Origin of the sequence: Carboxylicivirga agarovorans (assembly GCF_050589845.1) — a bacterium.
Classification (GTDB): domain Bacteria; phylum Bacteroidota; class Bacteroidia; order Bacteroidales; family Marinilabiliaceae; genus Carboxylicivirga; species Carboxylicivirga agarovorans.
The window spans coordinates 403,701-461,371 of sequence record NZ_JBNGPA010000001.1; the positions used below are offsets into that span (position 1 = coordinate 403,701).

The window sequence follows — 57,671 nt, forward strand, 5'->3', positions numbered from 1 at the left end:
GCACAGGCTAAAGTCATGCTGTGTGATCACACCATTTCTCCGCAAAAGTTTGTGATCAATAACCTGACGGAGGTTTTTGCCGGTGAAAACAGTGTGTTTGACATATATAATATACAAAATCAGCATAACCTGACAACACAGGTGGCAGGCATGTTCATTAAGCAAAAGAAGCACTCGAATGTACTTACCAACAACCTGACCCTTCATTCTGGCGTAACGCGTAACAACATACGCGTTAATATGGATGATGAGCATTGCGAAAGCCATGTTTACGGGCTGTATCTGAGTGATAAGAACCAGCATGTTGATAACTATTCTTTTATCGATCATGCTAAACCGCATTGCCAGAGCTTTGAGTTATTCAAAGGAGTTATGGATGATTCTGCTTCCGCGGCCTTTACTGGTCGCGTACTGGTTCAACAGGATGCTCAGCAAACCAATGCATACCAAAGCAACAATAACCTGCTTTTAACAGAGAACGCCAAAATAAACAGCAAACCTCAGCTTGAGATATATGCTGACGATGTAAAATGCAGCCATGGTGCCACTGTTGGTCAATTGGATGACGAAGCCATGTTCTATCTGAGAGCCCGCGGTATTAATGAGGCCGAAGGACGCATATTACTGATGTTTGCTTTCGCCTACGAGGTTATTGAAAAAATAAGAGTGGAGCCTTTGAAAGAAAATATCAGAAGCCTCGTTGAAAAACGCTTCAGAGGAGAATTTGACAAATGCGACTCTTGTGTTGTTTGTGGTCAGCAAGGAACCAGCGTAAGTTGCTTATAAACAGAGTACTCTTTTAGGTTTAAACGATCTAAAACATATACCAACCACAAAGGCACTAAAGGTACAACAGGTAATTGTTGTATGTTTCGTGTCTTTGTCGTTAAATAATCACAGCCAGACAATGAATATTAATATTGAACAAATACGAAAAGACTTTCCTATTCTTCAGGAAAAAGTTCACGGCAAACCATTGGTCTATTTTGACAACGCAGCAACAACGCACAAACCACAGATAGTGATCGATGCCGTATCAGAGGTTTACCAAAAGTATAATAGTAATATTCATCGCGGGGTTCACCATTTAAGCAATGTTTGTACCGAGGCTCATGAGAATGCACGGCTGAAGGTTCAGAAGTTTATCAATGCAAAACATTTGCACGAAGTAATCTTCACACGGGGAACAACCGAGTCAATAAACCTTATTGCTTCATCATTTGGTGAAACTTTTTTAAAGGAAGGTGACGAAATACTTGTAAGTCAGCTGGAACACCATTCCAACATAGTACCGTGGCAATTACTTGAAAAGCGTAAGGGGGTTAAATTACGTTATATACCCATCAACCAGGATGGAGAATTGGTACTTGATGCTATTGATGAACTCCTGAATAGTAAAACCAAATTAGTATCGATAGCTCATATTTCAAATGCATTGGGCACGATCAATCCTGTTAAACAGCTAATTGACCTGGCCCACAGTAAAGATATTCCGGTTTTAATTGATGGAGCGCAGGCTATTCAGCACGTCAATGTTGATGTACAGTCCCTTGATTGTGATTTCTACGTTTTCAGTGGTCACAAATTATATGCTCCCACTGGCATTGGCGTTCTTTATGGCAAGGAAGAGTGGCTAAACAAACTTGAGCCCTACCATGGCGGTGGCGAGATGATTAAAACCGTTTCATTTGAAGGCACCACCTTCAATGAATTACCTTTTAAGTTTGAAGCAGGCACACCCGATTTTGCAGGGTCTGTGGGCCTGGGCGCTGCAATCGATTATGTGCAGTCGATCGGACTGGATAATATTGCGCAATACGAGCACGAACTATTGGAGTATGCCACTGAAAAACTGGCACAAATACCAGACATACGCTTTTTTGGAACTGCCGCAAGCAAAACAAGTGTCATATCCTTTTTGATAGGAGACATTCATCCGTTTGACCTTGGAACCATGCTCGATAAAATGGGGATAGCAGTAAGAACCGGTCATCACTGTGCACAACCACTGATGCAGTTCTACAACATTCCGGGTACGATCAGGGCTTCATTTGCCATATATAATACAAAAGAGGAAATTGATAAGCTTTGTGAGGGCATTGAACGCATTGCACAACTGTTTGGCTGATTCATGATTAATTATCAATTTTGCAGCATACAATTTCACAATTAACAGACGATGACAATTAACGAAATACAAGAAGAAATCATTGAAGAGTTTTCAGCCTTTGATGAATGGATGGATAAATATTCGTACCTGATTGAAATAGGCAATGACCTTGAAGGATTTAAAGACGAATGGAGATTAGAACAAAACCTTATTGAAGGTTGTCAGTCCAAAGTATGGGTACACGCTGAATTAGATGGCGACAAGATAATCTACTCTGCGGACAGTGACGCTATTATTACTAAAGGAATTATAGCACTCCTGATCCGTGTTTTATCAGGTCGAACTCCTGATGAAATACTTAATAACGAGCTATCATTTGTTGAAGAGATAGGGCTCAAAGATCACCTGTCTCCTACCCGCTCAAACGGTTTATTATCGATGATGAAACAAATGCGATTATACGCTGTTGCATTTAAAGCAAAGATGGGGTAATCATTAAACCCTGCTAACAGATAAGAATAATTAAATAACATCATACCAATAGCTATTAGCCTGCCGCTGATAATTATTGGTTAAAACTTGAAATATGGCCAACGAGTTTTTACAATTAGAAGGGGAAATAATCAAAGTCATTAAAACTATTTTTGACCCGGAAATTCCGGTTAATATTTATGACTTAGGCTTGATCTATGAGATTGATGTAAACGAAGAAGGGAAAGCTCGAATTGTAATGACCTTAACATCTCCCAATTGCCCTGTGGCAGAATCATTGCCAGAAGAGGTACAGGAGAAGATTGCTGCAATTGATGGCATTACCAGCGTGGACTTAAACTTAACCTTTGATCCTCCCTGGACCAAAGACATGCTTTCTGAAGAAGCCTTGCTTGAACTTGGCTTGTTATAAAACAGCATTAAATTATTGTATAAGCTCTCTTTTGAGGGCTTTATTTTTATCAATCATACAACATATGAAACCACTCCATATTAATTTGATTAAAAAAACACCTGTTAATTATCTGCGATTAATTCTTGGTGTAGTAATGATGGCTGCAACCATATATATTAACTTCTTTTCTGCTATCACCCGCTTTCAGCCTTATCAATTAATAGCACTGTTTTTATTTGGTGTATATTATACCATCATGGGAGCAGGACTCAACCTTGCAAGCCTTATTTTTAAACGATATATAACTATTGACTCTGAAAGTATCGTTATGAAGACAGGTATATTCCAGGCAAAGGCCGAATCAAAATGGAACGATATGTCTGAAATTCAGATCAACATTACAGCCATACGCATCAAACTTAAAGATGGCTCCGACCATCAATTTGAATACCAGCACCTGCACAAGGATACGATTCATAAGCTAAAAACAGCTATTATCCACCAGGCTAAAGAACAGGGTATTATCATTGGATAATGAGCATCATTAGTCAGGCATATCATCAAAAAATAAAAGAGAAAGCTCTTGAGTTGGGTTTTTCCGATGTTGGTTATGCCACCATTGAGCGTTTATCTGAGGATGAATCAAGACTAAAAAAATGGCTGGACAATAATTATCAGGCCGGCATGGGCTACATGAACAACCATTTTGACAAGCGGGTAGACCCGTCCTTATTGGTTGATGGTGCCAAAAGTATTATCTCCGTTTTATTAAACTACAAACCGCAGGAAGAACAACGGGATAAGGAAGCACCAAAACTGGCTCGATATGCCTATGGAAAAGACTATCATTTTGTCATAAAAGATAAGCTTCAGGAGCTATTCAATTTCATTAAAGAAGAAATCTACCCTTCTTTGGAAGGACGGGTTTTTACCGATTCAGCGCCCGTACTTGACCGTGCCTGGGCTGCCAGGGCCGGCTTAGGATGGATAGGCAAGAACACCAACCTTATCCACAAAAAACTAGGAAGCTACACACTTATTGGCGAACTGATCAGCAACCTGGAATTAGAGCCCGACCAAGCCATCAAAGAGGCCTGTGGTGGCTGTCAGCGCTGCATTGATGCCTGCCCTACAAATGCCTTAGTAGCTCCATATCAACTGGATGCCAATAAATGCATTTCCTACCTCACCATCGAGCATCGGGATGAATTACCGGAAGCCATGAAAGGGCAATTTAACAACTGGGCATTTGGCTGTGACATTTGCCAGGAAGCCTGCCCATGGAACTGGAAAGCACGTCCTACCAAAGAAGAATCTTTTACTCCACATCCTGAGCTATTATCCTTAACAAAGGAAGATTGGCACAATATGGATGAGTCATACTTTAAGGAGCTTTTTAGAAAATCAGCCGTTAAGAGAACCAAATATGCAGGCTTGAAACGCAATCTCCGGTTTCTTGATTAAACACATAAAAAAAGCCGGCATATAGCCAGCTCTTTTTATATCGTATAGAAGTTAATTATGCCTTATCAGGATAATAACCTTTAATAATACCTCGCTGCGAGTTACGAACAAATAAAATAATTTCGTCGCGCTCTTTTGAAGCCGGCATCTCTGCCTCTATGCGCTCAATAGCTTCTGAGTTATTCAAACCCATCTGGAACAAATAACGATAGATATTCTGGATATCACGAATTTGCTCATTACTGTAGTTACGACGGCGTAAACCTATTGAATTAACACCTGCATAAGAAATACGCTCGCGACCAGCCTTTACATAAGGAGGAACATCTTTACCAATCAGCGTACCTCCGGCAACCATAACATGGGCACCAATATGAACAAACTGATGAATCGCTGATGTTCCACCAATAATAGCAAAATCATCAATTACAACTTCACCTGCAACCTGTACCGCATTGGCCAAAATAACATTATCTCCAACAATAGCATCGTGAGCTATGTGTGTATAGGCCATTAACAAGCAGTTACTACCTACAACGGTCTTACCTTTTGCCTTAGTACCACGGTTTACTGTTACACACTCACGAATGGTTGTATTATCACCAATTTCAGCTGTGGTTTCTTCACCTGCAAATTTTAAATCCTGCGGAACCGCACCAATTACGGCACCCGGAAATATTTTACAGTTTTTACCAATTCTTGATCCTTCAAGAATTGTAACATTTGATGCAATTGTTGTTCCTTCTTCGATAACAACATTTTTGTCAATCGTTACAAATGGTTCTATAACAACATTGGGAGCAACCTTTGCTTCCGGATGTATATATGCCAATGGTTGTTTCATCTTAATTGTTTTAGTTCTATTTCCTTTCCTTCGTATTCAAGGAATAGCTTATTTGGTGTATATTATTTATTCTTTACTACTGATGCCATAAATTCACCTTCCGAAACGATGGTATCGCCTACAAAAGCTGTTCCCTTCATATTGGCCATCCCCCTGCGGAACTCTGTTAAAAGCTCAAGCTTGAAGATGATCGTATCACCTGGCACAACTTTCTTACGCAATTTCACATTATCGATCTTAAGGAAATAGGTGCTGTACGACCCCGGGTCTTCCAATTGACTTAATATGAAAATCCCACCGGCCTGTGCCATTGCTTCGATCTGAAGAACTGCAGGCATTACCGGCTCATCAGGGAAGTGACCCACGAAAAAAGGCTCATTCATCGTTACATTTTTAATCCCGATAATGTGCTTTTCTCCCAATTCAATGATCTTATCGATCAATAAAAACGGCGGTCGGTGCGGCAATAGTCTTTTAATATCGTTTATGTCACAAACAGGCTCCTTATTAGGATCATAAACAGGCACTTCAGGCTTAAGAGCACGCTTTTTAATTTCCTTACGGATAAGCTTGGCAAACTCAACATTTGCCATATGACCTGGTCGACTTGCAATAATACGACCCTTGATCGGCATTCCACACAATGCAAGGTCACCTATTACATCTAATAATTTATGACGCGCCGGTTCGTTCGGGTAAACCAATTCGATATTATTTAATATACCCGTCGGACGAACTTCAACGCGAGGCTGATTAAATAAGTCAGCCAGTTTATCTAACTCTTCCTGACTTACTTCTTTATCGATAATAATAATGGCATTATCCAGGTCGCCACCTTTGATTAAATTGTTTTTCAAAAGCGGTTCCAGCTCATGCAAAAAGACAAAAGTACGACAGGCAGATACTTCTTTTTCAAAATCATCCAGGCTATCAAGAGTGGCATATTGATTAGATAAAAGAAGAGATTTATCGAAGGAGATCTTAACATCGGCACTAAACTCATCATCAGGCAAAGCCATTATTTTAATGCCACGCTCTTCATCCTCAAACACCATCTTTTCTTTTACAACAAAATACTGGCGCTCTTCATCCTGCTCTTCTATTCCGGCATTTTTAATTGCTTCCACAAAAAACTTGGAACTACCATCTAATATTGGTGCTTCAGGACCATCTACTTCAATCAGGCAGTTATCTATTTTTAAAGCTGTCAGTGCAGCGAGACAATGTTCAATGGTGCTAACTTTTGCTTCTCCTTTTTGAAGAACAGTTCCACGCTGAGTAAAGGCTACATTGTCAGCCAATGCATCAATAACCGGCTGTCCTTCCAGATCAATTCGTTTGAACTTATAACCATGATTAACCGGAGCCGGCATCAAGGTAAAATTAACATTAACTCCTGTGTGTAAACCCGTTCCTTTTAATGTCACAGGTGCTTTTATGGTCTTTTGCTTTTCTGTCATAACTTTGGTCACTCAACAATATGATTTTGTTTCCTGCTTCTTATTTCAAATTATCTATATCACGTTGTAACTGATTAACCTGGCTTTTCAACTCAGGCAAACGTCTGAAAACGGCAGAAGCTTTATAGAACTGTTTTACATCCATAACTGGTGAACCCATCAGTGTTTCACCTTCTTTTTTGATAGTACCTCCAACACCTGCCTGAGCTCCGATCTTTGTTTCGTCGGCGATATTGATGTGACCACCAATACCAACCTGACCGCCAAACATACAGTTTTTACCAATTTTAGCAGAACCGGCAACACCAGTCTGAGCTGCAATAACTGTATTCTCACCAACTTCAACGTTATGGGCTACCTGAATCAGATTATCAAGCTTAACGCCTTTTTGTATAACCGTTGAACCCATTGTCGCACGGTCTATTGTAGTGTTTGCGCCTATTTCTACATGGTCATTTAATATGACGTTACCAATTTGCGCTACTTTCTTATATTCATTTTCAGAATTAGGGGCAAATCCAAAACCATCACTACCAATTACTGCACCGGCATGAATGGTACATGACTTACCTATAACACAGTTTTTGTACACTTTAACTCCTGCATACACAACAGTATCATCGCCAATCTTAACATTATCACCAATGTAAGCCTGTGGGTAAATCTTTACATTATTACCAATAACAACATTATCACCTACATAGGCAAAGGCTCCCACATAGGCAAAGTCACCGATTGTAGCTGACTCTGAAACAAATGAGGGTTGTTCAACGCCTGTTTTCTGAGGCTGACTCTGTTCATACATCTCCAAAAGCTGAGCAAGGGCTTCATATGCATTTGGAACACGTATCAGTGTCGCTTTAATTTCCTTTTCTGCTTCAAAGGAGTCATTAACGATCACCACCTCTGCATTGGTGGTATAGATGTACTGGCTGTATTTTGGATTAGCTAGAAAGGTAAGCGTTTCGGGTTTACCTTCTTCTATTTTAGATACATTTCTAACAATAGCTTCTTCGTTTCCTTCTACCTTGCCATTCAATAATTCGGCAATCTGACCGGCTGTAAACTTCATATGTCTAAACTATGTTTTCTAAAATGACATACGGAACCCATCATTCATACTTCTCAACATCAAGAGAAAACTACAAACGACAAGTTTCATCTAAACAATAATTTGTTAGTCAACTCATTACATCATTTTAAAAAGCAACAATACATTGAATTTTAAGCAGATGATTAATGAGCTAAACGTCAAAAATTTGGTGCAAATCTAGTAAATATATTTACTTTAGAAAAGTGCCTTTACTGTTTGCAACTTATCTTCAATACTCTTCGGATAGCATATATAATGTTTCCTAACTGTTTTCCCTAAAACTGAAAGGTTAAGCATATCCGATGCTTTAGCAATATCTTTTAGTTCATTATTATTAAATAATATCTCAATTTTATCATCTTTTACACTGTAGGCATTATTGGTAATTGTATCGCTGAAAACAAAATACCTCGCGACCTTTGTCGACTTTAAACCAAATACTTCCATTGTTGCTTCCCTGATCACCTTCACCACTTCAGGTTTAATTGGTCGTTCAGAGATTTTAATACGCCAAAGCTTTCGGTTAACAAAGCCCTGGGCGAGCGTTGATAAAATAACATCAGGGTGCTGCGTCCATGTTTTGATCGAGCACATTATATCATCATCATCAAGCATGGTGAAATTTGTTAAAACACTTTCGTTTTTATAAAAATCATCCAACCTGGGCATGTTTTCCATAAAATACAATAAATGGGGCGGGGCAAAAACCTCTTCTCCTTTTGATATCAGCTTGCGGGCTCTTTTTAAGAGGTGAACCAACATCTGTTCGGCAGCCAATGCTGTTTTATGCAGATAGACCTGCCAGTACATTAAACGTCTGGCAACAAGAAATTTCTCAATGGAATAAATACCTTTTGATTCTATCACAAGTTTATCATCGACCACATGAAGCATCTTGATGATTCGGTCAGAACCAATAACACCCTCTGATACACCTGAGAAGAAACTATCACGTTTTAAATAATCAAGTCTGTCCATATCCAGTTGACTCGACACTAACTGATGCAGGAATTTCTTTGGATAAGTATTGTTGAATATTTCTATGGCGATATCCAGTTGCCCATTAAATTCATGGTTTAACTTATGCATCATCATTTGAGAGATGTCTTCATGAGCCACTTCAACAAGTGAATGTTCCAATACGTGACTAAATGGACCATGCCCGATATCATGGAGTAAAATGGCAGCATGAACGGCCTGCGACTCATCTTCTGTAATCTCCAATCCCTTTGCCTGAAGCGTTTCAACCGCAGAGGTCATCAAATGCATTGCCCCCATGGCATGCTGAAAACGGGTATGCATAGCACCTGGGTAAACCAAATGGGTCAGCCCCAATTGCTTAATCCTTCTCAAACGCTGGAAATAAGGATGCTCGATCAGATCATATAGTAAGTCGTAAGGCACTTTAATAAAGCCATGCACAGGGTCATTAACAATCTTTCTTTTATTCACATTCAACAATTTAAATGTCAAGTCAACAATATACAAAATTCCGTTTATTGTAATCTCAAATTAAGTATCAACAAATTAAAATAGTGCCCGATATGTCAAAAATTGCGAATAAAGTATCTCAAGAGCTATTCTCACAATTATCCATTTGGATTAATCTACTATTATTACTATTTTTGCGCTTGATTTACCGAGGGATTGACTTAGGGGACAACGTAGTCCCCTATTTTATTAAACAAAAAACATGATTAAAGAATCTTTAATACAGGGTATAATTGACGAAAAGCTTCAGGAAGATGGAATGTTTCTTGTTGAGCTGGCAGTAAAACCTGGGAATAAGATACTTGTAATAGTGGATCATGATAATGGAGTACCTATCAGCTATTGTATTGAATTGAGTAAATTCATTGAAGCAGGACTTGATCGTGATGAAGAAGATTTTGAATTGGAAGTTGCCTCTGCTGGTATAGGTCAGCCATTTAAGGTTAAGCGACAATACCAGAAAAACATTGGCCGTGATGTGGAAGTATTAACATCTGAAGGTAAAAAATTCAGTGGCAAACTCACCGCTGTTGCCGACGACACATTTAGTGTTGAAATTGAGGAAAAAGTGAAGGTGGAAGGCAAGAAGCGCAAGGAATTGCAGGTGAGAACGGTAAGTTGTAAATTTGACGAAGTAAAACAGGTAAAAGACATTATATCTTTTTAAATATTCCTTAGGATATGGAAAATATTAATCTGATAGATACGTTTTCGGAGTTTAAAGAACTCAAGAATATTGATCGTGCAACCATGATCAGTGTATTGGAAGATTCATTTCGTAGCGTTCTGATCAAACGATTTGGAACGGATGAGAATTTTGACGTCATCATTAATGACGACAAAGGAGACTTTGAAATATGGCGTAACCGCGAGGTGGTGAAAGATGAAGATTTAGAAGATGACAACCTTCAAATTTCTCTGTCGGAAGCCAAAAAAATAGACGATGATTACGAACTGGGTGAAGAAGTAACCGATGAAGTTAAGTTCCTTGACTTTGGTCGTAGAGCAATTTTAAGCCTTCGCCAAAACTTATCAGCTCGTATCCTTGAATTGGAAAAAGACAATATTTACCATGCATACAAAGATCGCGTGGGTGATATTGTAACAGGTGAAGTTTACCAGATATGGAAACGCGAAATCCTGATTATTGATGATGAAGGTAATGAACTTATTTTGCCAAAAGCAGAGCAAATTCCTTCAGACTTTTTCCGTAAAGGTGATAATGTTCGTGCGGTTGTTGTTAAGGTTGAAATCCGCAACAACAATCCTTTAATTATTCTGTCACGTACCTCTCCGGTATTCCTTGAGCGTTTGTTCGAACTTGAGGTGCCTGAGATTTTCGACGGACTAATTACTATTAAAAAGATCGTTCGCGTACCAGGTGAAAGAGCTAAAGTAGCTGTTGAGTCTTACGATGAGCGCATTGATCCTGTTGGAGCTTGTGTGGGTATGAAAGGTTCGCGTATCCATGGGATAGTTCGTGAGTTAAGAAATGAAAACATTGACGTAATTAACTACACAAGCAACACACAACTATTTATTCAACGTGCATTAAACCCGGCCAAAATCACCAACATCAAGATCCTTGAAGAAGAAGGAAGAGCTGAAGTTTACCTTCGTCCTGAAGAGGTGTCGCTTGCCATTGGTAAGGGTGGTCTTAACATCCGTCTAGCCGGTCAGCTAACAGGTTATGAACTGGATGTATACCGTGAGGCTGAAGAAGATGAAGAAGATGTGAAGTTGGATGAATTTGCTGATGAAATTGAAAGCTGGGTATTGGATGAGCTTAAAGCCATTGGTTGTGACACAGCCAAATCGGTATTGGACCTATCTAATGAAGACCTGGTTAAGAGAACTGATTTAGAAGAGGAAACAATTCAGGAAGTTAGGGATATATTAAGCGCTGAATTTGAATAATTCGCTATATTTGCCCGCAAGAATTGAATCCAAAAAAAGAAAAATTATAAGAAGAGTCCTGTTATATGGCAGTTGGAAAAAGACTTAGTAAAGTAGCACGAGAGTTCAATGTTGGACACCACACCATTGTGGAGTTCCTGCAGAAGAAAGGTTTCAAGGTAGAAACCAATCCGAATACAAAAATCTCGGAAGAGATGTATTCTCTTCTGTCACAAGAATATCGTGGCGATTCACATGTTAAAAAAGAGTCGGAAAAACTGGCTAAATTAAAGGAGAAATCGAAGAAAGAGTCGATTTCACTTTCTGATATCAGAGATGATATTGAGCCAGCTAAAGAAAAAGAAAAACCGGCTGAAAAACCGGCTGCCAAGGATGAATCCGGACCTAAAGTAGTTGGTAAAGTTGACTTAGACGCTTTAAAGCCTAAGAAAAAAGAGACTCCAGCCCCTGCTCCAAAGCCGGAAGCTAAAGCTGAAGAAGCACCTAAAAAGGATGCGCCTAAGGAGGAAGCTCCCAAGCAGGAAGCACCTAAAAAGGTTGAAAAGCCTGTGGAGAAAAAGGTGGAGAAGAAACCTGTTAAAAAGCCGGAACATATTCCTACTAAAGTAGAACCAGCTGAAGAAATGAAGGTGGTTGGTAAAATCGACCTGAACCCAAAATCAGGTAAACCAGCTGAAAAACCTCAGAAAGAAAAAGCACAGCCAAAACCGGAAGTGAAGAAAGAAACACCAGCTCCCAAACCTGCAGCAGAAGTTAAACCAAAGCCTGTTGCAGATGCTAAACCAGCCGAAAAAGCTACTGATAAGCAAGAAGAAAAGCCTGCTGAAGAAGATACTTTCAGGGCAACTCAGGTAAAAAAATTATCTGGTCCAACAGTGATCGGTAAAATTGAATTACCTAAAACACCTGCTAAATCAGATAATAAATCAGCGGCTGATAAAAACGCCAACAAGAAGCGCAAGCGTAAGCGCATCAAAAAAGATAAAGAGAAGGTTGACATTAACCAGAAGCAACAGCAGCAAGGTGGCGAAAACAAACAACAAGGTGGTGGAGGTCAAAGAAATGACAATCGCCCACAAAGACAACGTCCCGCACGCGTTAAGAAGCGTCCTGTAAAAGCCGAGGTTAACGAGGAAGATGTACAAAAGCAAATTAAGGATACTTTAGCACGCTTAACTTCTAAAGGTAAAAGCAAAGGTGCTAAACACCGTCGTGAAAAACGTGAAATGCAGTCTCAGCGTCAACAAGCTGAGATGGAGCAAGCAGACAAGGAAAAGTCAATATTGAAAGTTACTGAGTTTGTAACTGCAAACGAATTGGCTAACATGATGGAAGTACAGGTGAACCAAATTATTGCAACCTGTATGAGCTTAGGTATGTTCGTTTCCATCAACCAGCGTTTGGATGCTGAAACATTGGCACTGGTCGCAGAAGAATTTGGTTATACCATTGAATTCGTAAGTGCTGAAGTTGTAGAATCCATTATTGAAGAGGAGGACAAAGAGGAAGATTTACAAGATCGACCTCCAATTGTTACTGTAATGGGTCACGTTGACCACGGTAAAACGTCTTTACTTGACCACATCCGTCAGGCTAACGTTATTGCCGGTGAGGCAGGTGGTATCACACAGCACATTGGCGCATACAGTGTAACACGTGAAGATGGTCGTCAAATTACATTCCTTGATACACCGGGTCACGAAGCCTTTACAGCTATGCGTGCAAGGGGTGCCCAGGTAACCGATATCGCAATTATTATTGTTGCGGCTGATGACAATGTCATGCCTCAGACTGTGGAAGCAATTAACCATGCCGCTGCAGCAGGTGTACCTATTGTGTTTGCCATTAACAAAATTGACAAACCGGGTGCCAACCCAGATCGAATTAAAGAAGAGCTGGCTAACATGAACTACCTTGTTGAAGACTGGGGTGGTAAATATCAGTGCCAGGAGATTTCAGCCAAGAATGGTGTTAACATCGATGAACTGCTTGAAAAAGTACTTCTTGAAGCCGACCTTCTTGAGTTGAAAGCGAATCCAAATAAACGTGCAGTTGGTTCTGTAATTGAATCATCATTAGATAAAGGACGTGGTTATGTAACCACATTGCTTGTTCAGAGCGGAACAATGCGTGTTGGTGATATGATGTTGTCTGGTTCACACTTTGGTCACGTTAAAGCGATGTTTAACGAGCGTAACCAGAAGGTTGATGAAGTAGGTCCGTCAGAACCGGCGTTAGTACTTGGTTTAAACGGTGCACCTCAGGCCGGTGAGCGTTTTAATATCATGGAAGACGAACGCGAAGCAAAAGATATTGCAACCAAGCGTGAGCAATTACAGCGTGAGCAGGGAATGAGAACCAAGAAGCACATTACACTTGATGAAATTGGTCGTCGTATCGCCATTGGTAACTTCCAGGAGTTGAATGTTATCGTGAAAGGTGACGTGGATGGTTCTATCGAGGCTCTTTCAGACTCGTTGATCAAACTTTCTACTGAAGAAATTCAGGTGAACGTCATTCACAAAGCTGTAGGTCAGATCTCAGAATCAGATATCATGTTAGCGACTGCATCAAACGCGATCGTAATTGGTTTCCAGGTACGTCCGTCTATGGCAGCCCGACGCATTGCTGAGAAAGAAGAGATCGACATCCGCCTTTACTCTATCATCTACGATGCTATTGAGGAATTGAAATCGGCAATGGAAGGTATGTTATCACCTGAAATTAAAGAGGAAATTACCGCTACCATCGAAATTCGCGAGACCTTCAAGATCACGAAGGTTGGTACAATTGCCGGATGTATGGTGAAAGAAGGAAAGATCAAGCGTACCAATAAAGTCCGATTGATTCGCGAAGGAATTGTGGTTTACACAGGTGAACTGGGTTCTCTGAAACGCTTTAAAGACGATGTAAAAGAAGTAGCTGCAGGTTACGAATGTGGATTGAACATTGAAAAATACAACGACATTAAAGTTGGTGATATTGTTGAAGCTTACGAAGAAGTTGAAGTAAGCCGTAAATTATAAAACAGTTATAAGTCATATACAAAAAATGGTCATCCAATCGGATGACCATTTTTGTTTTATGATCCTTAAGTTGAAAACTATATTAAACCAGACTTAAGCAGGTTTTCCAAATCCTCGGGTGTATCTATACCATGCGACTCCTCAATCGTTTCCTCTACCCTTATGGAGTACCCGTTTTCAAGCCAGCGCAACTGCTCTAAGGACTCTGCTCCTTCCAGCTCCCCTATTGCCAGTTTAGTTATTTCAAACAGTACATCGGCCCTGTAACCATACAAACCAACATGGTTGAAGTACTGATGCTTTTCATGCCAGACACTTTCATCCTCTCCTCTTAAATAAGGAATGGGCGAACGACTAAAATACAAGGCTCGCTTATCCTTGCTTAAAACAACTTTGGGTTTGTTGGGATTAAATAAGTCTGCCGACTGAGCAACCGGCTTCACCAAAGTGGCCAGTTCAGTTGTTTCATCATCAAAACAACCAGCTACTGACGCAATCTGTTTAGGGCTGATAAAAGGTTCATCACCCTGTATATTGATCACGGCATAAAAATCACGCTGCTCAAGCTCTTTAATCTTGCTCAAGGCTTCAGCACAGCGGTCTGTCCCGCTCTGGTGATCCACTGAAGTCATCACTACTTTGCCACCGAACCCGGCAACTGCTTTCTCAATTCGTTCATCATCCGTTGCTACATATACACAATCCAATTCTTTGCAGGCTTGTTCGTATACACGCTGTACCATTAGCTTCCCGCCAATATCGGCCAATGGCTTTCCCGGAAAACGCGTGGAAGCATACCTGGCCGGAATAATTCCTAGTATCTGTTTTGTCATCACCTTCATTTTTTGCTAACACAAATGTATCAAGTTATGCCAACTATACATTTATCACGACCCTTTATTTTTTACCTCACTGAACCAAATATCATGTGTCATCATAAAGAAGAAATACAACTCCTTAAACCCATTTTTAACAAAATTTGTTGGCTTACATATAAATGAATAGCTACAGAATTGTAACTTTGTCAGGTTTTCTGCAATTTTAGCAGGCTTATTTGATGATAGCAGAAGGGAATGGATTTACAACAGATCAAACAACGATTCGGAATAATTGGTAATTCTTTTGGACTTAACCGCGCCATTGATGTTGCGGTACAGGTAGCTCCAACTGATCTATCGGTTTTAATAACAGGTGAAAGTGGAACAGGTAAAGAGGTGATGCCACAAATCATCCATCAATCGAGTGCCCGTAAGCACGGCTCTTATATTGCTGTTAACTGCGGGGCTATTCCTGAAGGAACGATTGACTCTGAACTATTTGGCCATGAAAAAGGAGCTTTTACCGGTGCACTATCCGACCGCAAGGGCTATTTTGAAGAAGCCAATGGCGGTACTATTTTTCTGGATGAGATTGGTGAACTTCCTCTTAACACGCAGGTGAGACTGCTACGCGTATTGGAAGCCGGTGAATTTATAAAGGTGGGCTCATCAAAGGTACTTAAAACAGATGTTCGTGTGGTGGCTGCCACCAATGTTAAAATGGAACAAGCCATAAAAGAAGGCAAATTTCGTGAAGATTTGTATTACCGCCTGAATAGCGTACCTATCTCAATTCCCCCATTACGAGAAAGAGCAGATGACATTTATTTGTTATTCAGAAAATTTGCCAATGATTTTGCCACACGTTATCGCATGCCTGCAATCCGTTTAACCAACGATGCGAAGGAGTTGCTTTTGCGCTATCGCTGGCCGGGAAACATTCGCCAATTGAAAAATATCACCGAACAAATATCCGTTATTGAACAACAACGTGAAATTAACGGGGAAACCATTACGAAATATCTGCCATACCACTCAGGAGATAATTTACCGGCCATCATTACCGATCATAAAAAGGAAGAATCGGACTTCAGTAACGAGCGTGAAATTTTATACAAGGTGTTGTTCGATATGAAGAATGACATGAATGATTTAAAGAAGCTGGTACTGGACCTGATGGAGAATGATGGTGTTAATGCCCAGGGCGAGCATGCTCATATCATTCAAAAACTTTATCAGAGTGAAGATGGGGACTTTGTGCCTGATAACAACAGGCAGCCTGTCACCTATCAACAACCCGTTCATGAAGAGCACCATGAATCTATTCAGGATACGGAAGAGTTTGTTGAAGAATCACTTTCATTGGCTGATAAGGAAATTGAATTAATAAAAAAAGCGCTTGATAAATACAATGGCCGCCGCAAACAGGCTGCTGTAGAATTAGGAATTTCTGAGCGTACCTTATATCGTAAAATTAAAGAATATCAGATAGAACGATGAATAAATTAATTATCATAGCAAGCGTATGTCTGTCATTAATTGTGAGTGCATGCTCCATTAATATGACGATGAGCGGTGCTTCCATTCCGGAAAATATTAACACCTTTTCGGTGCAATATTTCGACAACCGCGCTCCATTGATCAACCCGGTTTTAAGTCAAAACTTCACAGAAGGATTAAAGGACCGTATATCAAATGAATCGCGTCTAAACCTGGTTAACGGAACGGGAGATGTTGACTTCTCAGGGGAAATAACCGGTTATAGTGTTCGCCCAATGGCTATTCAGGCCGACGCTGTATCGGCTGAAACACGTTTAAGCATGACCATAAAGGTGCGTTATAAAAATTATAAAGATCCTAAACTTAACTGGGAAAGTTCATTCTCGGCATTTCGCGATTTTGAATCATCACAGAATATCAATGCCATTGAAAATGAATTAACATCTGAGATGATCGAAGAGATCACAGAGAATATTTTCAACAAAGCATTTGCCGATTGGTAGAATAGTATTGTCTTTGATTTTATGAAGAAAACAGAGTTTTTTGATCTAGTAGCTGAACCGGCATTACTCAATGAGGAATCATTACCTGCATTGAATGAAATCGTTGAGGAATTCCCTTGGTTTCAGACAGGACGCATGCTATTGATCAAGAACCTTCATACAATTGAACATCTGCGTTTTAACGGAGAGCTTAAGCATTCGGCTGCATTTATTGCAGACAGAAAACGACTTTTTGAGCTTATTCACAACCACCCTGTTCCTTCTGTTGAAGAGAAAAATGAAGTCGAGCCGGTTCAGGAGACCATTGAAGAACAGCAGGTAGAAAAAAGAGCAGAAAGCAAGAGTTCATCTGTTGGTATTACAACGAAAGTAAGTTCTATCGCTGACTATTTTCAGGCAGATGATGTTTATGAGACAGTCGATGGTGGTCAGATTGATTTCTCTGTCATGTCTGATGACAAAACTGAAAAGGAAGAAGCATCATCAATGGTGATGCCCAGTGTTGACTTTTTGGGTTATGAGTCATCTGAATTTGTTGGATATGAGTTGAAAGAAAGCATTGATCCGGATGAGAAAAAGGACGAAAGCCATTCATTCTCCGACTGGTTAACCATGCTTCGACATGCGCCGGTGCAATCAGAAGAAAAACCTGTCAAGAAAAAATCACAACAAATTATTGACAATTTCCTGCAGATCGAATCACCCAAAATCAAGCCAACACCTAACAAGCAGGAGTCGAAAGCCAAGGCGAATAGCGCATTTGACGAAGATTCAGACAGCAACTCTGATGATTTAATGTCAGAAACTTTAGCTGATATCTACATTAAGCAAAAGCACTATGATAAAGCAATTGGGATATATGAAAAGCTAGGTTTGAAATATCCCGAAAAAAATGCTTACTTTGCACGTCGAATTAGCGACTTAGAAAAATTAACAAATTAAATAATTGAGCGAGATATGTATACTTTTGTTTCGATATTAGTAATCTTAGTAAGTATCTTTTTAATCCTTATTGTTTTGGTTCAGAACTCTAAGGGAGGTGGTTTAGCATCAAACTTCTCATCACAAAACCAGGTGATGGGTGTTCGTAAAACAACTGATTTCCTTGAAAAAGCAACCTGGACTATGGCTGCTGCCTTATTAGTATTATCATTTGTAGCTGTAATGGTACTACCAAAAGGTCAGATGACTGGTGCTGAAATTGATGAGAAATTAAACACTTTACCATCACAGCAGCAGGAAGTACCGGCATTCCCAACTCCTGCACAAGGTGAAGAAACTACAGAAGAAGCTCCTGCACAAGACGCAGAGTAATCATTAAGATTCTGAAAATATTAGAGAGGAAATCCAATCGGGTTTCCTCTTTTTCGTTTAATAACATTCCAATTCTTCAGATGATTCTTAACAATCATTGTTAAGCATCCGATGAGTAAAAACTACAGGCGGATTGTATCCCTGCGGAATTGTTTTCTTCCAAGCTGTAAATAGCAGACTGCAGGTCTGCCATATCATAGCCCGGGGTAACAACAATTGTTCTTCGCGCACTTCTGAACCATGCACCGGAATAGTAAATACGGGGTTGTGTGGTCAATAGGCAGTTCGACGATTCCACAATTTGACAAAACAATTTATCATTACGATCCATTCACAAATAGTTTAGTTGCTTATTCATTTGTGTAATTTGAGCAATTTGTAGTTGCATAAACAATGTCTATATGACATTTAACAATAATCCACCTGGCTTAGTCTCAAAATTCTGAAATTTACATTTTTACCCTAAAAACTTTCTTCGGTAAACAATAAAGGCTTCTTCGGTAATTCCTTGGGGCTTCTTCGGTATTTCTTCGGAACCGCTTCGGATCAACCTCGCTGCCAGCGAGGTTGATCCCGAAGAAGGCCCCTGATTGGTACAAAACAGGCTCCTTTTTGAATGGGACTAGCCAGGAGGCGAATTTGATATTATTTTGATAAATAGCAACTATCCGTTATCTCCTGTATTCCATAAATCAAACGATTTTTATCACACCCACGCAATAGAGTTGGATGCCGATATATCAGCTAAAAGTATTTACCGATGATATTAGTGCCCATGCATCAAACGAAATCTTGTAATCAGAGATTTCTCATTAGAATAAATGTATTGGTATCCCGATAACCCTATTCATAAATCAGCGATACATGACAGCCCGGATTGATCAATCTGCAATTTTGACCATGTGTCATCCCTACGCTTGTCAGTTATCTGCAAAAAAGTCAGTGAATCTTATAAAAATATGTCATAAATTGCTTTGGCATACTTTGTGAGAAAAAAGCAATCGTAAAAATCAAAAACAACATTAAAAATTAACAGATATGTCAGAATTAAAAGGAAGAATCTTAGCCGGTAAGATTTTGGTTAAGCCTCAGGCAGCTGAAACAACAACAGCAAGCGGAATTATCATTCCTGATTCAGCCAAAGAAAAACCACTTCAGGGTGAAGTTGTATTGGTTGGTGATGCCAAGAAAGACGAAGCTATGGAAGTTAAAATTGGTGATAAGGTATTGTATGGCAAATACGGAGGTACTGAAATATCAATTGAAGGCGAAGACTACTTGTTGATTTCACAATCTGATGTATTATACATCCTTTAATAAATAAGCCTGGTTGAGTAGCGATATACAACATCTGACTACCACCAATCCGCGATAGCTATCGCGACTTACAAACTATTAATAAAAACAAAAATGGCTAAAGAAATAAAATTCAATATTGAAGCTCGCGACCTTCTGAAAGAAGGTGTTGACGCGTTGGCTGATGCAGTGAAAGTTACATTGGGACCAAAAGGTCGCAACGTAGTAATCGATCGTAAATTTGGTGCTCCATCTATCACTAAAGATGGTGTATCGGTAGCTAAAGAAGTTGAGTTATCTGATCCTTATGCTAACATGGGTGCTCAAATGGTAAAAGAAGTAGCTTCTAAAACCGGTGATGATGCTGGTGATGGTACTACTACTGCTACTGTTTTAGCTCAGTCAATTATCAATGTTGGTTTGAAAAACGTAACAGCTGGTGCTAACCCAATGGAATTAAAAAGGGGTATTGATAAAGCTGTTGCTGCTATTGTTGCCAACATCAAGTCACAGGCCCAGGTAGTTGGTGAACACAGCGAAAAAATTGAGCAGGTTGCTACTATCTCAGCTAACAACGACAACGAAATTGGTAAGTTGATCGCAGAGGCGATGGAAAAAGTTAGCAAAGAAGGTGTTATCACTGTTGAAGAAGCAAAAGGTACTGAAACTACTGTTGAAGTGGTTGAAGGTATGCAGTTTGACCGTGGTTATATTTCTCCATACTTTGTTACTAACACTGACAAGATGGAAGCTGACCTTGAGAATCCATTCATCCTGATCCACGACAAGAAGATTTCTACAATGAAAGATCTTCTTCCTGTTCTTGAGCAAACAGCACAGAGTGGTCGTCCGTTAATGATCATCGCTGAAGATGTGGATGGTGAAGCATTAGCGACTTTGGTTGTTAACCGTTTACGTGGTTCATTAAAAGTAGCAGCGGTTAAAGCTCCTGGTTTTGGTGATCGTCGTAAAGAAATGTTGCAGGATCTTGCCGTACTAACTGGTGGTACTGTTATCTCAGAAGAGACCGGCTTAAAATTGGAAGCTGCAACAATTGACATGTTAGGTCAGGCTGAAAAAGTAACTATCGATAAAGAAAATACAACTGTTGTTAACGGTGCTGGTGAAAAAGAGGCTATTGATGCTCGTGCTAACCAGATCAAAGCTCAGATCGCTAATACAACGTCTGACTATGACCGTGAGAAATTACAGGAGCGTTTAGCTAAGATCGCCGGTGGTGTTGCTGTACTATATGTTGGTGCTGCTTCTGAAGTGGAAATGAAAGAGAAAAAAGACCGTGTTGATGATGCTCTTAGTGCTACCCGCGCTGCTGTTGAAGAAGGTATCGTTGCAGGTGGTGGTGTTACTTACATCCGCTCTATTGCTGCTTTAGCTGATATTACAGGAGAAACTGAAGATGAGCAGACTGGTATCGAGATCATCAAACGTGCTATTGAAGAGCCATTACGCCAGATTGTATTCAATGCTGGTAAAGAAGGTGCAGTAGTAGTACAGAAAGTTGCTGAAGGTGAAGGTGACTTTGGTTACAACGCTCGTTTTGACCGTTACGAAAACTTATTGGAAAGCGGTGTTATCGACCCTGCTAAAGTAACTCGTATCGCTCTCGAGAATGCTGCTTCTATAGCAGGTATGTTCTTAACTACCGAGTGTGTATTGGTTGAAGAAAAAGAAGAGGCTGCTGCAATGCCTCCAATGGGTGGCGCTCCGGGAATGGGTGGCGGCATGCCAGGTATGATGTAAGAATCATCTCAAACAAAATATGGAAGAAGGGAAGTCAAATGACTTCCCTTTTTTTGTATGCTGAGTACGAATCATTAAACAGGTATTAAGGAGGATATCCAAAATGAAGGATATTGCTCGCAAAGAACGCAAATGAAAAAAAACGCAAAGCACGAAAAGTGTTGAAAAATCACATCATATACTTTGTTATCTTGGCGTAATTCTTAGCGGCCTTAGCGTGAAACTTAAAATTCGGACAGCCTCGTTTATTTGGTTGCCATATCATCAAGCAATAGAATTTCGCCTTCCGAGATCAACTGGGTATTCCCAACTTTAAGACTGTGCAAAGGCGCATGAACGCCCATTGAAAACTGGGTACTGACATTACCACCTGCCCATGTATTATCACCAATGAAAAAGGTTAACATACCAGCCATTTCCCAAGATGCATAATGACTGCCACTGGTGTATTTCTGATCACGGTTAATACCGATATCAACAATCGATAAACAGTTTTTGTCTTTGGGATTGGAATCTAAAGCCTCCTTTAGTTTTTCAACATTACCATTGGCCGACAGATCAGTTAAAACGCCTTTTTCAAAGGTCATTTTTAAATCTGTAATTATCTCGCCGTTATATGTGAAATGCGGTATCACTAAGATGCCATTGGCCGATTCCGGATCAACACATGTATAGACTTCACCGGCCGGCAACCATGCTGAAGTTGGTCCGCCATCGTTGTTTAGCTTTGTGCAATTGCCGCAATTGGTACGCACATCGGTACCGGCAAGCTTGAAACTCAGTGACGTTCCTTCTTTACTTGAAACGGCCACTGTAATACCAGGTTTTAAATATGTTTTCAACACATCGCTGTCGATACGCATCATCTCATAGTCTGTATCAATGGCACTCCAGAAATTATTGAGCATGACAGAATATTCCATTCCTACCAGTTTAGCGTATGATTCACTTGGAATACCACCTGTCTGTCCAATTGATACCGATCTGTACTTGGCTGTATTGAGGGCATCCCGCAATGCCATGTTACTCATTCTTAATGCTTTTAACTTTTCTTCAGGCACATCACTGAATAAACCGGGTTGCTGCACTGAGCCTGTTGAAATATAGCAATCAACAACTCTTGCCTGGAATAAAGGATAAGGGTTTACCATGGACAGGTATTCAACTGGCGTTTCCATTATGGCCCGTTTGTTTGCTGATGGCAGGTTTAACTGAATGGAATAATGACCTCCTGCTTTTGATATTTCAACCACCAGGGCTTCGAGTAGTTCCAGTTCGGCCGGTGTCCCTGATACCACAACCATCTCACCTGGCTTAACATCCAGTGACTGATTAACGACCTTATTGGCAATCGATTGATAATTGGGTTTTTCCTGGGCAATGACTGCTATGCTAATACAAGCCACTACCAAAACAAGCAGTTTTTTCATGATAACTAAATTTTGATGATAAGAAAACCGTTGAAAAGAGTACCAGGGCAATAATGAGACTTTGTACAGCAATTAAAAAAGTAATAAAAAAGAATATATGAGCTGCATCAACAGAACCAACAGCCCAAAATTACTTCATAAACCACCTGATGGCAAGTCGTATAAACAAAGACTAGCATTGTGTCATTAATAATATGCTCAGCTGCCAACATCACTGCGTTTATCTTAATCACCTATGGTCAGATTTTAATTAATTGAGTATCTTTGCAGTCCTTGTCAACCGATTGATAAGTTAATTGATTGAAAGTAATTGTAGATGAAGAATATACGTAATTTTTGCATTATTGCTCATATCGACCATGGAAAGAGCACCCTGGCTGACCGCTTGTTAGAATACACCAAAACAGTTTCTGACAAAGACTTACAAGCCCAGGTACTGGATGATATGGATCTGGAGCGCGAGCGTGGAATTACCATCAAGAGTCACGCCATCCAGATGGATTATGAGTTTGAGGGTGAAAAATATGTTTTGAACCTGATTGATACACCGGGACACGTTGACTTTTCATATGAAGTATCTCGTTCTATTGCAGCTTGTGAAGGTGCACTTTTAATTGTTGATGCCACACAGGGTATTCAGGCTCAAACAATCTCCAATCTATACCAGGCCATAGAAAATGACTTGACCATTATTCCGGTATTGAATAAAATGGACTTGCCCAATGCCATGCCTGAAGAAGTGGAAGACCAGATTATTGACCTGATTGGTTGTGACAGAGAAGAAATCATCCGCGCCAGTGGTAAAACAGGTGAAGGCGTTGATGATATAATTGCTGCGCTTATCGATAGAGTTCCGGCTCCTGAAGGTGATAAAGACGCCCCACTGCAGTGTCTGATCTTCGACTCGGTTTTTAATTCGTTCCGTGGCATCATTGCTTATTTTAAAGTTGTAAATGGCAGCATTAAGAAAGGCGATCATGTTAAGTTTTTCAATACTGCAAAAGAATACTATGCCGATGAAGTAGGTGTTCTTCGCTTGGATATGGAGCCCCGCAAAGAGCTGAAAACAGGTGATGTGGGATACATTATTTCGGGTATCAAAACCAGTAAAGAGGTAAAAGTCGGTGATACCATCACCCATGTAAAAGGTGGTTGTAAAGAAGCGATTGGTGGTTTTGAGGAAGTAAAACCAATGGTATTCGCCGGTGTATACCCTATTGATGCTGAAGATTATGAAGATCTTCGTGCAGCAATGGAAAAACTGCAGTTGAACGATGCCTCTTTAACCTACGAACCTGAATCATCTGCTGCACTCGGATTTGGTTTCCGATGCGGATTCCTGGGTTTGTTGCACATGGAAATTATTCAGGAGCGTTTGGATCGTGAATTTGATATGGCGGTTATTACGACCGTTCCTAACGTGCCATATGTGGCTCATACCAAAAAAGGCGAGACCATTGATGTGCATACACCATCGGAATTACCTGAACCAACTGTTTTAGATGTGGTTGAAGAGCCATACATCAGAGCGTCGGTCATTACCAAGTCCGAATACATTGGTCAGATCATGACACTTTGCCTGGGTAAACGCGGTACATTAATGAAGCAGCACTACCTGACTGCCGACCGTGTTGATCTGGAGTTTGAACTGCCCCTGGCCGAGATCGTATTTGACTTCTACGATAAGCTAAAGAGTATCTCTAAAGGATACGCGTCGTTTGACTACCATCCGATTGAATTCAGAGCAGCCAAGCTGGTACGCCTTGATATTCTACTGAATGGTGAAAGTGTGGATGCCCTATCATCACTCATCCACTTTGATAATGCGCAAACATTTGGTCGTCGCATGTGTGAAAAGCTGAAAGAGCTGATACCACGTCAGCAGTTCGACATTGCGATTCAGGCGGCTGTGGGAGCAAAAGTCATTGCCCGCGAAACAGTAAAAGCTGTTCGTAAAGATGTAACAGCCAAGTGTTACGGTGGTGATATATCACGTAAACGTAAGTTATTGGAGAAACAGAAAAAAGGTAAGAAGCGTATGAAGCAGGTAGGTAATGTGGAAGTGCCACAAAAAGCCTTCTTAGCGGTTCTTAAACTCGACTAATATAGAATTGATCCCTGTTGGGATGTGGAAATAACCCGGCCCGTCAGACTTTTGTTTGTCGGGCTTTTTTTCTGCCTATTCATTTTTGTCTCACCTCCACCGGTCCGCATCAATATCATTAAGTTAAGGCCGAATAGAAAAAAAAGCGGATGTTATTTCTAACACCCGCTTAAACAATTAACTAATCAAGTACTTACACCAAAGATAATATCAAACACCTGGTATCAGGCATTCGACAGAACCATTGGTATTATTGGCATGTTCTTTTGGCCGGTCCGATCATGTTTTCCGGCTTTAATATTTCTTTTAACTGATCTTCAGAAAGGATACCTTCTTCCAACACGATCTCGTATACACCTTTTCCTGTTTTTAAGGCCTCTTTGGCTATGCGAGTGCTGTTTTTGTACCCAATGTGCGGGTTAAGAGCCGTAACAATACCAATGCTCTTTAAAACCATGTTTTCACATATATCTTCGTTGGCAGTAATACCATCAATACACTTGATGCGGAGGGTATCCATACCGCGCATTAAAAACTGCATTGATTCAAGGATACTGTGGCACAATACCGGCTCCATTACATTTAACTGTAACTGTCCTGCTTCAGCGGCAAACGTCACTGTTAAGTCGTTTCCAATTACCTTAAAGCAAATCTGGTTCATTACTTCAGGGATTACCGGATTGACCTTACCAGGCATAATGGATGAACCTGGCTGCATAGCAGGCAGATTGATCTCATTGAAACCTGCACGCGGTCCTGATGATAAGATACGAAGGTCGTTACATATCTTCGAGATCTTAACAGCCATGCGCTTTAAGGCCGATGAATAGATGACATATGAACCTGTATCGGGAGTTGCTTCAACCAGGTCGCTTGCCAATACAATAGGATAACCGGTAATATCGTTCAGGTGTCTCACACAGGCTTCTGAATAACCTTCTACCGAGTTAATACCTGTACCAATGGCCGTTGCACCCATGTTCACTTCGCGAAACAGGTTAGCATTTTGTGTCAGGCGCTCAATCTCTTCTGTTAATGTAATGGCAAAAGCACAGAACTCCTGTCCCAATGTCATAGGCACAGCATCCTGCAGCTGTGTGCGTCCCATCTTTATAATGTCGGCAAACTCATTACCTTTCTTCTTAAAGGCCTCTACCAATTGCTGGAGGTGCTCAATCAGGATGTAGTTCATCCTTATTAACGACAGCTTGATAGCTGTTGGGTAAGCATCATTGGTTGATTGAGATAAATTAACAATATCATTGGGTGAACAATACTCATACTGACCTTTTTCGTAGCCCATCAGTTCCAGAGCGCGATTGGCAATCACCTCATTGGCATTCATATTGGTACTTGTACCTGCACCACCCTGAATCATGTCAATGGGAAATTCATTGTCAAACTTACCATCCATGACCTCTTTACAGGCCTGGACCACAGCATTTTTTACTTTATCCTCAACCAAACCCATATCGTGGTTGGCTTTAATAGCCGCCATTTTAACGACTCCCAGAGCCCATATAAAATGACGATATTGGCTCAAACGAGCAGTAGATATATTAAAATTTTCAACCGCACGTTGTGTTTGTACACCATAATATGCATTAACGGGTACTTGCAATTCTCCAATTAAATCGCTTTCAATACGTGTTGCCATAATTCATGTTTTTTAGTTATGTGAATGCAAATGTTGATGTTTTAAAAATTCAAAAACATGTCATTCGTCATCTAAAAAAATGGGGCTGTACATGCCTGAAATCAGTTTATCAGCACGTATGCCCCTCTTTGGGAAAAGTCATTTAATAATCATTGCGATTTTTGTTGAACAATGATTCAAATCTGAACATCTAATTACAATTTGTAAGTTGAGATTTTTTGCGCATTTAAAGGAATTTAACCCTTTTTATGCCGCACAACATCCGCCATTGCTTACACATCACTTTAACCACCTTCAACATTCATAAATCATCAATCATAATTTATCAATCATATAAGCTTTACAATTGAGATAGATGAAATAAAAAAGGTATCTGTAACAGGTTAAAAACCGTGCTACAGATACCTTTTATACGTTCAGGCAACTATGCTTAGTTAACTTTTTTAGAGTACCATTGGTATGTTGTCACAAAGTGAGAACCATTACCTACCTGACCAAACTTGGTGATCTGGTCCTGAATGGAAGCTTCAATGTTCTCTGTATTGTTTGAACGTTCCTTCTCAGGGTAATTAATGCGGCGGGGTCTCCAGCCTTCGGTATCACCACCATTGTGGAATGGTTGTTCGCTGTATGTGCTTGTAGGAACTACCTGTCCAAGAACCAGCTTGTCAATCTCAACATCAGCTGCATCATAAACCGGCATATCCATTTTTTCTGTTCCCGGATATGAACGACCGGTTGACGGATATCCTGGCTGAAGCTCAACATTGGTTCTGTTCCAGATAGCAAAGGCCTCGTAACCACCTTGAGCTGTCATGCATGACTTCCAGCGCTCTCTCCATATTGTCTGGTAATCGATTGTTCCTGACAAAATAGTTGCAATATAATCGGCTGATAGAGCATCATATGAAATTTGTTCGCCTTCGGTAGCCGATTGCTTGGCCATGTATTCACTTACTGATGGTGCCTCAAAATAGGTCGGATACTTTTCTAATGACAACTCAATAGCCTGCTGAAGGTTGGCATTAACCGTGTTAGGTACGGACCATCCACGTAAAGCCGCCTCGGCCAAAATATAGTAGGTCTCGTCTCCGGCAAATAAGAATATTGGAGCATCGCGTTTACCCAGTGTTTCAGGGTTTACAACAGCCATTGTATGAAACTGGTTGTAGCGTGCCGACATATCTTCATTGATAAAGTAGTTACCAAAAACACGCTCTTCATCGCCATTTTCATTTTTAGTGACCATTAAACCGCGAATAGAATAGGATTCTGTTCCACCGCCTCTGATTGGGTTGAAGGTTACAGGGATGAACGGTTCGCCCGGGCGTGCCGCTTCTGCAAAAGCGTCAAACTCTTCCTGACCTGTCCATGCACCAAAACTACTACCCTGGTGAACAGCCTGAGATGCCACATAGAAAATTCGAGGGTCACGATTCTGCTGTGCCTGACGAAGCCACTCTTCACCAACGTAAAGGTAACCGCCGCTTCCACTGATAAGGCTTCCCGCACCATTAACGATCAATCCCCAGTCACCGCCAACATCACCTGTCGGTATCAGGGCAGCATCGGTAATTTCGTTGCTGGTAATATATCCGGCAGCATTGGCAGCAGCTTCTTCCACTGTTGCTTTAGCCCATGCTTCATCAGCATTAACAGCACGCATACCCATTCGTAAGATCAATGAGTTAGCTAATCGTGCCCATGCCTCTTTGCGCTCCTTTGCATCTTCAATACCACCATAAATGATATCGTTGCTTACTTTAAATGGCTCTGAAGCTGTAGACATTAACAGATCCCGCGACTGCTTTAACAAATCAACTCCACCTTTATAGATATCTTCCTGTGTATCGTATGCAGGGTAAAACACTTTATTGTGGAAACCCATTCCCGCCTCTTTAAAAGGCACATCACCGTATAAATCGGTCACACGTTGGAATGAAAACTGTAAAGCAATATTTGCAATAGCCAGTTTGGCATCATTCTCACCTGAGTTATCAGCACTTAATAATTCTCTTAACTCAACACCATGTTTGATGGCATCGGCATACATCTCAACCATTTTGGCTTCGTTGTATGAGTCAACAGTACCGGCAAATGCCTGACCTGAGCGGTATCCGCACTGGAATAATCCTGACAAAGGTCCAGCCATGATCAACGCTCCCCTGTGCTCTTCGTGTGGCGAACCATTGTAGCGCATCCAAACACGTGTCAGCAGGTAACCTTCTTCAATGTCGGTCACTTTATTGGGGTCAGTATTCGTCTTTTCAAAATCGTCTGTACAAGCTGTGCCGAATAAGGTCAGCACCGCTAAAAACATCCAAAATATATTATATTTCATTGTATTAGAATTTAATATTCAAGTTAAAACCAAAGTTGCGTGGCAAAGACATGCTACCGCGCTCAACACCGGCTCCTCCGTTGGCAATAGAGAAAGTAGCCTGAGGATCAATATTATCAGTTGCTTTCCAAACATATCCAAGATTACGGGCAAACACACCCATTGAAGCACCACGCATAAAAGTGATGTTTTCAAACATTTTTGCCGGGAATGAATAATTCAGATTGATCTCCTGCACTGCCAGGTATGAGGCATCATAAATAAACTGCTCATCAATACTTGCAATAGCACCAAATAATTCCTGTGGTGTTGATGTTGTTCCTACACCTTTTAACTCTGCAGGATACCATGCTTCACCCTCAGTATATTGCTCGCGTTGTAATGTTGCTGTATGCTTACCATTAGAGTAGGCTGCGGCTTCGGTATTTGAATACAACTCACCACCAAACTTACCATCTAACACAAATGATGCTCTCCAGTTTTTGTATGAGAATGAGTTGATCCATCCCAACATGGTTTTGTGGTATGCATTTCCTAATACGTGTCTTTCATCGGTTCGCATCGGACGGCTGTTTTCATCCAGTGCAATTGTGCCATCTTCATCGCGCTTGTACTCATAACCCATAATCTGACCATAAGCTTCACCCGGACGAGCCACAATGTTTACACTTGACGTTTCAAACAGGTTAAGCTGGGGCACACCTTCAGTTAAGCTTTTAACTTCGTTTTTGTTATAGGCAAAGTTAATACGTGTATTCCAGCTGAAGTTATTGGTGCGGATCGGATCGGCATACACACTGACCTCAACACCCGAGTTTTGAATAGAACCGGCATTAATAATGGCGTTGCTGTAACCTGATGTTGACGATGTATTCACACGCACAATCTGGTTATTGGCACGGGAACGATACCAGGCAGCATCAATCCCTAAGCGGTTGTTTAAGAATTTAAGGTCCATACCAACTTCAACCGACTCATTCATAGAAGGCTTAAGGTCTTTATTTGGAATTGTTCCTCCATCGATGTGACCATTGGCAGCATCACCACCGTGTCCCGGAACCTTGTTTGAATTGATCTTATAGTTTAACATCAGCATGTAAGGATCGGTATCAGAACCTACCTGTGCCCACGATGCTCTGAATTTACCAAAGGTAAACCATGATGGCGTCTCAAATAATTCGGTAAAGATAAATGATGAACTAACCGATGGGTAGAAGTAGGAGTTATTATGCGATGGTAAAGTAGATGACCAGTCGTTACGAGCTGAGAAATCTAAATAAAGATAAGTGCCATAGCGGAATTGAGCCGTACCAAACACAGAGTTGATCTGCTTTTTGAAATAATTTGGCTCGATGGTACGGTCAGCACCAAAACCGGGGCGTTGCATAGCCGGATCGGTGAAGTTCTCTTCAAAGGTATTGATCTGGTCAAACTCCTTGATCATACTTGCTGCACCACCATTAACAGTGATACCCCATCCATTAAAATCTTTGTTGTATGACAGTAAACCGTCGATGTTGGTTTCTGTGTCACGGGAGTTACCCATCATTACACGTCCTCTTGTGTAATAAGGCGTACCGATAGGCCACAATGAATTGTTTTTAAAGATGGTCAGGTCATTACCATAACGAACCATAGCACTCAGGTTGCTGTTGAAATTGTACTTGGCCTGTCCCATGCTTAACACACGTTCCTTTTCATATTTATGCTTGATCTCGTTAAGGTTCCAGTAAATATTACTGTTACGGTTACCAAAACCAACAGGTAAACCTGTTTCAGGATCTTTATAGTCTTTTAAGTCAGACAGTGGAACGTTATTAGGTACACCAACAAGGCTTACTGCAAATGGGCTGGCGCCGATCATCTGGTTAGATGACTCCTCATTAATGTATGATAACTTAGCAGTCAATTCCAACTTACCACCCCAGGTCTTTGTACTTCCGTTCAAAGTAAAGATGTTACGATCGTAACTGGTGTTAGGCACCATTCCTGAGTTGTTCAGGTTACTATACGACATACGCATTGTTGAGTTCTCAGTATTGTGATTTACTGCAATGCTATTGCTTAAGGTCACACCCAGGTCGTAGAAATTATTTTCGTTATCGTAGAATTTGTATTCACGCTCATCACCACGGTAGTTGGTATATGTTTGTCCATCGTATTTGGCACCCCACATCGCTGTGTTATCAGTTGCTTCCTGCTGGTTAGTTGGCATGTTTCCAAACGTTCCCTGTCCGTAAACATCTTGCCAGTCAGTGTAAATGCGGGCCTGATCAACCGTTGTGGTTGACACAAAATCAATGGTAGTACCTTCAGCGCCTTTACCTGATTTGGTTGTGATCATTACAACACCATTGATCGCACGTGAACCATAAAGAGCGGTTGCTGCTGCACCTTTTAACACAGAAATGTTTTCGATATCATCAGCTGCGATACCCGACATACCGTTACCAGAGTCGATACCACCATGATCTTTACTGTCCCCGTTTGAAAACTGCGTGTTAGAAATAGGCACACCATCAACTACATATAAAGGTTCGTTAGAACCATCGGCAATTGCAGTACCACGAATAATAACAGAGGTTGAACTACCAGGCCCCTGAGCTGTCGAGCTTACCTGAACACCCGAAAGGCGTCCTGAAAGCGCCGACATGGCATTGGCCGATTTAGCTGTTTCAAAAGCCTCATCACCGACTTCAGCAACTGAATAACCCAGCGCCTTCTTTTCACGCTTAATACCAAGTGCTGTTACCACCACTTCGTCCATATTCATTACGTCTTCCAGTAAGGTCACATCATATGATGCTCCGTTTGCGACCATCACTTCCTGTGTGGCGAAACCAATAAATGAATAAACGATAACACCGTTTGCAGGAGCATCAAGTGAGAACTGACCGTCAAGGTTAGTGATCGTACCTATGGTTGTTCCTTTTACAGAAACGTTAACACCAGGGATTCCCATTCCTGTGCGGTCAACTACTGTACCCGATACTTTTACTTTATCCTGCTGCGTATTAGCAGCTTCATTCGCTTCTTCAGCTACAATTACTACTTGGTTTTCATACACCTTAAAGTCAGCATTACCAAGCACCTCTTCTAAAATATTTTCAACACTTTCGTTTTTGGCATTTACCGAAACAAGCTGATTGACATCAAGCGTTGCCTCATTGTACACAAACACCATATTACTCTGTGCCTCAATGGCGTTAAGGCATTCCTGAAGCGTTACTTTTTTAAGTTTCAGATTAACCTTTTGTTCTGTCAATCGGTTCGATGCAAAAGCACCGTTTGAACCAAGAATCATGATCAAGCATGCCAGGAAGCCTGCTTTCGTCAAATTTCTTGTTCTTACCGAGACAAAGGATTTCCATTTCTCAGTGAAATTCATAAATTAGTAATTTAATTAATTGATTAAAAAAAGCTTTGAAGGGTGTGTTTGTGAGAGAGCGCACCCTTTTTTTTTATTTCTGTATATAAAATTCTATTTGATTGTTTTCAATTTTGTAATCCACGCCTGTTAAATCGCACAAGGCCATACAAACCTGCTCCACATTTTCATCGAGCAAGAGCTTGCCACTTAACTGCATTGGCATGTCTTGCAATTCCCGGCAAACATTAATATCACAATTATAAAACTGCTCCATCTGCCTTGCCAGCATTCTGATATTGTTTTTATCCAATGTGAGGTAACCGTCTTTCCAACTGCTGTATATGGCAGCGTTAACACGATTGACCTGAAGTCTGCCCTCATTAACATGGTAGCTGCACTTTTGACCTGGTTTCAGAATTGTTTGCTGTTTGTTAAAAGTGGTATTCCTTTCAACCTTAAGCGAACCTTCTGTCAAGACAGCTGATACAACTCTACTGTTGTTGTATGAGCGAATGTTGAATGATGTTCCTAAAACAGTGTACGTCATTTCATCGGTCAATACCATAAAGGGCTTATCCTTATCATGACTGACATCGAAATAGCCCTCACCGACCAACATCACCTCTCGTTTATCAACATCATTGAAGTGAATGGGGAAAATAAGCTGACTTCCGGCGTTGAGCCATACCCGCGTCCCATCATCCAGGGTAAGTTGAGCCGTTCGCCCGTAGGGTACCTGTATGGTATTTAAGTTCGATTGAGTTGTTTCAATATTTTCAGTATGCTCCTTATTATCCTCTACAAAATGAATCCCTTCTTCGTCGCTTGCCAGCAAGGCATGGCGTTCATTAATGGTCAGGCTTTGACCATCGGCTAAATGCAGAGTTGTACTTTTAACTGTTTCAGGGTTTTCTGTTTTTAAAGATGAATACTCATCATAAGTACTGTTAAGCGATTGAAAAGAAAGCCCTACAACTATTGTAATGGCTGCTGCTATTGAGCTTAAGGCAATGATCAGCCTTTTATTGTCAGGCTTCTTCACTTTCATATTGTATTTGTCTGCAAACCTGTTCCAATCATCCTCTGCAGTAAGAATAAGCCTGGCTTCCGCCTCTTGCTTATATTTTTTAAATAGTTGCTTATTGGATTGACTTTTACGAAGCCATGCATCCAATACCACCACTTCCTCAGCCGAAGTTTCACCTGCCACATGCTTCTCGATCAGCAATCTGTATGTTTGATTAGTCTCTCCCATTTTCGTGTCTTACACTTTAACTACATGCACTCATTCAAATCCCCACAAACTTTTTATAAAAAAAAGCGACAAACGATCTATGGAAGTATGGTCAGAATAAATATAGCCGTCTTCAGGTGCTTCAATCTCGAACGCAGACTCTTGTTTGCCAAGGTAATATGACGCTCAACACCTTTAGAGCTAATATTGAGTTGCTGAGCTATTTCATTATGGGATTGTCCTTCGATTTTGGATAAGCGGAAGACTTCTTTGCGCTTATCGGGTAGTTCATCAATGGCTTTTACTATTTCAGAAAAGACATAAAAATGATCAGCATCCACATCCTGCAGTTCAAAATCCAGGCGGTAAACGCGGTCAATGGCTTCATAATTTTTGGCAAAAGCAACAAACTTCTCATGCACCTTATCATGATCAAGCTTGTTTAAACACTGGTTCCTGATTGAGCGATACATTAAACCAATAACCGATTGATCCGTATCTATAGAAGTCCTATTATCCCATAACTTAAAAAAGGTGTCCTGCACAATATCTTCTGCCTCATCAGACCGGCAAACAAACATACCCGCGTAGTTGCACAAACGTTTAAAATACGTTTTATAAAAAACCTGAAAAGCATCCATATCTCCCGCTTTAATTTTTAGGAGCATTTCCTTTTTCTGGCTCATACGATTTAGATTTTATGACAAATTGTTAGCTGTGGGGCAATACCATTGCTGCAGAACTGAGCTTTAGTTGGTATAACCGTTGACGAAAGTAATTTTAATGGCATATTGCTACAATGGACAAATGTTCAGCTAGGTATACAAATGTATATCTCCTTTATAACCTTTTAAATGACTGTCACTTACAAAGCGCCACATTAGTCTCCCGGAGTGGAAAATAAAACATTTCAGCCTGACATTGGTCACAATTTCAAGACATTACCGCATAGCTGAAATCAAAAATGCAGCCTTGTTAAAGAAGAAGAGATATGAAAAGGTCTAAGCTTTTAAGGAAAAAGGCAGTCGCGTTCGCGGTGTAAGGTTTAACCCTGCAGGTGAAAAGGTTTAAGCTATTATGAGGACGGTTTTAACGGTTTGTGCTTATAGGTTATTTCTAACATCAAAATCCGGGATAATTTATGACGGTATGATCGCTAATGTTCAATGGGACTCCCGATCAATATCTCTTAGGTTTGTATAATTGTTGAATCGTCGAACTGTCTAACCCGATAAGCCCTTTAGGCAGTTTAGCAGTTCGACTTCAGATGACTATCGGAATAATCATTTCGACAAACTAACACATATTCGAATCAATACGATCAACTACCTGCGATTGTACACTTACCGGATGATTAACAACAAGCGCTTATACTCAAGCGATATGTTAGAATACAAAAAATCCCCTCGATTACTCAAGGGGATCTGATCTATTGTCTTATAACTAATTGTTATTGGTCTTTCTGTTCCAGTTCGTTCACATCATAGCTCTTAAGCGGATTCTTTGACAGTTCAATATTCATTCGGCGATTACGGCATACGTCGACCGCCAAATAAACAGCTTGTTTAAAAGAATCGGCATTGGCCTTGTCCTGTCCGGCTATTTCAAATGCTGTTCCGTGGTCAGGTGATGTTCTGATAAAAGGCAAACCTGCTGTGAAGTTGACGCCTTTGGAGAATGTTAGCGTTTTAAAAGGTGCCAATCCCTGATCATGGTACATGGCTAAAATAGCATCGAAATTGCGGAACTGGTCACTACCAAATAAACCGTCGGCCGGATATGGCCCTAATGCCATAATTCCTTCTTCCTTGGCTTTAGCAAGAGTTGGAATAATTATTTCCTGCTCCTCATTACCCAAAACACCTCCATCGCCTGCATGCGGATTCAATCCTAACACGGCAATACGCGGTTTGCGCACAGAGAAGTCCTGCTGCAGTGTTTTATTCAATGTTCTTAGTTTAGTAATGATGTTTTCTTCTGTAATTTTCGAAGCCACATCTTTGATTGGTACATGGCCTGCCACAACACCAACTTTCATATGTTCCGATACCATGAGCATTAATGCTTCGCCCTCTCCTGCAGCCTGGTGCAGATATTCGGTATGGCCGGGGAAGTTGAATGATTCAGACTGTATATTTTCCTTATTAATAGGAGCTGTTACCAATACATCTATTTTACCTTCTTTCAGGTCATTTACCGCCTTTTCCAGTGCTTTAAATGCCGAATCACCACCAATGCTGGTTGATTTACCAAGCTCAACACGAATGTTATCATCAAGACAATTAATAATATTGACGCGCTTATTGTGAGCATCATCAACACTATTGATACTGTTCAGACTGAAATTCGGAATATTTAAAGCCTTACGGTGATAGGCTGCCACTTTTGACGAACCATATATTACCGGAATGAAAGAATCAAAGATTCTGGCATCAGATAAAGCCTTGAATATAACCTCGTAACCAATCCCGTTTATGTCGCCGTGGGTGATTCCCACCTTTATTTTACCTTCGCTCATATGTTCTGTTTTTCTGATATTACAAACTGTAAATCAGTTATTATGCATTAAAATTAATATAAATTACTGAACTAGCACCTGCTTTTCAAAAACTCATACAACATTCTAACACCAACACCAGAAGCTCCCGAACCACGATAGCTATCGTCTTTCTTAACAAAAGCAGGTCCGGCAATATCAAGGTGAATCCATGGACTATCAACAAAATGACTCAGGAATTTACCTGCTGTAATTGCTCCAGCCTCTCTACCTCCCAGGTTTTTAATATCAGCAATATCTGATTTGATCAACTCCCCATATTCGTCCCAGAAGGGGAATTGTACAACTCGTTCATATACACAATCGCCAGCATCATGCAGTTGTTTGAACACATCATCTGATGCTGTTCCCATACCAACAGTGGCATATTGACCAAGAGCCATGACGGCACTACCGGTGAGGGTTGCCAGGTCAATAACCAACTCAGGCTCGTATTTTTTTGAATAGGATAAGGCATCTGCCAGGATCAAACGACCTTCAGCATCGGTATTTAATACTTCAACGGTTTTACCGTTATGCATCGTTAAAATATCACCCGGAACAATGGCATTACCTCCCGGACGGTTGTCTGTGGCAGGTACTAATCCAATTACATGAACAGGTAGTTTATTAGACGCAACCGCTACCATGGTTCCTACAACTGATGCAGCTCCACCCATGTCGGCTTTCATATCATCAAGGCTACCCGGAGGTGTCTTCAGGTTAATACCACCAGTATCGAACACAACGCCTTTACCTACCAGTACAACAGGCTTTTCGTTGCCGGCATTCTCTGGTTTCCACTCCAGTATATGGAAAGCCGGTGGGTCAACGCTTCCTTTGTTAACACCTAAAAGACCACCAAACTTAAGGGTTTCCAATTTTGATTTGTTAAATATCTCAACATCGAAGCCATGAACAGCACCCAGCTCAGTTATGCGCTCAGAAAGCTCCTCAACATTTAATGTCGAGACTGGCTCATTAACCAAATCACGGGTTACAAACACAGCATTACTCAGTAAACGCAATTCTTCAAGGGCGCACTGGGTCAATTCAGATGAGGCAACATATATAGTTAATTCATCAGCCACTTCTTTCTTTTCAGATTTGTATTTACCAAAGCTGTATGACGACAATGCTAATCCTTCGCTTAAAGCGAGTGTAAGGGCTTTATCCCCCACCAGATCGTAGATACAAACACCAGTTTGTTTATCATTTTTCAGTCCCTTATAAATTGTCGAACCATCTTTGCGCAAAGCCTCATAGCCCTTGTTGTTCAATTCGTCATCGGCAACAATGCGTACATAATACACAATGTTATAATTTTGAATTGTTATCAGTTTCTCCTTGGCTTCCACCTTAGCTTCAACATATGCCAAAGCATCATTATTAAAACCAAAGTCCTTAAGTAAAGCAGTGTCTTTAACAAGGAATATATTTCTGACGCCTTCCGGACGTTCTCCCGTATGTTTTATTGATAGTTGCATAGGTATGTTTTATTCTGACAGCTCGGGTGAGTCAGTTGACTGACCTTGTCCCTGAGCCTTGAAATATTCTCTAATCATTACTTTCTTCATCTCACGATGAATGATCAATTCAGTCAATGCATCTTCATATGAGGCATCCCCCATTTCCTTTTGATACCTGGCCACCTGGTTTTCAGTAACATCGATACGGTACAAAAAATTAAGAAATTGAGAATAATGCTCACCCATAATGTGCACAATATGAACACGCATTTGCTTGAACACCTCATCGTAAAAGCCCTCGATGTTACCTGAAAAAGTAACCTCAAAGCCAAATTCGGCAAAGTCTTTCGTGATCTGTGCAGCGGCCTTTCTGATCAAATCATCACGGCCACAGGCTTGTCGTAGTGCCTGACTGTTTAGTTCGGGAAGCATAAATCAGTTAAAGCTAAATGTATACATTAATGCTTCCATCTGGCGTATCTTATCTCGCTTATCCGGTTTTTCGGGTGAATAAACAAAACCATCTGTGATCACAACCCTGTTGTTCTTTTTATCAAGATGTGCCTGAAGAATAAACGGGCCGCCCATCATATCGTTTTGCACTTTCCATAAACCACGTAATTCAACAACCTCGTTTCCATTGATATTTGCTTTCTTATAAAGAACAGGAAAGCGGTGCTCTGTTGTCATAAATGAACCGGCTGATGGTCCCGGAACATTTTTATTCAATATTGAATCACGCTTGTTCAGCAGATATTCTTTTGAGAATGTTCCTTCACCAACGTATGGAAACTCATAAACGAACATACCCTGAAAACCCCAATCAGCGTCTTCCTGCATCCACACAAATGAATCAAGCGATTTTTTATTATTCAAACTTATTGGCACATTCATTCTTACTCTGAATGTTGAGTCAACACGCTTCACCATTTCATCACTTGGATATCGTTTATACGAAGCAATAAAACGCTCTCTTTCTGCTTTGTTAAAAAAGCTAAGAATTTTCAGCTGATGCTCATCAACAAGTTTCTTTAAAGCAGCGGTATCCTTTGCAGTAATACCAACAACAGCCTGCGGACGCGCCCACCTGTCTTTATAATATTTAACCGCATTTTCTTCAACGTCATATTTAACGGTTACAATCACCACGTTACGTATTGTTTTCATAAAGTTTGCGAACGAACGATGTGGTGCCACACTCATTTTAAAATGCGGTTCCGCCTGTGGTAAACCTAAATACGTTTCTCTTAACAGGTTTTGTAACTCAACTCCCCCCGGAGACGTTTTGATCTTATCATCCATTACCACCAGCATTTCGCCGGCTTTACCACCTACGTTTGGCTTATGACCGGTGTTCTTATCTTTGCAGGCATAAGCTGCTAAAACCACCATAATCAGAAGTACATATTTTGAATATCTCATATCAGATTGATTTAATTATTGATAAAGTTTATTGATTCGGTTGTCGGTATAGTAGTTATCTAAATATAAAACAGCTTTATATGTTGTTGGTTCGTTGGTGACAAAAAAGAATTTCTCTACTTTTTTGGGCCGCCATACAGTTAGTCGCTGATCAATATAGAGGTTTCGATTGGGCAAATTATTCCAATAAACGATATCACTTATCCGACACTCATTATCGATCGCTATTTTATGGAAAAATTCTCCTTTTTGCACATGATGTACAATACTTTCGCGATTAGTCTTATCTCCCAAAGGCATGGCTTTACTCACCGGAGGGTTTGCCTCCTCAAGACCATTAACTGCTCTTACAAAATGAATCACTCCTTTTTTAGGCAGGAATAAACAAACCGGTTCCTTTTCAACAGGGATGAAATTTTTGGTATAGGATGGGTTTAACCACTCAACTATCTCGATTGGCGTTTGTGATGCCTTATGAATTTGCTCGAAACTTAATGATTTGTGGATGTAAACCGTATCCACTTCATTAAAGCTTAATGGTGCTGGTACTGGCTCAACATCATGACGGTGATAATTATTCATTACATAATTAACCGCGATAAAAGCAGGAACATAGCTTTGTACCGCTTTGGGCAAATAGGGCTGTAATTCCCAGAAATTTGTTTTACCCCCTGAACGCTCAATCGCTTTTTGTACAACACCAATTCCTCCATTGTAGGCTGCTAAAGCCAATTGCCAGTCATTAAGGTTATGGTGCAGATATTTTAAATACCTGCAAGCAGCCTCGGTACTTTTAACAGGGTCGCACCGTTCGTCAACATAGTTATCGACTTTCAGCTCAAACATGCGTGAAGCGTGGTATAAAAACTGCCATAATCCCATGGCACCTGAGCTTGACTTAGCCCTCGGTTCCAGTGCCGACTCAACAATTGCAAGGTATTTTAATTCCATGGGCAAATCGTATTTGGCTAAATACTCTTCGAACAATGGAAAGTAATAATCGGCGCGGCCAATAATATTCGATAAATGATCACGTCGCTTAACGGTGTATACATCGATAAAGGCCTGTACTTTGGGATTATAATCGAGTTTAACTACGGTGGACTTATCAAGTTCTTTCAGGCGGTTTTCATACATCCAGTCAGGATAATGAGGATACTCATCACCACCGTCAGCAGCAGCCTGAAGCCAATTAGCCGTCATCGCCAAACATAACACAAGCACTAATCGCATTTTATACCTTTTTAAATATACATGTCATTGGTATGATACCGGTGAATATTTATGGGACATTAATAAGCACAATGTTATTAATGAATCATATTTAAATACAAACCGGGATTAACAACCAATTTAGTTTGAACATTTTGAATATACCAAAGGCCAATCCTCTGTGAGGGTCGGCCTTCGCAATAATATTTTAACAAAAGTATGTCTATTTTGAAGAGTCGTCGATGGCCTCGTTTTTATCACCATCCGACTTTTTATCTTCTTCGTTACGTGCCTTTTTAAATTCTTTCATACCCTGACCAAGACCTTTCATTAATTCAGGAATTTTACGTCCTCCAAACAAAAGTAATAAGGCCAATATGATAAGAATCCATTCAGGTCCGCCCGGTAATGCCCATAATAATACGTAACTGTTCATATCGTAAAAGTTTTATATATACAAATTTAATAAACTCGCTTATTTAAAGAAAGCTTTAAAGATATCATTTCCATTGGCAAACAACAGTAATCCGAGTAATAAAATCATACCTGTTATTTGAGCATATTCCATAAACTTGTCGCCTGGTTTACGTCCTGTCACCATCTCATATAATAAGAACAGAACATGTCCACCATCCAATGCCGGTATTGGTAAAATATTCATGAAAGCCAGAATCATTGAAATAAGTGCGGTATTGGACCAGAAAACATACCAGTTCCATGTTGACGGGAATAATTTACCCATGGCTCCAAAGCCTCCAACCTGCTTGGCTCCTTCCTTGGTAAAGATTAAACGAAGTTGTTTGACATAGCCAACCAATATATCCAAACCTTTTGTGATACCTTTTGGACAAGCTTCCCAGAAACCATATTTATGGCGTTGAATGTCGACATAGTTATCAGCTGACACAAGATAAAAACCAATCTTCCCTGACTTGGGCACAGTTAAACTTAGGCTTGTTGGTTCTCCGTTGCGATAAATACCTAAAGAAATTTCCTTTTCTACATTGGCTGCTAATGATGCCGTAAATTCATTAAAGAATGCTGTACTCTCACCATTAATACTCACAATACTATCTCCCGGTAATAAACCTGCTTTATCGGCATCAGATCCTGACATTGTTTCCTGTACAACCACCGGGTATCTGACATCGGCAAATCCACGTACTTCCTCTGAGATCATACGTTGATCATATCCCGCAGGAATTGCAAGGTAGATTGTCTCCTCTCCTCTTTTAACGGTTAGTTCACGTGCATTTTCCAAAAGTATAAAACGTGCGATATCACCACTCTCTTCAACCTTGTGCTCATCTACTTTAAGTACAATATCTCCGTCTTGTAACCCTATTTCTTTCGCAACTTCATGGTAATATAAACCGTGCTTGGCTGATTGAACAGGAATGTAACTTTCTCCCCAGGTGTAAAGTACCATCCAGTAAATAAAGAAGGCTGTGATAAAGTTAACCAACACACCACCAATCATGATCATGAGTCGTTGCCACGCAGGTTTTGAACGAAACTCCCACGGCTGAGCAGGTTGCGACATTGCTTCCTTATCCATTGATTCATCAATCATACCGGATATTTTGACATATCCCCCCAAAGGCAGCCAGCCTACACCATATTCGGTTTCTCCTTTTTTATATTTAAACAGGGTAAACCAAGGATTAAAGAACAGATAAAACTTCTCCACCCGTGTTTTGAATAAGCGGGCAAAAAAGAAATGACCAAATTCGTGCAAGATTACCAGTATTGATAAACTTAGCAATAACTGCACTGTTTTAATAAATATATCCATTAACTATTGTTTTTCTTATTTTGTGCGACAAATATATTCTTTTCGGGTTAATATCGCATTGACATTTTAACAGTGTTAACTAATAACACTCAATAAACGCATTACCCCTAAAAATTGTTAGCAACATTTATTTATTCTTTATTATTTCCTCGGCAATGCTGCGCGCTTCATCATTACTTTGAAGGTAATCATCCAACGAAGGCTTCTCAACTATTGTTGCCGTCATCATGGTTTTTTCAATCACATCAGACATTTCTACGAAACCAATCTTTTGCTTGAGAAAACCATCAACAGCTATCTCATTTGCTGCATTTAATATACATGGCATGTTTCCACCTTTTTTCATGGCCTGGTATGCCAGATCCAGGTTACGAAATACTTTTACATCTGCTTTTTCAAAAGTCAGCTCAGGATAATCCATGAAATTAAACCGTGGAAAATCAGCTTTCAAGCGTTGTGGAAAAGTCATTGCATACTGAATAGGCAATCGCATATCAGGCAATCCCAACTGGGCTTTTATGGAGCCATCTTCAAACTGAACCAAAGAATGAACTATGGATTGAGGATGAACCACTACTTCAATATCATCGGGCTTAACATTGAACAACCATCTTGCCTCAATAGCCTCCAATCCTTTATTCATCATCGACGCACTGTCAATGGTAATTTTATCGCCCATGGTCCAATTAGGATGGTTAAGCGCCTGGCATCGTGTTACCTTTCTTAAGAAATCAACTTTCTTACCCCTAAAGGGTCCTCCAGAGGCTGTTAAAAGGATCTTCTCTATGGGATTATGGAATTCTCCTGCCAAGCACTGAAATATTGCCGAATGCTCAGAGTCAACCGGCAGTATGCTTACTTTATTTTCAAGAGCCAGCTGTGTAATGATATCACCGGCCACAACCAGTGTCTCTTTATTGGCTAGTGCAATATGTTTTCCTGCTTTAATGGCATTCACTGTTGGTACAAGCCCTGAAAAACCAACCATCGCTGTCAGAACAATATCAACAGTGCTGATCTGCACAACCTGTGCTATGGCTTCATCTCCCGCATAAACTTTAACATCAGTGTCTATTAAAGCATCACTTAACTGCTGATACTTATCTTTATTACCAATTACAATTGTATTGGGATTATATTTTTTAGCCTGTTCAATTAACAGATCAACATTATTATTGGCCGTTAATACTTCTACCTCAAAATCCCCAGGATGGGCATCAACCACTTCCAAAGCCTGCGTGCCAATTGAACCGGTTGAACCCAGAATAGCTATTCTTTTCGACATGAAATTTTATCTGTTGTGTATGATATATCGTTACTCAAACGACATGTATTGCTCTGCATCTAAAGGCACACCATTGTACCATAACTCGAAGTGTAAATGTGGACCGGTTGTTAATTCTCCTGAATTTCCAACATTGGCAATGGCTTCACCAGCCTGAACCTTATCGCCCATACTTTTCAACAAGCTTTCGTTGTGCTTATACAATGAAATTAGATTATTTGAATGCTGTATTTGTATAACATACCCGGTTTCAACAGTCCACCCGGTGAATACTACCGTCCCATCCAACACAGCACTGACGCGACTGCCCGGCTTTGCAACAATATCAACACCATAGTGTCCCTGTGTTTCACCAAACTTACTTACCACAACACCTTTGAGTGGCGTAAATAAGAAACTATGTTCCAATTCAAACTTTTTGCTCTTTTCATCAAACACTGCCAGGTTGAATTTTTCTTCTCTTTCAACCTGCTCTCTGAAGATAGAGTCTTCTTCTGATTTTTTAAAAACCACTTTGTTACTCGCTTTTTCACCTTCTGCATCCTCAACATCTTCAGGCAAGGCTCCGGCGGGCACTTCTCCGGCAACAATTGCCCTGATATCATTAAAAAAGCGATCGCGACGTTCAATTTCCATAATCAGGCTGTCAACACGTTGTGAATTCTGTATAATAGAACGACGCTGCTGACCATCAGGATAACCAGGAATATATTCACGTAATCCGGTAAATGCAATTAAAAATATGACCATGACAACCAAAACAACCAAACTAACACCTGCAATGGTAAATACGTTCAAGCGTGACAAACGCATACCAAATACTTCCTCGTAAGTTTGCTCATTAAAAATAGCCAGTCTGTATTTATGCCTTAGTTTTTTAACTAGTTTATTGCCTTTTTCTTCTTTCGCCATTAGCTTAAAATTCAATTGAAGCAAAGGTAAAAAAAGTCATCAGAATACCTTATAACCTGAGTTCGATTTAAATTTCTTATCCACCTCAACACAACAACCTGAACAACAGTCTTTAAAATCAACTTTACTTACACAAACCAAGCCTCTTCCCTATCATTCGTCAATAAAAACAGGACATTCATGGAAGGTGTTTTTATTCATATGACCGAAAATGCATTTAAACCTGAAATTTATACCATTTATGGAATACACGACAAATCCTTTGGTCACCTGCTGTCACACATCTACTTTTACATCAAACAACACACCCGGACGGTATATGACAGAAACTAAAAGGAAAGCGTTATGATTATTAAATTAATTACAGCATTTGGGGAAATTCGCATGCATAATAAAGTAGCCGGGATCGAATTTCCTCGTAAGAATGAATTACAGGTTGTATTTAAAGATACTTATGCTGATTTGGTCATTCCAATTTCACCGTCAATGGATCATCAGTTGCTTGTAGGTATTTTCTATGACTACCTTAATCAACCAGAGAGCAGGCTTGCAATAGCGTAAGTAAAGATTAAAAAATATAATAACTGCAGTGACTATTTTATGCAATAGTTACTGCAGTTTTTTTATATTTACTCATCACCAAACAACCTCATGATGAAAACAATAAGCACATTTCTTTTTCTTGTCATCCTAAATCTTACCGTTTTATCACAAGACCGCATTACCGGACTTCAACACGCCACTCGCAGTGAAGTTATTGCTCAAAACGGAATGGCCTGCACCAGCCAGCCTTTAGCCACACAAGTTGCGATTGACATATTAAAAAAAGGGGGCAATGCTATTGATGCTGCCATAGCAGCCAATGCTACTCTTGGACTAATGGAACCAACAGGCTGTGGTATCGGAGGTGACCTTTTCGCCATTGTGTGGGATGCTAAAAGTAAACAGCTATACGGTCTTAATGCCAGTGGACGTTCTCCCCGATCATTAACCATTGATTATTTCGATAAAAATAAACTTAATTCCATCCCCTCGTACGGAGCTTTACCCGTAAGTGTGCCAGGTTGTGTTGATGGTTGGTTTGAGCTGCATGGGCGCTTCGGACAACTTGGCATGGAAGAAGTATTAAGACCTGCAATCGACTATGCCGAGAAGGGCTTTCCTCTCAGTGAACTTATTGCCTACTACTGGCAGCGTTCGGTAGCAATGCACAGCAAGTTTCCTAATGTACTTGACACCTATACCACTGATGGCGATGCTCCAAAAAAAGGTGATATCTTTAAAAACCCATATTTAGCAGAAACCTATAAGCTTATAGGCAAACATGGCCGTGATTATTTTTACAAAGGAGAAATAGCCGAAATCATTACTCAATTTATTCAAGAGCAAGGTGGATTTCTAAAAATGGAAGACATGTCAAGGCATTCATCACAATGGGTACAACCTGTTTCTGTTAATTACAGAGGCTATGACATTTGGGAACTTCCTCCTAACGGACAAGGCATTACAGCACTTCAAATGCTTAATATACTTAAGGGTTATGAATTCGACAAGGATGAATTTGGGACTGCACGCCATCTTCATTTAGTAACTGAAGCTAAAAAGCTGGCCTTTGAAGACAGGGCCAGGTATTATGCTGATATGGATATGCAGCACGTACCAGTCAAGAAACTATTATCAGACAGCTATGCTGATGAAAGACGACAATTAATTAATGAGGCTAAAGCCGGAAAATATAAGGCGGGAGAAATCAGTCACGGTGAAACCATATACCTAACCGTTGCAGATCAATGGGGTAACATGGTGTCGCTCATTCAGAGTAATTATCGTGGTATGGGATCAGGAATGGTACCTCCAAAGCTAGGCTTTATGCTGCAGAACAGAGGCGAATTATTCTCTCTAAATCCTGCTGACGCCAATGCTTTAGAACCTGGTAAACGACCTTTCCACACCATTATTCCGGCATTCATTACAAAAGATGAAGAACCCGTAATGAGCTTCGGAGTAATGGGAGGTGACTTTCAGCCCCAGGGACACGTACAAATTATAATGAATATACTTGACTTTGGAATGAATATACAGGAAGCGGGCGATGCACCACGCTTTAGTCATAGTGGATCGTCAAAGCCTACCGGCTTCAAAACCCAAGGTAAAGGTCAGGTTAACATCGAGACAGGTTTTGATAAAGAAACCGTTCTGGAACTCAATTCAATGGGGCATAAATTGGGCTATAGCCCTGGCGGATACGGTGGTTACCAGGCCATTTGGTTCGACAAAAAAAGGCAAATCTTCATCGGCGCTTCTGAGAGCAGAAAAGACGGCATGGCTGCTGGTTATTAATACTTTTAGCTCTTAAAATACTGAATATATTCAGAAAATTTTAGTGTGGCAGAAATGGTCTTCAAACTATAAAAGTTGACCATTTGTCAAAAAAAGTTCAGCACCTATTACTTTTTAAGTATTTTAAATTTCTCAATATGAACAGGAAAATATGAATTGGAAAAACCTATTCAAAAGAAATAACTCAATACTCAATCGGTTCAAAAAGGTTGAATCGACCATCTATGATATTGTTACACCTGTTAACAGGCACATTGGTCAAAATTATTTTGAAACTGAAGCACTTCATTTATCCAAACTAATTGAAGCTGATTACCTCATTATCGGACGATACTCTGTTGAGGACAACTCTGTTTGCTCAATAGCCTTTACTGATGGTAAAAAGATTCTTCCCGGCGTTACATACAGCCTTGAAAACACCCCTTGTGATGATGTAATTGGAAAAAACACATGCAAAATTACCTCTGGTGCCTGGGAAAAGTTTCCACAGGATAGCTTTTTGGTAGAACAAAAAATTGAAGGATATATAGGAATTCCATTATTCAACTCGGGCTATCAACCCAATGGGATATTGATTGCTCTTTATAAAAATGAAATACAACAGCCTGAAGTTATAGAGTCACTTGTTTACTTGTTTACACCTCGAATGAGTAGTGAAATTGAGCATAAAAAGGCAAAAGAGGAACTCAATGTCAGAAACAAAGAACTTGAGATTACACACCTTGAACTAAAAAAGAAGAACGCTGAGTTGGATATTTCGATACAGAAACTGCATGAAGCGCAAAAAAAGTCGGAAGAAAACAACCACCTAAAATCAACGTTCCTGGCTAACTTAAGCCATGAGATCAGAACGCCTATGAACGTTATTCTTGGCTTCTCGGAACTACTCAGAACTGAATCATTAAGCCCTGAAGAAAAGGATGAATACATTGGTATTATCAACCTTAACGGTCTCCAACTCCTGAAGGTAATGGATAATCTTATAGATATCTCCAAACTTCAAACAAGACTAATACAGGAAGGACCAAAGCTCTTCAGTTTAAATGACTTACTTGAAAATATGCTGAAGCATTACATGCGAGAAGTGAAGCTAATGCAAAAGCCTTTGAAATTATACCTTGAGAAAGGACTGGAAGAAAATGACGACCAGATAATCACAGATCAACAAGGACTGTTAAAGGTACTTAATCACCTTCTGGATAATGCGGTTAAGTTTACAATGGAAGGCTGGATTAAATTTGGTTATACCATTGTCGACGACCGGCTGCTTTTCTTTGTAAAAGATACAGGCATTGGTATTCCTGACGGTAAAGAAGAGGTGATATTTGATATGTTCAGACAGGTATCAACCAACCACACCCGAGAGTTTGGAGGAAACGGACTTGGATTAGCCATATCACAAAAATACATCGACACCCTTGGCGGTGAGATATGGCTGGATAAATCATATAAAGAGGGAGCACATTTCTGCTTCACTATACCCTTTGAGAAAACAAGAAAAATAAATAACGGGGTTCCTAAATCCAGCCTGATGTAATTAAAAAGCAGCCATCAGCAAACCAATATCTTTATAAGGAATATTAAACTGACGACCAATGTAACTATTGGTCAGAATACCCTTATACAAGTACATTCCATGGCTTAAGCCAACATCTTCCTTAATAAGATGATGTACACCACCCGCTTCTCCCAGACGCAAAATAATAGGTGCAAAAATATTACTAAGAGCAATGGATGAAGTGCGTGAAACTCGAGAAGCAATATTAGGAATGCAATGATGAATGACCCCATGTCTGGTAAAAACCGGATGATCGGTATCGGTGCACTTACTGGTTTCGAAGCAGCCCCCCTGATCCATACTTAAATCAATAATTATAGAGCCCTTTTTCATCTGTGACACCTGCTCCTCGGTTACCATAAATGAACGACCCGTTTGCAGGTACCTTAGACTACCCAACACAGCATCGGCACTTTGCAATGCTTTTGTTAATGCCTGTGGATGCAGAACAGAAGTAAATATCCTTTGTCCAATGTTTCGTTCCATCTCCCTGAGGCGATGATAGGAATTATCAAATACCTTAACCGATGCTCCTAAACCAATGGCTGCCCTGGCTGCATATTCGCCAGCTGTGCCTGCTCCAAGAATAACTAATTCGGACGGAGATATTCCTGTTACTCCACCAAGTAACACACCTTTACCATTATGTGCCTTACTCAGATACTCACTGGCAATCATAACAGAAGCAGTACCTTCAATTTCACTCATGCTTCGAATAACCGGATAACAACCATTATCATCTTTCAGCAACTCAAAAGCAATGGCATTTAATCGTCGATCCAGCATCCTTTGTATTGATTCCCTGGATTGATTATACAGGTTTAGTAAGGAAATAATCAATTGATTTGCTTCTAAAGCCTCCACCTCATCTTCAGTCAATGCTGATACTTTCAGAACAATGTCGGCTTTAAGCACCTGGGTGTTTCCTTCAACAATCTGAGCGCCACAATCGGCAAAATCTTTATCAAAATAGTGTGCCTTATCCCCCGCCCCTGATTCAAAAATAACGGTATGACCATTAGCGACTAACAACTCAACACCCTGCGGAGTCAATGCCACTCTATTTTCAAAACGTGAACGTTCTTTAGGAATACCAATTGTTAGTTTCTTCTTCTTTCGTCCTGTTTCAAGCATCTCTTCCTGGGGAAGCAGTTGCGTTTGTCCCAAAGGGAAGTATGAAGTTTTATCTCCCATCATAGCCAGTCATTTTCCATAGTATCAGTGCTTCAAGATAGCAAAAAAAGCACAATTAAAAGAACAGTTTAAACCTTCTCTACAATGATACGGCGTCTTCCGTCCTCTTCTTCAACAAGCGTTAATTCAAGACGTCCGGGAGGTAACAATGAAGCAATCTTTTCAGGCCACTCGATCATGGTGTAATGCCCGGAATACATATAATCTTCATAGCCCATATCATAGGCTTCTTCCTCCTCTTTCAAACGGTAAAAATCAAAATGATAAACAACCTCATCTGTATGCGTGTGATACTCATTTACAATAGCGAAACTTGGACTGTTTACCGTATCCTCAACATCCAGCTCCTCGCACAGAGCTTTAACAAATGTGGTTTTACCAACTCCCATTGGTCCGTAAAAAGCCAGCACCCGCTCATCTTTATATTTTGATAAAAAATCGGCTGCTACAGCATTAATATTATCCAGCGAGTCAATGTAAAATGTATCTATCATTATCCAAAAATTGTAACTCAGGCAAAAATAGCTGAAGTGATTGAAATAGCAATACAACCTTCTGCTTTAATCCCTCCTGAATGCTTATCAACATATTACCTTGGGTCGATAAGCACTACTTTACCAGGTTAAACCACATGCCCCACCCAAACAGGATGCGACAGAAATAAATCAGGACCGATGCATTACCTTGATCAAAGGTTTAATAAATGAAGACACCAATCAAAGCTGCAATATCCAATTTTCCCTATTCAATAACAAGTAATGAACAACAGCACCTGATTACATGAATTATAATTTCATATATTTGATAAACATAAAAAGCAATCATTCTACGTCAGTATTCACAATGAGTAATCCAAAAAACAAAAAAAGCTTTGGCACCGCCCCTGTTCTTTTTACTGCTATATCAACCATTTTAGGGGCGATATTATTTCTGCGTTTTGGCATGGCTGTTGGTAACCTGGGCTTTTACGGTGCCTTAGGTATTATCGTTTTAGGACATATGATTACGATTCCTACTGCTTTGGCCATATCTGAAATAGCAACCAATACACGCGTAGAAGGCGGTGGCGAGTACTTTATCATTTCCCGTTCTTTTGGTCTTAATATTGGAGCTACAATCGGTATTGCCCTGTATTTTTCACAAGCCATAAGTGTGGCTTTTTACATTATAGCATTCACCGAGGCTTTTCAACCTCTGTTTGCCATGGCTCTTAACGCATTTAATATAGACTTACCAAAACAGGTTGTCAGTATCCCTGCTTTACTGGCATTATCATATATAGTTCTTCAAAAAGGTTCGGATATGGGAATAAAAACCCTCTATACCGTTGTGGTGATCCTGTTTATTTCCATTACTCTTTTCTTTATAGGTCAGACTGATTATTCTGAAGCCGGTAATTACCAGGCTAATTTCATTTTTAACAACAAGAATCAGTTCTTTATCTGGTTTGCCATTTGCTTCCCTGCATTCACCGGTATGACAGCAGGTGTTGGCTTGAGTGGTGACTTAAAGAATCCGAAGAAATCAATCCCCAGGGGAACGATGTGGGGAACTATTATCGGTATGATTATTTACGCCGGCATCATTTATAAGTTTTCGGTTTCGCTTACGCCAGAAGAAATGACCGAATCGCAACTGGCTATGGCCAATGTTGCTGTATTAGGAGCTATTGTTATTCCTCTTGGACTTGGGGCATCGACAATTTCGTCGGCCATTGGCTCTGTTTTGGTTGCCCCCCGCACATTGCAGGCCTTAGCGATAGACAGAAGTTTTCCGGGAAGGCGAATCAACTTGTGGTTGTCTAAAGAAAAGGGTAAAAACAATGAACCTTTTAATGCTACACTGATAACAATAGGCATTGCATTGGTATTTGTCTTAATGGGTGAAGTCGATTTTGTTGCGCAGATCATTTCCATGTTTTTCATGATCACCTATGGCTCATTGTGCCTGATCTCCTTTTTAAATCACTTTGGAGCCTCCCCATCTTATCGTCCTCAGTTTAAATCGCATTGGGCAATTTCTCTCATGGGCTTTCTGTTATCGGTATGGGTAATGTTTAAAATCGATGCCCTCTATACAATACTGGCCTATACATTGATTACTCTGCTATACCTCTACCTTAACTACATCCATAAAGAACGTGGTGGACTTCAGAAAATATTTCTGGGGGCATTATTTCAACTTAGCAGACGCATACAACTATACATGCAAAAGAACAGAAGTCGCCACCCTGATGAAACAGAGTGGAGGCCTTCAGCTATTTGTATCTCTGCCAACTCATTTTCACACAGCAAGGTATTTGATCTGATGAAATGGATATCCTATAAACATGGCTTTGGAACCTATTTTCACTTTTTAAAAGGGTATTATTCATCAGCAACAACAATGGAAGCAAAGCAAATTGTTGATCAGCTCATATCAGAGCATCATGATGAAGAAAGCAGCCTGTATGTTGATTGTATGATATCGCCATCATACACAACCGCAATTGCTCAGGCTATTCAAAGCCCAAGCATCAGTGGAATGGAAAACAACATGGTCATTTTTGAATACCGCAGAAGTGAAACCGAAGCAATCAATTCCATACTCGACAACATTAGTTTAACAAGAGCGGGAAATTACGACGTTTGTGTATTTTCTGACGCCAGTAGAAACACAAACTTTAAAAACGGTATTCATATTTGGATCCGACCGATTGATATATTAAATGCCAACCTGATGATATTACTTGGTTTTATCATTCTTTCACACCCCGACTGGAGAAAAGGTTATGTGAAAATATTCAGCATTTGCGAACCCGACGAAATAGCGTTGACAAGAAAACAACTAAGTGAGCTGGTTCAATCGGGCCGTTTACCTATCACCTTGTCTAACATTGAAATAATAGCAAGAGATGATCAAACAGCCAATCAAAAACTGATTAATGAAAGGTCGTCCAATGCAGGATTAACAATAATAGGATTCAGAGAAGAGCAAATTAAACACAGTGGGGCTGATGTGTTCAATGGCTTCGAAAATATGGGTGATATCTTGTTTGTAAACGCCAATAGTCAGCAAATAATCGAATAAACTGAGTTCTCAACGGCACTCATGTTTGTTTTAAGTGACAAATTAAGCATTAAATGAAGAATCTTTTGCCGATTGCCTGATTGCGGACATTGGTGAAAGTTAATATCTTTACAGGTATGCATCTAAATGTTTCGATCATGAAATACCTCTTATATATAATCATAGGCGTTTTATCAGCTCTCCCATGTTTTTCTCAAACAGACACCACCACAATTAATCACAACCTGCAACTGGTACATCTTAGCGATTCTGTTTTTATACACATTTCATGGGTTGACTCTGAAAAATGGGGACGCTTCTCAAATAATGGTCTGCTCATTATAAAAAATGGAGAAGCTGTATTGGTGGATACTCCAATGGATAATAAGCAAACAAAAGAACTTACGGACTACTTGCAGGTCGTTTTACATGTGAAAATAAGAGCACATATAGCAGGTCACTTTCATGATGATTGCATAGGTGGTCTGGAATACCTGCAAAGCATCGGTTCAAAATCCCTGGCATCAAATCTGACCATTGAAAAGTGCAAGGAAGAAAACTTACCTGTCCCCGGGATTGGATTTGATAAAGAATACGATTGTCTCTTCAATGAAATACCGATCGAGTGCCGCTTTTTTGGCCCGGGACATTCATTTGACAATATCACCGTTTGGTTGCCCGAGCAAAAAATTCTATTTGGAGGATGTCTGGTAAAATCAGTTCATTCGCGTAGTTTAGGCAACCTGTCAGACGCTGTTGTTGACGAATGGGATGTAACTGTTGAGAAAGTTCAGTATGCCTACCCGGACCTGGAAGTGGTTGTCCCCGGTCATGGTTCGGTTGGCGATGCTTCATTATTAAGCCATACCATTGCACTCGTGAGAAAACATAAGGAGAAACAAGGATCGAAGTAAAATATGATCAATTAAAAGAAAGCCGGAAATCTTAATTTGATTCCCGGCTTCTTGTTTATCTAATTCTCAACGGCTATAACTTCTGTAATTTGGGGAACAGATTTTTTAACAACCATTTCAACGCCCCCTTTTAAGGTTTGCATGCTCAGAGGGCATCCATCGCACGAGCCTTCTAAACGCACTTTAACCACAAAATCATCTGTTACTTCAACCAGGCTAATATCACCACCATCACCCTTAAGGTAAGGTCGAATCTCTTCCAGTGCTGCTTCAACCTGCTGAACAATTTCTACTTTATTCTCTCCCATGGCTTATCTTATTTCTTCATTTCTACAATTTTGGTTTCAGGTAAAGTTGCATTGCGTTTTTCAACACACTCTACAACTTTTTGAGCTAAATCAGCAAAGGCCAAACCTGTTACTGAAGCATCATTCAAAGCTGCCGGTTCACCAGCGTCACCACCTTCACGGATACTTTGCACCAATGGGATTTGTCCCAACAGAGGAATGCCCATTTTATTGGCCAGTTTACTACCACCATCTTTACCAAAGATGTAATATTTGTTATCAGGCAATTCAGCCGGCGTAAACCAGGCCATATTTTCAACCAAGCCCAGCACAGGCACCTGAATATTTTTACTTTGGAACATGCTCACACCTTTAACAGCATCGGCCAGTGCAACGTTTTGTGGTGTTGAAACAATAACCGCCCCTGTAATACTTATGGTCTGAACAATAGTCAGGTGAATATCACTTGTTCCCGGAGGCAAATCAATTAATAAATAATCAAGTTCTCCCCAGTTACCATCGTTGATCAGTTGACGAATGGCATTTGTAGCCATTGCACCACGCCAGATAAGAGCGTCATCGGGATTAACAAAATAACCAATGCTTAACATTTTGACGCCATACTTCTCAACCGGTATAATTTTATCTTTTCCATTTATCTTCTCCAGTACCGGACGAGCATCTTCGGTTTGAAACATAATAGGTACTGAAGGACCAAAGATATCAGCATCAAGCAAACCAACAGAATAACCAGCTTTTGCCAGGGCCACTGCCAGGTTCGATGTAACTGTTGATTTCCCTACGCCCCCTTTACCTGAGGCAACAGCTATAATATTCTTTACACCGGGTAAAGCTTTTGTTTCTGCTGGTTTTTCTTTTGGTTTTACTTTCACATAAATGTTTCCTTCAATCTCAGCAGCTTCATCAACATAGGTTTTTACAGCCTGCACACAAGCTTTTTTAATTGAACCAACCATCGGATCATTAGCTCTGTCAAACAACAAGCTAAAGCTTATTCGTTTACCGTCAATGCGCAAGTCATCCTCTACCATGCCTAGCGTCACAATATCTTTACCTTTACCCGGATGCACAACGTGTTTTAATGCATCCATTATGAGATTAGGATAATATTCCATGCTTATCTTTATTTAAACCTTGTAAAAATTAGACTCAAAGGTATAAAAAAAAGAGAAACTCACTTTCTCTTCTTTCACCTTATATTAATGCTTTACAGCAACTCTTTGGAAGGATCCCAAAAAACTGCGTCAAAATTAACAATCTGATTATCTTCAATGATCACCCCTTCATTTTCCAAGAGCTCTTTCATTGTTTCACCTCCTGGAAAATGATGCTTGCCGGTTAATATGCCTTTACTGTTCACAACCCTGTGCGCTGGAATAAATCGATGCCAGGTGCTGCATTTATTCATGGCCCACCCTACCATGCGCGCCCCACGGTAACTACCAATATAATTGGCAATAGCGCCATAACTGGTAACCTTTCCATGTGGAATCAACTCAGCCACCTGGTATACCCGGTCAAAAAAATCAGACTCTTTTTTGGCCATTGCTACTTACCTTTTTTCCGTGACAGCGGATTATTTTTTATCGATTCTTTTTCTTTTACCACTCCACGACCGGCGCTATGGTAGTCATCAAAATCAATTTCAATATCCGGTTCAATCCATTCTTCCCGATCTTCCATACGGAACTTTAGATATTTAATGGATAGTCCATGGTCAAGCCACTTTGATTCATAGTGAGTCTGAATAGATAATATTTCATCATCGTATCCCGAACCATATAAATCATTTTCATTGACCTCAACAGTGAATTTATTTTCCTTCACCATTTCAGAAGTGTAGGTATACAAAAACTTTGAATCAGTTTTAAGATGCACCAAACCTCCGGGTTTTAGGAACTGCTTGTACAATTGAAGAAAGCGGGTTGAAGAAAGCCTTTTATTCACTTTCTTCATCTGTGGATCGGGAAATGTGAGCCATATCTCATCCACTTCATTTTCGGCAAAAAAGGAGGTGATAAATTCAATTCGCGTCCTTACAAATGCGACATTTTTCAATCCTTTATTTTTGGAGTCAGTAGCACCACGGTGCATGCGGGCTCCTTTTATATCAATTCCAATAAAATTCTTGTTTGGAAATAATTCAGCCAATCCAACGGTATATTCTCCTTTTCCGCAACCTAACTCCAGCACAAGGGGATTGTCATTTTTAAAGAACTCTTTGTGCCACTTTCCTTTCTTTGAAAAGGATTCACCATCTAACTCACTAAAGTCGGCTTCAAACACATGATCATAGGTTGCCATCTCGGCAAACTTTTTCAATTTATTCTTTCCCACTTCTATTCTTATTTTAAAGCTTCTGCTTCTTCTATTCTCAAGCCAATATTATGTATTCCCTTGATGTCCTCATCACGCATCCCCTGCACAACTCTGAAGGTATATTGGCCTGTTTCAGCAAATTTAACACCAATCTGATAAGGTACCTGTACATGGTACAAACTCCCCCAGCCCGATCCAAGCCAGCGCCCTGTTTCATCAGCCAGCACACAATCTACTTTATCTTGCATGGCTTTACCTGATGGGCTTATTACATCAACAAACAACCAAAGATTACTATTTGGATAATTGGAATAATTACGCACATTCAGCAATACATTATAGGCTTGTTCGCTACTTTGTATATCAACCTTGAACACAGCCATTGAATCCATATTCCATCCTCCGTCAGGAATAGTCACATACTGGTCAAATACAACATTTTTATCGCAGCTACTCAGAACAATAATAATCAGTAGCAATGCACCAATAATACTATTGCTTTTTATTTTGCCCATCGCCTCCTTGTTGTTTGCGTTGATTATTTGGTCGATACCTTCTCTTTGATTTGTTATAAGGCTTTTTCTCTCCTTGCTGTTGATTACCGCCCTGTTTTCTTTCGTTTGTTTTTCTGTCTTGTTGCTTACTGCCAGACGATTTTCCCTCAGTTTGCTGACCTCCATTACGCCTCCTGCCAGGTCGACGTTTTTTCTTTTTCTGCTCATCAAAACGAGTCAGGCTTTCCTGGCTGATTACATTGTCGTAGGTTGGTTCTGCCACAAATACTTTTGGCGCTTCATTGGCCAGTTTATCAACTTTTTTGCCTTTCCTGTTTAAACGAATAATCTCTTTGGCTCTGTCAACCGAAACAGAAACAATACCCGCAGGAATATCCTTACTTGTACTATACCACATGGTACGGGAGAAAATATCCGTTTTAAAGTGATAATAACTGCCGTCAACTGTTTCCAGAACAATATTTGTTTTAGGGAAATCCTGCTGAGCATCAATATAAGCATCCAGCTCGTAATTAAGGCAACATTTCAGTTTTCCACACTGACCTGCCAGTTTTTGAGGATTAAGAGATATTTCCTGGTAACGCGCGGCATTGGTTGTCACAGAAACAAAATTAGTCATCCAGGTTGAGCAACATAGTTCACGCCCGCAGGGACCAATACCCCCTATACGGCCCGCCTCCTGTCGTGCACCAATCTGGCGCATCTCAATCCGCACCCTGAAAGTTTCTGCCAGGACCTTGATTAACTGGCGAAAATCAACACGTTCGTCAGCAATATAGTAGAATATGGCTTTGGTTTTATCACCTTGATATTCCACATCACCGATCTTCATATTCAGGTTTAATCGCTCAGCAATGCGGCGCGACTCAAGCATTGTTTCGTGCTCCAGTGCACGTGCTTCCTCCCACTTTTCAACATCGGCAGGCTTGGCCTTTCTATAAACACGTTTGAACTCAAAGGTCTCGAGGTTAATGTTGTGCTTCTTCATCTGCAGCAACACCAATTCGCCCGTCAAAGTAACGGTTCCAATGTCATGCCCCGGAGATGCCTCAACAGCAACAATATCACCCTTTTGAATGCGAAGGGCATTGCTGTTTCGAAAATATCCTTTACGTGTGTTTTTAAATTGTATCTCAACAATATCAGTTGTGTTAATTGTATCAGGTAAATCCTCCAGCCAATCGTAAACATTAAGTTTACCGCAACGGCTCGAACAACTTTTACA

General features: G+C 40.3%; 50 protein-coding genes (2 of these 50 cut by a window edge). 22 read left to right on the forward strand and 28 right to left on the reverse strand.

What is annotated here, in order from left to right:
• The 6 genes from sufD to queG all read left to right on the forward strand — a co-directional run.
• Positions 1-786 carry the 3' portion of a Fe-S cluster assembly protein SufD gene (gene sufD / locus ACRD69_RS01545; RefSeq protein ID WP_430813296.1) on the forward strand. The gene continues 603 nt to the left of window position 1, outside the view, so the window shows 786 of its 1,389 coding nt (coding positions 604-1,389); its start codon lies off the left edge, out of view; it ends in the stop codon at positions 784-786.
• 121 nt (positions 787-907) lie between these two features.
• Positions 908-2,128: an aminotransferase class V-fold PLP-dependent enzyme gene (locus tag ACRD69_RS01550; protein ID WP_430813297.1), complete on the forward strand. Its 1,221-nt coding sequence runs from the start codon at positions 908-910 to the stop codon at positions 2,126-2,128.
• Between the two features lie 51 nt (positions 2,129-2,179).
• Positions 2,180-2,602: a SufE family protein gene (locus ACRD69_RS01555; RefSeq protein WP_430813298.1), complete on the forward strand. Its 423-nt coding sequence runs from the start codon at positions 2,180-2,182 to the stop codon at positions 2,600-2,602.
• Between the two features lie 94 nt (positions 2,603-2,696).
• A complete protein-coding gene (locus tag ACRD69_RS01560; RefSeq protein WP_430813299.1) occupies positions 2,697-3,014 on the forward strand; it encodes an iron-sulfur cluster assembly protein in 318 nt (105 codons plus the stop codon).
• Positions 3,015-3,078: 64 nt separating this feature from the next.
• Positions 3,079-3,531: a hypothetical protein gene (locus tag ACRD69_RS01565; protein WP_430813300.1), complete on the forward strand. Its 453-nt coding sequence runs from the start codon at positions 3,079-3,081 to the stop codon at positions 3,529-3,531.
• Positions 3,531-4,460, forward strand: coding sequence for a tRNA epoxyqueuosine(34) reductase QueG (gene queG / locus ACRD69_RS01570; RefSeq protein ID WP_430813301.1), 930 nt, complete (start codon positions 3,531-3,533; stop codon positions 4,458-4,460). Before ACRD69_RS01565 ends, queG begins: the two co-directional genes overlap by 1 nt.
• A 55-nt stretch (positions 4,461-4,515) precedes the next feature.
• On the opposite strand, the gene lpxA is transcribed toward queG, so the two are convergent.
• The 4 genes from lpxA to ACRD69_RS01590 all read right to left on the reverse strand — a co-directional run bounded on the left by lpxA (position 4,516) and on the right by ACRD69_RS01590 (position 9,309).
• Positions 4,516-5,304, reverse strand: a complete 789-nt coding sequence (gene lpxA / locus ACRD69_RS01575; RefSeq protein ID WP_430813302.1) for an acyl-ACP--UDP-N-acetylglucosamine O-acyltransferase — start codon at positions 5,302-5,304, stop codon at positions 4,516-4,518.
• A gap of 62 nt (positions 5,305-5,366) precedes the next feature.
• On the reverse strand, positions 5,367-6,764 hold the full coding sequence (locus tag ACRD69_RS01580; RefSeq protein WP_430813303.1) for a bifunctional UDP-3-O-[3-hydroxymyristoyl] N-acetylglucosamine deacetylase/3-hydroxyacyl-ACP dehydratase: 1,398 nt from the start codon (positions 6,762-6,764) through the stop codon (positions 5,367-5,369).
• Positions 6,765-6,804: 40 nt separating this feature from the next.
• A complete protein-coding gene (gene lpxD / locus ACRD69_RS01585) occupies positions 6,805-7,836 on the reverse strand; it encodes a UDP-3-O-(3-hydroxymyristoyl)glucosamine N-acyltransferase (RefSeq protein ID WP_430813304.1) in 1,032 nt (343 codons plus the stop codon).
• Positions 7,837-8,052: 216 nt separating this feature from the next.
• A complete protein-coding gene (locus tag ACRD69_RS01590) occupies positions 8,053-9,309 on the reverse strand; it encodes an HD domain-containing protein (protein ID WP_430813305.1) in 1,257 nt (418 codons plus the stop codon).
• 241 nt (positions 9,310-9,550) lie between these two features.
• Here ACRD69_RS01590 and rimP point away from each other — a divergent pair, with 241 nt between their 5' ends.
• From rimP to infB, 3 genes are all read left to right on the forward strand, one after another.
• Entirely contained in the window at positions 9,551-10,015 is a 465-nt protein-coding gene (gene rimP / locus ACRD69_RS01595; RefSeq protein WP_430813306.1) for a ribosome assembly cofactor RimP, read from the forward strand.
• Positions 10,016-10,029: 14 nt separating this feature from the next.
• Positions 10,030-11,265, forward strand: coding sequence for a transcription termination factor NusA (gene nusA, locus ACRD69_RS01600; RefSeq protein ID WP_430813307.1), 1,236 nt, complete (start codon positions 10,030-10,032; stop codon positions 11,263-11,265).
• Between the two features lie 65 nt (positions 11,266-11,330).
• Positions 11,331-14,291 (forward strand): translation initiation factor IF-2, encoded by a 2,961-nt coding sequence (gene infB, locus ACRD69_RS01605; RefSeq protein ID WP_430813308.1) that lies wholly within the window; start codon positions 11,331-11,333, stop codon positions 14,289-14,291.
• 77 nt (positions 14,292-14,368) lie between these two features.
• Here the strand turns inward: infB and kdsB are convergent, their stop codons facing one another.
• Complete coding sequence (gene kdsB, locus ACRD69_RS01610) at positions 14,369-15,124, reverse strand: 3-deoxy-manno-octulosonate cytidylyltransferase (protein WP_430813309.1); 756 nt, start codon at positions 15,122-15,124, stop codon at positions 14,369-14,371.
• Between the two features lie 240 nt (positions 15,125-15,364).
• Here kdsB and ACRD69_RS01615 point away from each other — a divergent pair, with 240 nt between their 5' ends.
• The 6 genes from ACRD69_RS01615 (at position 15,365) to groL (ending at position 21,483) form a co-directional block, all read left to right on the forward strand.
• Positions 15,365-16,609 carry a sigma-54 interaction domain-containing protein gene (locus ACRD69_RS01615; RefSeq protein WP_430813310.1) on the forward strand — a complete coding sequence of 415 codons (1,245 nt, stop codon included), beginning with the start codon at positions 15,365-15,367 and terminating at the stop codon, positions 16,607-16,609.
• Positions 16,606-17,112 (forward strand): LptE family protein, encoded by a 507-nt coding sequence (locus ACRD69_RS01620; protein ID WP_430813311.1) that lies wholly within the window; start codon positions 16,606-16,608, stop codon positions 17,110-17,112. The genes ACRD69_RS01615 and ACRD69_RS01620 overlap by 4 nt, the downstream gene beginning before the upstream one ends.
• A gap of 21 nt (positions 17,113-17,133) precedes the next feature.
• Positions 17,134-18,054 (forward strand): tetratricopeptide repeat protein, encoded by a 921-nt coding sequence (locus tag ACRD69_RS01625; RefSeq protein WP_430813312.1) that lies wholly within the window; start codon positions 17,134-17,136, stop codon positions 18,052-18,054.
• Between the two features lie 75 nt (positions 18,055-18,129).
• Positions 18,130-18,426 carry a preprotein translocase subunit SecG gene (gene secG, locus ACRD69_RS01630; RefSeq protein ID WP_430813313.1) on the forward strand — a complete coding sequence of 99 codons (297 nt, stop codon included), beginning with the start codon at positions 18,130-18,132 and terminating at the stop codon, positions 18,424-18,426.
• Between the two features lie 1,038 nt (positions 18,427-19,464).
• The gene (locus tag ACRD69_RS01635) at positions 19,465-19,743 is read left to right on the forward strand and encodes a co-chaperone GroES (protein WP_430813314.1); all 279 of its coding nucleotides are present in this window, start codon (positions 19,465-19,467) and stop codon (positions 19,741-19,743) included.
• Positions 19,744-19,836: 93 nt separating this feature from the next.
• The gene (gene groL, locus ACRD69_RS01640) at positions 19,837-21,483 is read left to right on the forward strand and encodes a chaperonin GroEL (protein WP_430813315.1); all 1,647 of its coding nucleotides are present in this window, start codon (positions 19,837-19,839) and stop codon (positions 21,481-21,483) included.
• A gap of 245 nt (positions 21,484-21,728) precedes the next feature.
• Here groL and ACRD69_RS01645 read toward each other — a convergent pair whose 3' ends face one another.
• Complete coding sequence (locus tag ACRD69_RS01645) at positions 21,729-22,913, reverse strand: aminopeptidase (RefSeq protein WP_430813316.1); 1,185 nt, start codon at positions 22,911-22,913, stop codon at positions 21,729-21,731.
• A gap of 316 nt (positions 22,914-23,229) precedes the next feature.
• Here ACRD69_RS01645 and lepA point away from each other — a divergent pair, with 316 nt between their 5' ends.
• Positions 23,230-25,017: a translation elongation factor 4 gene (gene lepA, locus ACRD69_RS01650; protein ID WP_430813317.1), complete on the forward strand. Its 1,788-nt coding sequence runs from the start codon at positions 23,230-23,232 to the stop codon at positions 25,015-25,017.
• Between the two features lie 250 nt (positions 25,018-25,267).
• Here lepA and aspA read toward each other — a convergent pair whose 3' ends face one another.
• From aspA to ACRD69_RS01720, 14 genes are all read right to left on the reverse strand, one after another.
• Positions 25,268-26,674, reverse strand: coding sequence for an aspartate ammonia-lyase (gene aspA / locus ACRD69_RS01655; protein WP_430813318.1), 1,407 nt, complete (start codon positions 26,672-26,674; stop codon positions 25,268-25,270).
• Positions 26,675-27,104: 430 nt separating this feature from the next.
• A complete protein-coding gene (locus tag ACRD69_RS01660) occupies positions 27,105-29,015 on the reverse strand; it encodes a SusD/RagB family nutrient-binding outer membrane lipoprotein (protein WP_430813319.1) in 1,911 nt (636 codons plus the stop codon).
• 4 nt (positions 29,016-29,019) lie between these two features.
• Complete coding sequence (locus ACRD69_RS01665) at positions 29,020-32,403, reverse strand: SusC/RagA family TonB-linked outer membrane protein (protein WP_430813320.1); 3,384 nt, start codon at positions 32,401-32,403, stop codon at positions 29,020-29,022.
• 73 nt (positions 32,404-32,476) lie between these two features.
• Positions 32,477-33,640, reverse strand: coding sequence for a FecR family protein (locus ACRD69_RS01670; protein WP_430813321.1), 1,164 nt, complete (start codon positions 33,638-33,640; stop codon positions 32,477-32,479).
• A gap of 77 nt (positions 33,641-33,717) precedes the next feature.
• Positions 33,718-34,305 (reverse strand): RNA polymerase sigma-70 factor, encoded by a 588-nt coding sequence (locus ACRD69_RS01675; RefSeq protein WP_430813322.1) that lies wholly within the window; start codon positions 34,303-34,305, stop codon positions 33,718-33,720.
• Between the two features lie 764 nt (positions 34,306-35,069).
• Entirely contained in the window at positions 35,070-36,137 is a 1,068-nt protein-coding gene (gene pdxA, locus ACRD69_RS01680) for a 4-hydroxythreonine-4-phosphate dehydrogenase PdxA (protein ID WP_430813323.1), read from the reverse strand.
• A 71-nt stretch (positions 36,138-36,208) separates the two neighbouring features.
• Entirely contained in the window at positions 36,209-37,642 is a 1,434-nt protein-coding gene (locus ACRD69_RS01685) for a leucyl aminopeptidase family protein (protein WP_430813324.1), read from the reverse strand.
• A gap of 9 nt (positions 37,643-37,651) precedes the next feature.
• A complete protein-coding gene (locus ACRD69_RS01690) occupies positions 37,652-38,056 on the reverse strand; it encodes a hypothetical protein (RefSeq protein WP_430813325.1) in 405 nt (134 codons plus the stop codon).
• Between the two features lie 3 nt (positions 38,057-38,059).
• Entirely contained in the window at positions 38,060-39,046 is a 987-nt protein-coding gene (locus ACRD69_RS01695) for a DUF4837 family protein (RefSeq protein ID WP_430813326.1), read from the reverse strand.
• A gap of 15 nt (positions 39,047-39,061) precedes the next feature.
• Positions 39,062-40,279: a lytic transglycosylase domain-containing protein gene (locus tag ACRD69_RS01700; RefSeq protein WP_430813327.1), complete on the reverse strand. Its 1,218-nt coding sequence runs from the start codon at positions 40,277-40,279 to the stop codon at positions 39,062-39,064.
• Between the two features lie 202 nt (positions 40,280-40,481).
• Positions 40,482-40,694: a twin-arginine translocase TatA/TatE family subunit gene (locus tag ACRD69_RS01705; protein ID WP_430813328.1), complete on the reverse strand. Its 213-nt coding sequence runs from the start codon at positions 40,692-40,694 to the stop codon at positions 40,482-40,484.
• A 39-nt stretch (positions 40,695-40,733) separates the two neighbouring features.
• On the reverse strand, positions 40,734-42,053 hold the full coding sequence (gene rseP, locus ACRD69_RS01710) for an RIP metalloprotease RseP (protein ID WP_430813329.1): 1,320 nt from the start codon (positions 42,051-42,053) through the stop codon (positions 40,734-40,736).
• 127 nt (positions 42,054-42,180) lie between these two features.
• Positions 42,181-43,338 carry a 1-deoxy-D-xylulose-5-phosphate reductoisomerase gene (locus ACRD69_RS01715; RefSeq protein ID WP_430813330.1) on the reverse strand — a complete coding sequence of 386 codons (1,158 nt, stop codon included), beginning with the start codon at positions 43,336-43,338 and terminating at the stop codon, positions 42,181-42,183.
• Between the two features lie 30 nt (positions 43,339-43,368).
• A complete protein-coding gene (locus tag ACRD69_RS01720; RefSeq protein WP_430813331.1) occupies positions 43,369-44,250 on the reverse strand; it encodes a M23 family metallopeptidase in 882 nt (293 codons plus the stop codon).
• A 180-nt stretch (positions 44,251-44,430) separates the two neighbouring features.
• Here ACRD69_RS01720 and ACRD69_RS01725 point away from each other — a divergent pair, with 180 nt between their 5' ends.
• The 4 genes from ACRD69_RS01725 to ACRD69_RS01740 all read left to right on the forward strand — a co-directional run bounded on the left by ACRD69_RS01725 (position 44,431) and on the right by ACRD69_RS01740 (position 48,127).
• On the forward strand, positions 44,431-44,583 hold the full coding sequence (locus tag ACRD69_RS01725; protein WP_430813332.1) for a hypothetical protein: 153 nt from the start codon (positions 44,431-44,433) through the stop codon (positions 44,581-44,583).
• Positions 44,584-44,595: 12 nt separating this feature from the next.
• Positions 44,596-44,811, forward strand: coding sequence for a hypothetical protein (locus ACRD69_RS01730; protein ID WP_430813333.1), 216 nt, complete (start codon positions 44,596-44,598; stop codon positions 44,809-44,811).
• A gap of 93 nt (positions 44,812-44,904) precedes the next feature.
• Positions 44,905-46,590: a gamma-glutamyltransferase gene (ggt, locus tag ACRD69_RS01735; RefSeq protein WP_430813334.1), complete on the forward strand. Its 1,686-nt coding sequence runs from the start codon at positions 44,905-44,907 to the stop codon at positions 46,588-46,590.
• 151 nt (positions 46,591-46,741) lie between these two features.
• Positions 46,742-48,127: a sensor histidine kinase gene (locus ACRD69_RS01740; protein ID WP_430813335.1), complete on the forward strand. Its 1,386-nt coding sequence runs from the start codon at positions 46,742-46,744 to the stop codon at positions 48,125-48,127.
• On the opposite strand, the gene ACRD69_RS01745 is transcribed toward ACRD69_RS01740, so the two are convergent.
• Together ACRD69_RS01745 and tsaE are read right to left on the reverse strand one after the other, a co-directional pair.
• Positions 48,128-49,345 carry an alanine dehydrogenase gene (locus ACRD69_RS01745; RefSeq protein ID WP_430813336.1) on the reverse strand — a complete coding sequence of 406 codons (1,218 nt, stop codon included), beginning with the start codon at positions 49,343-49,345 and terminating at the stop codon, positions 48,128-48,130.
• 65 nt (positions 49,346-49,410) lie between these two features.
• On the reverse strand, positions 49,411-49,836 hold the full coding sequence (gene tsaE, locus ACRD69_RS01750) for a tRNA (adenosine(37)-N6)-threonylcarbamoyltransferase complex ATPase subunit type 1 TsaE (protein WP_430813337.1): 426 nt from the start codon (positions 49,834-49,836) through the stop codon (positions 49,411-49,413).
• A gap of 349 nt (positions 49,837-50,185) precedes the next feature.
• On the opposite strand from tsaE, the gene ACRD69_RS01755 reads away from it, so the two are divergent.
• Together ACRD69_RS01755 and bla are read left to right on the forward strand one after the other, a co-directional pair.
• Positions 50,186-52,411, forward strand: a complete 2,226-nt coding sequence (locus ACRD69_RS01755) for an amino acid permease (protein ID WP_430813338.1) — start codon at positions 50,186-50,188, stop codon at positions 52,409-52,411.
• A gap of 137 nt (positions 52,412-52,548) precedes the next feature.
• Positions 52,549-53,304 (forward strand): subclass B1 metallo-beta-lactamase, encoded by a 756-nt coding sequence (gene bla / locus ACRD69_RS01760; RefSeq protein ID WP_430813339.1) that lies wholly within the window; start codon positions 52,549-52,551, stop codon positions 53,302-53,304.
• A gap of 59 nt (positions 53,305-53,363) precedes the next feature.
• On the opposite strand, the gene ACRD69_RS01765 is transcribed toward bla, so the two are convergent.
• The 6 genes from ACRD69_RS01765 to ACRD69_RS01790 all read right to left on the reverse strand — a co-directional run.
• Positions 53,364-53,612, reverse strand: coding sequence for a NifU family protein (locus tag ACRD69_RS01765; protein WP_430813340.1), 249 nt, complete (start codon positions 53,610-53,612; stop codon positions 53,364-53,366).
• Between the two features lie 8 nt (positions 53,613-53,620).
• The gene (locus ACRD69_RS01770) at positions 53,621-54,727 is read right to left on the reverse strand and encodes an Mrp/NBP35 family ATP-binding protein (protein ID WP_430813341.1); all 1,107 of its coding nucleotides are present in this window, start codon (positions 54,725-54,727) and stop codon (positions 53,621-53,623) included.
• A 92-nt stretch (positions 54,728-54,819) separates the two neighbouring features.
• Entirely contained in the window at positions 54,820-55,158 is a 339-nt protein-coding gene (locus ACRD69_RS01775; protein WP_430813342.1) for an MGMT family protein, read from the reverse strand.
• A gap of 2 nt (positions 55,159-55,160) precedes the next feature.
• Positions 55,161-55,949, reverse strand: a complete 789-nt coding sequence (gene trmB / locus ACRD69_RS01780) for a tRNA (guanosine(46)-N7)-methyltransferase TrmB (RefSeq protein ID WP_430813343.1) — start codon at positions 55,947-55,949, stop codon at positions 55,161-55,163.
• Positions 55,950-55,957: 8 nt separating this feature from the next.
• A complete protein-coding gene (locus ACRD69_RS01785) occupies positions 55,958-56,446 on the reverse strand; it encodes a gliding motility lipoprotein GldH (protein ID WP_430813344.1) in 489 nt (162 codons plus the stop codon).
• On the reverse strand, positions 56,424-57,671 hold the 3' portion of the coding sequence (locus tag ACRD69_RS01790) for a PSP1 domain-containing protein (RefSeq protein WP_430813345.1). 36 nt of this gene lie beyond the right edge of the window; the window shows 1,248 of its 1,284 coding nt (coding positions 37-1,284); the start codon falls outside the window, past its right edge; it ends in the stop codon at positions 56,424-56,426. Before ACRD69_RS01790 ends, ACRD69_RS01785 begins: the two co-directional genes overlap by 23 nt.

Coding starts and splice junctions, on each gene's coding strand:
- ACRD69_RS01550 (WP_430813297.1), top strand. CDS start 908: ATGAATATTAATATTGAACAAATACGAAAAGACTTTCCTATTCTTCAG.
- ACRD69_RS01555 (WP_430813298.1), top strand. CDS start 2,180: ATGACAATTAACGAAATACAAGAAGAAATCATTGAAGAGTTTTCAGCC.
- ACRD69_RS01560 (WP_430813299.1), top strand. CDS start 2,697: ATGGCCAACGAGTTTTTACAATTAGAAGGGGAAATAATCAAAGTCATT.
- ACRD69_RS01565 (WP_430813300.1), top strand. CDS start 3,079: ATGAAACCACTCCATATTAATTTGATTAAAAAAACACCTGTTAATTAT.
- queG (WP_430813301.1), top strand. CDS start 3,531: ATGAGCATCATTAGTCAGGCATATCATCAAAAAATAAAAGAGAAAGCT.
- lpxA (WP_430813302.1), bottom strand. CDS start 5,304: ATGAAACAACCATTGGCATATATACATCCGGAAGCAAAGGTTGCTCCC.
- ACRD69_RS01580 (WP_430813303.1), bottom strand. CDS start 6,764: ATGACAGAAAAGCAAAAGACCATAAAAGCACCTGTGACATTAAAAGGA.
- lpxD (WP_430813304.1), bottom strand. CDS start 7,836: ATGAAGTTTACAGCCGGTCAGATTGCCGAATTATTGAATGGCAAGGTA.
- rimP (WP_430813306.1), top strand. CDS start 9,551: ATGATTAAAGAATCTTTAATACAGGGTATAATTGACGAAAAGCTTCAG.
- nusA (WP_430813307.1), top strand. CDS start 10,030: ATGGAAAATATTAATCTGATAGATACGTTTTCGGAGTTTAAAGAACTC.
- infB (WP_430813308.1), top strand. CDS start 11,331: ATGGCAGTTGGAAAAAGACTTAGTAAAGTAGCACGAGAGTTCAATGTT.
- kdsB (WP_430813309.1), bottom strand. CDS start 15,124: ATGACAAAACAGATACTAGGAATTATTCCGGCCAGGTATGCTTCCACG.
- ACRD69_RS01615 (WP_430813310.1), top strand. CDS start 15,365: ATGGATTTACAACAGATCAAACAACGATTCGGAATAATTGGTAATTCT.
- ACRD69_RS01620 (WP_430813311.1), top strand. CDS start 16,606: ATGAATAAATTAATTATCATAGCAAGCGTATGTCTGTCATTAATTGTG.
- ACRD69_RS01625 (WP_430813312.1), top strand. CDS start 17,134: ATGAAGAAAACAGAGTTTTTTGATCTAGTAGCTGAACCGGCATTACTC.
- ACRD69_RS01635 (WP_430813314.1), top strand. CDS start 19,465: ATGTCAGAATTAAAAGGAAGAATCTTAGCCGGTAAGATTTTGGTTAAG.
- groL (WP_430813315.1), top strand. CDS start 19,837: ATGGCTAAAGAAATAAAATTCAATATTGAAGCTCGCGACCTTCTGAAA.
- ACRD69_RS01645 (WP_430813316.1), bottom strand. CDS start 22,913: ATGAAAAAACTGCTTGTTTTGGTAGTGGCTTGTATTAGCATAGCAGTC.
- lepA (WP_430813317.1), top strand. CDS start 23,230: ATGAAGAATATACGTAATTTTTGCATTATTGCTCATATCGACCATGGA.
- aspA (WP_430813318.1), bottom strand. CDS start 26,674: ATGGCAACACGTATTGAAAGCGATTTAATTGGAGAATTGCAAGTACCC.
- ACRD69_RS01660 (WP_430813319.1), bottom strand. CDS start 29,015: ATGAAATATAATATATTTTGGATGTTTTTAGCGGTGCTGACCTTATTC.
- ACRD69_RS01665 (WP_430813320.1), bottom strand. CDS start 32,403: ATGAATTTCACTGAGAAATGGAAATCCTTTGTCTCGGTAAGAACAAGA.
- ACRD69_RS01670 (WP_430813321.1), bottom strand. CDS start 33,640: ATGGGAGAGACTAATCAAACATACAGATTGCTGATCGAGAAGCATGTG.
- ACRD69_RS01675 (WP_430813322.1), bottom strand. CDS start 34,305: ATGAGCCAGAAAAAGGAAATGCTCCTAAAAATTAAAGCGGGAGATATG.
- pdxA (WP_430813323.1), bottom strand. CDS start 36,137: ATGAGCGAAGGTAAAATAAAGGTGGGAATCACCCACGGCGACATAAAC.
- ACRD69_RS01685 (WP_430813324.1), bottom strand. CDS start 37,642: ATGCAACTATCAATAAAACATACGGGAGAACGTCCGGAAGGCGTCAGA.
- ACRD69_RS01690 (WP_430813325.1), bottom strand. CDS start 38,056: ATGCTTCCCGAACTAAACAGTCAGGCACTACGACAAGCCTGTGGCCGT.
- ACRD69_RS01695 (WP_430813326.1), bottom strand. CDS start 39,046: ATGAGATATTCAAAATATGTACTTCTGATTATGGTGGTTTTAGCAGCT.
- ACRD69_RS01700 (WP_430813327.1), bottom strand. CDS start 40,279: ATGCGATTAGTGCTTGTGTTATGTTTGGCGATGACGGCTAATTGGCTT.
- ACRD69_RS01705 (WP_430813328.1), bottom strand. CDS start 40,694: ATGAACAGTTACGTATTATTATGGGCATTACCGGGCGGACCTGAATGG.
- rseP (WP_430813329.1), bottom strand. CDS start 42,053: ATGGATATATTTATTAAAACAGTGCAGTTATTGCTAAGTTTATCAATA.
- ACRD69_RS01715 (WP_430813330.1), bottom strand. CDS start 43,338: ATGTCGAAAAGAATAGCTATTCTGGGTTCAACCGGTTCAATTGGCACG.
- ACRD69_RS01720 (WP_430813331.1), bottom strand. CDS start 44,250: ATGGCGAAAGAAGAAAAAGGCAATAAACTAGTTAAAAAACTAAGGCAT.
- ACRD69_RS01725 (WP_430813332.1), top strand. CDS start 44,431: ATGGAAGGTGTTTTTATTCATATGACCGAAAATGCATTTAAACCTGAA.
- ACRD69_RS01730 (WP_430813333.1), top strand. CDS start 44,596: ATGATTATTAAATTAATTACAGCATTTGGGGAAATTCGCATGCATAAT.
- ggt (WP_430813334.1), top strand. CDS start 44,905: ATGAAAACAATAAGCACATTTCTTTTTCTTGTCATCCTAAATCTTACC.
- ACRD69_RS01740 (WP_430813335.1), top strand. CDS start 46,742: ATGAATTGGAAAAACCTATTCAAAAGAAATAACTCAATACTCAATCGG.
- ACRD69_RS01745 (WP_430813336.1), bottom strand. CDS start 49,345: ATGATGGGAGATAAAACTTCATACTTCCCTTTGGGACAAACGCAACTG.
- tsaE (WP_430813337.1), bottom strand. CDS start 49,836: ATGATAGATACATTTTACATTGACTCGCTGGATAATATTAATGCTGTA.
- ACRD69_RS01755 (WP_430813338.1), top strand. CDS start 50,186: ATGAGTAATCCAAAAAACAAAAAAAGCTTTGGCACCGCCCCTGTTCTT.
- bla (WP_430813339.1), top strand. CDS start 52,549: ATGAAATACCTCTTATATATAATCATAGGCGTTTTATCAGCTCTCCCA.
- ACRD69_RS01765 (WP_430813340.1), bottom strand. CDS start 53,612: ATGGGAGAGAATAAAGTAGAAATTGTTCAGCAGGTTGAAGCAGCACTG.
- ACRD69_RS01770 (WP_430813341.1), bottom strand. CDS start 54,727: ATGGAATATTATCCTAATCTCATAATGGATGCATTAAAACACGTTGTG.
- ACRD69_RS01775 (WP_430813342.1), bottom strand. CDS start 55,158: ATGGCCAAAAAAGAGTCTGATTTTTTTGACCGGGTATACCAGGTGGCT.
- ACRD69_RS01785 (WP_430813344.1), bottom strand. CDS start 56,446: ATGGGCAAAATAAAAAGCAATAGTATTATTGGTGCATTGCTACTGATT.